General features: G+C 41.6%; 50 protein-coding genes, 2 tRNA genes and 1 pseudogene (2 of these 53 running past the window's edge). 23 read left to right on the top strand and 30 right to left on the bottom strand.

Features of this window, described 5'->3' with window-relative positions; all coding sequences use genetic code 11:
• From ACR5KR_RS13050 to ACR5KR_RS13040, 3 genes are all read left to right on the top strand, one after another.
• On the top strand, positions 1 to 184 hold the 3' end of the coding sequence (locus ACR5KR_RS13050) for a response regulator (protein ID WP_448266805.1). 536 nt of this gene lie to the left of the window's left edge; only the last 184 of its 720 coding nucleotides appear in the window; the start codon falls outside the window, past its left edge; the stop codon is at positions 182 to 184.
• 163 nt (positions 185 to 347) lie between these two features.
• Positions 348 to 2,021, top strand: coding sequence for a SpoIIE family protein phosphatase (locus ACR5KR_RS13045; protein ID WP_445626163.1), 1,674 nt, complete (start codon positions 348 to 350; stop codon positions 2,019 to 2,021).
• 3 nt (positions 2,022 to 2,024) lie between these two features.
• Entirely contained in the window at positions 2,025 to 2,450 is a 426-nt protein-coding gene (locus ACR5KR_RS13040; RefSeq protein WP_334912929.1) for an ATP-binding protein, read from the top strand.
• A 342-nt stretch (positions 2,451 to 2,792) separates the two neighbouring features.
• Here the strand turns inward: ACR5KR_RS13040 and ACR5KR_RS13035 are convergent, their stop codons facing one another.
• Complete coding sequence (locus tag ACR5KR_RS13035; protein ID WP_445626164.1) at positions 2,793 to 3,224, bottom strand: ketosteroid isomerase family protein; 432 nt, start codon at positions 3,222 to 3,224, stop codon at positions 2,793 to 2,795.
• 239 nt (positions 3,225 to 3,463) lie between these two features.
• On the opposite strand from ACR5KR_RS13035, the gene queG reads away from it, so the two are divergent.
• Both queG and ACR5KR_RS13025 read left to right on the top strand, forming a co-directional pair.
• A complete protein-coding gene (queG, locus tag ACR5KR_RS13030) occupies positions 3,464 to 4,438 on the top strand; it encodes a tRNA epoxyqueuosine(34) reductase QueG (protein ID WP_445626165.1) in 975 nt (324 codons plus the stop codon).
• The gene (locus ACR5KR_RS13025) at positions 4,413 to 5,048 is read left to right on the top strand and encodes an HAD-IA family hydrolase (RefSeq protein ID WP_322697244.1); all 636 of its coding nucleotides are present in this window, start codon (positions 4,413 to 4,415) and stop codon (positions 5,046 to 5,048) included. Before queG ends, ACR5KR_RS13025 begins: the two co-directional genes overlap by 26 nt.
• Positions 5,049 to 5,189: 141 nt before the next feature.
• Here the strand turns inward: ACR5KR_RS13025 and ACR5KR_RS13020 are convergent, their stop codons facing one another.
• On the bottom strand, positions 5,190 to 5,567 hold the full coding sequence (locus tag ACR5KR_RS13020; RefSeq protein ID WP_448266804.1) for a hypothetical protein: 378 nt from the start codon (positions 5,565 to 5,567) through the stop codon (positions 5,190 to 5,192).
• Between the two features lie 220 nt (positions 5,568 to 5,787).
• Here ACR5KR_RS13020 and ACR5KR_RS13015 point away from each other — a divergent pair, with 220 nt between their 5' ends.
• Complete coding sequence (locus tag ACR5KR_RS13015) at positions 5,788 to 6,318, top strand: orange carotenoid protein N-terminal domain-containing protein (RefSeq protein ID WP_445626168.1); 531 nt, start codon at positions 5,788 to 5,790, stop codon at positions 6,316 to 6,318.
• A 65-nt stretch (positions 6,319 to 6,383) separates the two neighbouring features.
• On the opposite strand, the gene ACR5KR_RS13010 is transcribed toward ACR5KR_RS13015, so the two are convergent.
• From ACR5KR_RS13010 to ACR5KR_RS12995, 4 genes are all read right to left on the bottom strand, one after another.
• Positions 6,384 to 7,148, bottom strand: coding sequence for an ABC transporter ATP-binding protein (locus ACR5KR_RS13010; RefSeq protein ID WP_448266803.1), 765 nt, complete (start codon positions 7,146 to 7,148; stop codon positions 6,384 to 6,386).
• A 70-nt stretch (positions 7,149 to 7,218) separates the two neighbouring features.
• A complete protein-coding gene (locus tag ACR5KR_RS13005; RefSeq protein ID WP_448270187.1) occupies positions 7,219 to 8,241 on the bottom strand; it encodes a zinc-dependent alcohol dehydrogenase in 1,023 nt (340 codons plus the stop codon).
• Positions 8,242 to 8,348: 107 nt separating this feature from the next.
• Positions 8,349 to 8,534: a hypothetical protein gene (locus ACR5KR_RS13000; protein WP_104909358.1), complete on the bottom strand. Its 186-nt coding sequence runs from the start codon at positions 8,532 to 8,534 to the stop codon at positions 8,349 to 8,351.
• A gap of 55 nt (positions 8,535 to 8,589) precedes the next feature.
• The gene (locus tag ACR5KR_RS12995; RefSeq protein WP_448266802.1) at positions 8,590 to 9,660 is read right to left on the bottom strand and encodes a glycosyltransferase family 4 protein; all 1,071 of its coding nucleotides are present in this window, start codon (positions 9,658 to 9,660) and stop codon (positions 8,590 to 8,592) included.
• Between the two features lie 459 nt (positions 9,661 to 10,119).
• Between ACR5KR_RS12995 and xth the strand changes: the two genes are divergently transcribed.
• Positions 10,120 to 10,902, top strand: coding sequence for an exodeoxyribonuclease III (gene xth, locus ACR5KR_RS12990; protein WP_322738259.1), 783 nt, complete (start codon positions 10,120 to 10,122; stop codon positions 10,900 to 10,902).
• Between the two features lie 206 nt (positions 10,903 to 11,108).
• On the opposite strand, the gene ACR5KR_RS12985 is transcribed toward xth, so the two are convergent.
• Both ACR5KR_RS12985 and ACR5KR_RS12980 read right to left on the bottom strand, forming a co-directional pair.
• On the bottom strand, positions 11,109 to 12,197 hold the full coding sequence (locus ACR5KR_RS12985; RefSeq protein ID WP_445626171.1) for a T3SS effector HopA1 family protein: 1,089 nt from the start codon (positions 12,195 to 12,197) through the stop codon (positions 11,109 to 11,111).
• 101 nt (positions 12,198 to 12,298) lie between these two features.
• Positions 12,299 to 13,540: a phosphotransferase family protein gene (locus tag ACR5KR_RS12980; protein ID WP_448266801.1), complete on the bottom strand. Its 1,242-nt coding sequence runs from the start codon at positions 13,538 to 13,540 to the stop codon at positions 12,299 to 12,301.
• A gap of 692 nt (positions 13,541 to 14,232) precedes the next feature.
• On the opposite strand from ACR5KR_RS12980, the gene ACR5KR_RS12975 reads away from it, so the two are divergent.
• The 3 genes from ACR5KR_RS12975 to ACR5KR_RS12965 all read left to right on the top strand — a co-directional run bounded on the left by ACR5KR_RS12975 (position 14,233) and on the right by ACR5KR_RS12965 (position 15,531).
• The gene (locus ACR5KR_RS12975; RefSeq protein WP_448266800.1) at positions 14,233 to 14,598 is read left to right on the top strand and encodes a DUF1818 family protein; all 366 of its coding nucleotides are present in this window, start codon (positions 14,233 to 14,235) and stop codon (positions 14,596 to 14,598) included.
• A 50-nt stretch (positions 14,599 to 14,648) separates the two neighbouring features.
• Positions 14,649 to 14,722: transfer RNA gene (locus tag ACR5KR_RS12970), tRNA-Pro, on the top strand.
• Positions 14,723 to 15,180: 458 nt separating this feature from the next.
• Positions 15,181 to 15,531: a histidine triad nucleotide-binding protein gene (locus tag ACR5KR_RS12965; protein ID WP_445626174.1), complete on the top strand. Its 351-nt coding sequence runs from the start codon at positions 15,181 to 15,183 to the stop codon at positions 15,529 to 15,531.
• Positions 15,532 to 15,648: 117 nt separating this feature from the next.
• Here the strand turns inward: ACR5KR_RS12965 and ACR5KR_RS12960 are convergent, their stop codons facing one another.
• Positions 15,649 to 16,329 carry a RibD family protein gene (locus tag ACR5KR_RS12960; RefSeq protein WP_448266799.1) on the bottom strand — a complete coding sequence of 227 codons (681 nt, stop codon included), beginning with the start codon at positions 16,327 to 16,329 and terminating at the stop codon, positions 15,649 to 15,651.
• A gap of 231 nt (positions 16,330 to 16,560) precedes the next feature.
• Between ACR5KR_RS12960 and ACR5KR_RS12955 the strand changes: the two genes are divergently transcribed.
• Entirely contained in the window at positions 16,561 to 17,988 is a 1,428-nt protein-coding gene (locus ACR5KR_RS12955) for a DUF2252 domain-containing protein (protein WP_448266798.1), read from the top strand.
• Between the two features lie 290 nt (positions 17,989 to 18,278).
• Here the strand turns inward: ACR5KR_RS12955 and namA are convergent, their stop codons facing one another.
• The 7 genes from namA to ACR5KR_RS12920 all read right to left on the bottom strand — a co-directional run bounded on the left by namA (position 18,279) and on the right by ACR5KR_RS12920 (position 24,111).
• Positions 18,279 to 19,346: an NADPH dehydrogenase NamA gene (gene namA / locus ACR5KR_RS12950; RefSeq protein WP_448266797.1), complete on the bottom strand. Its 1,068-nt coding sequence runs from the start codon at positions 19,344 to 19,346 to the stop codon at positions 18,279 to 18,281.
• 337 nt (positions 19,347 to 19,683) lie between these two features.
• Complete coding sequence (locus ACR5KR_RS12945; protein ID WP_445626178.1) at positions 19,684 to 19,890, bottom strand: hypothetical protein; 207 nt, start codon at positions 19,888 to 19,890, stop codon at positions 19,684 to 19,686.
• A gap of 127 nt (positions 19,891 to 20,017) precedes the next feature.
• Positions 20,018 to 20,164: a hypothetical protein gene (locus ACR5KR_RS12940; RefSeq protein ID WP_448266796.1), complete on the bottom strand. Its 147-nt coding sequence runs from the start codon at positions 20,162 to 20,164 to the stop codon at positions 20,018 to 20,020.
• 140 nt (positions 20,165 to 20,304) lie between these two features.
• On the bottom strand, positions 20,305 to 20,550 hold the full coding sequence (locus tag ACR5KR_RS12935; protein ID WP_448266795.1) for a hypothetical protein: 246 nt from the start codon (positions 20,548 to 20,550) through the stop codon (positions 20,305 to 20,307).
• 576 nt (positions 20,551 to 21,126) lie between these two features.
• On the bottom strand, positions 21,127 to 22,308 hold the full coding sequence (locus ACR5KR_RS12930; protein ID WP_445626181.1) for a hypothetical protein: 1,182 nt from the start codon (positions 22,306 to 22,308) through the stop codon (positions 21,127 to 21,129).
• Between the two features lie 270 nt (positions 22,309 to 22,578).
• Positions 22,579 to 22,827: a helix-turn-helix domain-containing protein gene (locus ACR5KR_RS12925; RefSeq protein ID WP_448266794.1), complete on the bottom strand. Its 249-nt coding sequence runs from the start codon at positions 22,825 to 22,827 to the stop codon at positions 22,579 to 22,581.
• 402 nt (positions 22,828 to 23,229) lie between these two features.
• A complete protein-coding gene (locus ACR5KR_RS12920) occupies positions 23,230 to 24,111 on the bottom strand; it encodes a shikimate dehydrogenase (RefSeq protein ID WP_445626183.1) in 882 nt (293 codons plus the stop codon).
• 160 nt (positions 24,112 to 24,271) lie between these two features.
• Between ACR5KR_RS12920 and ACR5KR_RS12915 the strand changes: the two genes are divergently transcribed.
• The gene (locus ACR5KR_RS12915) at positions 24,272 to 25,198 is read left to right on the top strand and encodes an alpha/beta fold hydrolase (RefSeq protein ID WP_448266793.1); all 927 of its coding nucleotides are present in this window, start codon (positions 24,272 to 24,274) and stop codon (positions 25,196 to 25,198) included.
• Between the two features lie 156 nt (positions 25,199 to 25,354).
• On the opposite strand, the gene ACR5KR_RS12910 is transcribed toward ACR5KR_RS12915, so the two are convergent.
• Together ACR5KR_RS12910 and ACR5KR_RS12905 are read right to left on the bottom strand one after the other, a co-directional pair.
• On the bottom strand, positions 25,355 to 26,074 hold the full coding sequence (locus ACR5KR_RS12910; RefSeq protein WP_448266792.1) for a hypothetical protein: 720 nt from the start codon (positions 26,072 to 26,074) through the stop codon (positions 25,355 to 25,357).
• 689 nt (positions 26,075 to 26,763) lie between these two features.
• A pseudogene (locus ACR5KR_RS12905) lies at positions 26,764 to 27,318 on the bottom strand (aldo/keto reductase); the annotation flags it as partial.
• A 77-nt stretch (positions 27,319 to 27,395) separates the two neighbouring features.
• Between ACR5KR_RS12905 and ACR5KR_RS12900 the strand changes: the two are divergent.
• Positions 27,396 to 27,989 carry a DUF1802 family protein gene (locus tag ACR5KR_RS12900; RefSeq protein WP_448266791.1) on the top strand — a complete coding sequence of 198 codons (594 nt, stop codon included), beginning with the start codon at positions 27,396 to 27,398 and terminating at the stop codon, positions 27,987 to 27,989.
• Positions 27,990 to 28,608: 619 nt separating this feature from the next.
• Positions 28,609 to 28,872: a hypothetical protein gene (locus ACR5KR_RS12895; protein ID WP_292785151.1), complete on the top strand. Its 264-nt coding sequence runs from the start codon at positions 28,609 to 28,611 to the stop codon at positions 28,870 to 28,872.
• A 54-nt stretch (positions 28,873 to 28,926) separates the two neighbouring features.
• Here the strand turns inward: ACR5KR_RS12895 and ggt are convergent, their stop codons facing one another.
• The gene (gene ggt / locus ACR5KR_RS12890; protein WP_448266790.1) at positions 28,927 to 30,690 is read right to left on the bottom strand and encodes a gamma-glutamyltransferase; all 1,764 of its coding nucleotides are present in this window, start codon (positions 30,688 to 30,690) and stop codon (positions 28,927 to 28,929) included.
• A gap of 594 nt (positions 30,691 to 31,284) precedes the next feature.
• Between ggt and ACR5KR_RS12885 the strand changes: the two genes are divergently transcribed.
• Positions 31,285 to 34,449, top strand: coding sequence for a beta strand repeat-containing protein (locus ACR5KR_RS12885; protein WP_448266789.1), 3,165 nt, complete (start codon positions 31,285 to 31,287; stop codon positions 34,447 to 34,449).
• Positions 34,450 to 34,520: 71 nt separating this feature from the next.
• Here the strand turns inward: ACR5KR_RS12885 and ACR5KR_RS12880 are convergent, their stop codons facing one another.
• Together ACR5KR_RS12880 and ACR5KR_RS12875 are read right to left on the bottom strand one after the other, a co-directional pair.
• Entirely contained in the window at positions 34,521 to 34,868 is a 348-nt protein-coding gene (locus ACR5KR_RS12880; RefSeq protein ID WP_448266788.1) for a hypothetical protein, read from the bottom strand.
• A gap of 88 nt (positions 34,869 to 34,956) precedes the next feature.
• Positions 34,957 to 36,531 carry a GMC oxidoreductase gene (locus tag ACR5KR_RS12875; RefSeq protein WP_448266787.1) on the bottom strand — a complete coding sequence of 525 codons (1,575 nt, stop codon included), beginning with the start codon at positions 36,529 to 36,531 and terminating at the stop codon, positions 34,957 to 34,959.
• Between the two features lie 916 nt (positions 36,532 to 37,447).
• On the opposite strand from ACR5KR_RS12875, the gene ACR5KR_RS12870 reads away from it, so the two are divergent.
• Both ACR5KR_RS12870 and ACR5KR_RS12865 read left to right on the top strand, forming a co-directional pair.
• Positions 37,448 to 38,377 (top strand): SMP-30/gluconolactonase/LRE family protein, encoded by a 930-nt coding sequence (locus ACR5KR_RS12870; protein ID WP_448266786.1) that lies wholly within the window; start codon positions 37,448 to 37,450, stop codon positions 38,375 to 38,377.
• The gene (locus ACR5KR_RS12865) at positions 38,374 to 38,940 is read left to right on the top strand and encodes a DoxX family protein (RefSeq protein WP_445626194.1); all 567 of its coding nucleotides are present in this window, start codon (positions 38,374 to 38,376) and stop codon (positions 38,938 to 38,940) included. Before ACR5KR_RS12870 ends, ACR5KR_RS12865 begins: the two co-directional genes overlap by 4 nt.
• A gap of 10 nt (positions 38,941 to 38,950) precedes the next feature.
• Here the strand turns inward: ACR5KR_RS12865 and ACR5KR_RS12860 are convergent, their stop codons facing one another.
• The 3 genes from ACR5KR_RS12860 to ACR5KR_RS12850 all read right to left on the bottom strand — a co-directional run bounded on the left by ACR5KR_RS12860 (position 38,951) and on the right by ACR5KR_RS12850 (position 40,665).
• Complete coding sequence (locus ACR5KR_RS12860; RefSeq protein WP_445626195.1) at positions 38,951 to 39,334, bottom strand: type II toxin-antitoxin system VapC family toxin; 384 nt, start codon at positions 39,332 to 39,334, stop codon at positions 38,951 to 38,953.
• Complete coding sequence (locus ACR5KR_RS12855; RefSeq protein WP_445626196.1) at positions 39,331 to 39,639, bottom strand: type II toxin-antitoxin system Phd/YefM family antitoxin; 309 nt, start codon at positions 39,637 to 39,639, stop codon at positions 39,331 to 39,333. The genes ACR5KR_RS12860 and ACR5KR_RS12855 overlap by 4 nt, the downstream gene beginning before the upstream one ends.
• 63 nt (positions 39,640 to 39,702) lie before the next feature.
• Entirely contained in the window at positions 39,703 to 40,665 is a 963-nt protein-coding gene (locus tag ACR5KR_RS12850) for a VOC family protein (RefSeq protein ID WP_448266785.1), read from the bottom strand.
• A 760-nt stretch (positions 40,666 to 41,425) separates the two neighbouring features.
• Here ACR5KR_RS12850 and ACR5KR_RS12845 point away from each other — a divergent pair.
• Positions 41,426 to 41,578: a lmo0937 family membrane protein gene (locus ACR5KR_RS12845; protein ID WP_322670168.1), complete on the top strand. Its 153-nt coding sequence runs from the start codon at positions 41,426 to 41,428 to the stop codon at positions 41,576 to 41,578.
• Positions 41,579 to 42,020: 442 nt separating this feature from the next.
• Here ACR5KR_RS12845 and ACR5KR_RS12840 read toward each other — a convergent pair whose 3' ends face one another.
• The 5 genes from ACR5KR_RS12840 to ACR5KR_RS12820 all read right to left on the bottom strand — a co-directional run bounded on the left by ACR5KR_RS12840 (position 42,021) and on the right by ACR5KR_RS12820 (position 46,928).
• Positions 42,021 to 43,229, bottom strand: coding sequence for a 4-hydroxy-3-methylbut-2-enyl diphosphate reductase (locus ACR5KR_RS12840; RefSeq protein ID WP_445626198.1), 1,209 nt, complete (start codon positions 43,227 to 43,229; stop codon positions 42,021 to 42,023).
• Between the two features lie 117 nt (positions 43,230 to 43,346).
• Entirely contained in the window at positions 43,347 to 44,213 is an 867-nt protein-coding gene (locus ACR5KR_RS12835; protein ID WP_448266784.1) for an SGNH/GDSL hydrolase family protein, read from the bottom strand.
• Between the two features lie 149 nt (positions 44,214 to 44,362).
• The gene (locus tag ACR5KR_RS12830) at positions 44,363 to 45,760 is read right to left on the bottom strand and encodes an ammonium transporter (RefSeq protein WP_448270186.1); all 1,398 of its coding nucleotides are present in this window, start codon (positions 45,758 to 45,760) and stop codon (positions 44,363 to 44,365) included.
• 333 nt (positions 45,761 to 46,093) lie between these two features.
• On the bottom strand, positions 46,094 to 46,282 hold the full coding sequence (locus ACR5KR_RS12825) for a hypothetical protein (RefSeq protein ID WP_448266783.1): 189 nt from the start codon (positions 46,280 to 46,282) through the stop codon (positions 46,094 to 46,096).
• Positions 46,283 to 46,604: 322 nt separating this feature from the next.
• Positions 46,605 to 46,928: a YnfA family protein gene (locus ACR5KR_RS12820; protein WP_322670163.1), complete on the bottom strand. Its 324-nt coding sequence runs from the start codon at positions 46,926 to 46,928 to the stop codon at positions 46,605 to 46,607.
• A 297-nt stretch (positions 46,929 to 47,225) separates the two neighbouring features.
• Between ACR5KR_RS12820 and ACR5KR_RS12815 the strand changes: the two genes are divergently transcribed.
• Positions 47,226 to 51,911 (top strand): GAF domain-containing protein, encoded by a 4,686-nt coding sequence (locus tag ACR5KR_RS12815; protein ID WP_448266782.1) that lies wholly within the window; start codon positions 47,226 to 47,228, stop codon positions 51,909 to 51,911.
• 682 nt (positions 51,912 to 52,593) lie between these two features.
• Here the strand turns inward: ACR5KR_RS12815 and ACR5KR_RS12810 are convergent.
• A complete protein-coding gene (locus ACR5KR_RS12810) occupies positions 52,594 to 54,264 on the bottom strand; it encodes an alpha-amylase family protein (RefSeq protein ID WP_448266781.1) in 1,671 nt (556 codons plus the stop codon).
• Positions 54,265 to 54,981: 717 nt separating this feature from the next.
• Between ACR5KR_RS12810 and ACR5KR_RS12805 the strand changes: the two genes are divergently transcribed.
• The 4 genes from ACR5KR_RS12805 to ACR5KR_RS12790 form a co-directional block, all read left to right on the top strand.
• On the top strand, positions 54,982 to 55,182 hold the full coding sequence (locus tag ACR5KR_RS12805) for a hypothetical protein (protein ID WP_099100993.1): 201 nt from the start codon (positions 54,982 to 54,984) through the stop codon (positions 55,180 to 55,182).
• Between the two features lie 471 nt (positions 55,183 to 55,653).
• Positions 55,654 to 56,379 carry a hypothetical protein gene (locus ACR5KR_RS12800; RefSeq protein ID WP_448266780.1) on the top strand — a complete coding sequence of 242 codons (726 nt, stop codon included), beginning with the start codon at positions 55,654 to 55,656 and terminating at the stop codon, positions 56,377 to 56,379.
• Positions 56,380 to 56,411: 32 nt separating this feature from the next.
• Positions 56,412 to 56,485: transfer RNA gene (locus ACR5KR_RS12795), tRNA-Leu, on the top strand.
• A 559-nt stretch (positions 56,486 to 57,044) separates the two neighbouring features.
• Positions 57,045 to 57,671 carry the beginning of a vWA domain-containing protein gene (locus tag ACR5KR_RS12790; RefSeq protein WP_448266779.1) on the top strand. Its footprint extends 807 nt past the window's final position, so only the first 627 of its 1,434 coding nucleotides appear in the window; the start codon lies at positions 57,045 to 57,047; its stop codon lies off the right edge, out of view.

Genomic DNA, 57,671 nt, shown 5'->3' with positions numbered 1-57,671 from the left:
AGAAAGGGAATTGGAAGTGTTACAGTTGATTGTCGAAGGTTGTAGTAATGCAGTAATTGCGGAAAGACTTTACATCACAGTTGGCACTGTTAAAACTCACGTTCGCAATATTTTGAATAAGCTATGTGCCGATGACCGTACCCAGGCAGCAGTCCGCGCCTTGCGTTCTGGGTTAGTTGGATAAATTTAATTTTGGTGTGGATCGATTGAGGATAATCAAGGGAAACTCACAGCTTTGAAAAGTTATATTTTCAAAGTAAATGACTTCTCTGATTTTCTCTTATTTATTAGGTGAGATAAACATCATACTATCTCGCCATTCAAATATATGAAAACAAAAGTCAAATATGGCTGAGATTGTTACGGACAAACCTAAGCTCATGGTGGTAGATGATGAGCCAGATAACCTAGATTTACTCTACCGCACTTTTAGGCGAGATTTTCAAGTATATAAAGCCAATCATGCCTTTGGTGCTTTGGAAATCTTGAATCAATTTGGCGAAATGGCGGTAATTATTTCTGACCAAAGAATGCCAGAAATGAATGGGACTGAATTTTTTAGTCGCACCGTAGAGCGGTTTCCAGACACGATTCGGATTTTGTTAACTGGTTTTACTGATGTTGAAGATTTGGTAGATGCGATTAACTCCGGTCAGGTATTCAAGTACATTACCAAACCCTGGAATCCAGAACGGCTCAGAAGCTTAGTTGAGCAAGCTAGTGATACATATCGCCTAGTTAAGAAGCGCACCCAAGAGTTGCGTCGGGCCCTACGGCGAGAATCTTTGTTTAATGCGGTAACAACAGCGATTCGGGAATCTTTAGACTACGATAGTATGCTGCAAAAAATTGTCGCAACTATTGGAGAAACATTTGAAGCTACCAGTTGCTTGCTCAAACCAGTAGAGGGCGATCGCCTCACACAAGACGAGTTTTTCTACCGCGATCCGAAATCCGATCTATTAGATTCCTCCTTCGACTCCAGTGTTTTAACAGAAAAGGTGCTGGAAACCCGTCATTATCAACTTGCTCAAGATATATATGACGGTAATCCTGGTCATCACCTAGTTGTGCCACTTAGCTACCATCAGCATCTGTTGGCTGTGCTAACCCTCCACCAATGGGGACGCGATCGCCCTTGGGAAGACGAAGACATCCAACTAATTGCAGGTGTTGCCGAACAAGCAGCCTTAGCTCTCTCCCAAGCAAAATTCTACCAACGCCTCCAAGAAAAGCAACAGCAGATTCACACTGAGTTAGAGGTGGCTCGCCAAATTCAATACAATCTGCTACGCCAAAGTTTACCTGACATTAAAGGTGTGAAGGTACAAGCCTGTTGTTATCCAGCGCGAGAAGTAGGAGGCGATTTTTTTGAAGTTTTTGTCCATCCCAAAGGCGACTTGTGGTTAGCGGTGGGTGACGTTTCTGGCAAGGGCGTCCCAGCAGCTTTATTTATGGCTAGTATTATTTCAGTTTTGCGCCGAGAATTATCTCAAGAGACACCAGCAGAGCCGAATGTGGTCATGCAGAACCTCAACCACGCTCTCAGTGAAGATTTAATTAGCAACAATTATTTTGTCACTCTTGTGTTAGCTTGTTATACCCCTAGCACAAAAGAACTGGTCTACACTAATGCTGGTCATATTTACCCAATATTATGGTCACGCCAAGGTGCTTTAGTCGAAAATCCCAATTACCTGAAAGTTCGCAGCGTTCCTTTGGGGATTTTGCCTAAGTGGCAGGCACAGTCTGGTCGCTTGGTTCTCGCTGCTGGAGACACATTGTTACTAGCCAGCGATGGAATTACAGAAGCAATGGTATCAAATAATCCTGATTCAACAGTAAAAACTGAGGTTGGGGTTGAGTCAGTAAACCGTTCGATGCTGAATCAAGATGGTCTTTGGCAACTCTTACAACAAGAGCAACAACCACTTTCTCTTAACCATTTACTAGCTCGCATCCAGGCAGATAATAACGTTCAAGAAGACGATCAAACTATACTTTCACTGGAGATTTTGTAAGTCATGAAAAGTGAGCTTCATGTACCAAGCGACTTGAATTTTCTAAATATTGTTGAAAACTGGTTGTTGGGATGTTTGAAAATTCAGCTAGGGGAATCTGTGGATTGGTCGCGACAATCAAGTCGTTTGAGACTGGCTTTAGTGGAAGCCTACTCTAATGCAGTCCGTCATGCCCACAAGGAGCAACCAAATTTACCCATATTGCTGCGTTTAGAAGTGAAAGACCGGGATTTTGCCTTAGAAATTTGGGACTACGGCGAAGGCTTTGATATGTCTAACTACTACGCTCCAAACCCGATGGAAAAGCAAGAAGGTGGTTATGGTTGGCTGATTATGAATCGTCTCATGGATAAAGTAGATTACAAGTTGCAGGTTAATGGTGCTAACTGTCTGAAGTTAGAAGCTACTTTACCTGAATTAGTCCAATAGACAAAAGTTATACCAATTCACGCATTCAAAATGACGCTCTCTACGAACGCGAAGAGCCTGTCGCAGACAGACGCTAAAAGCGTAGCTTGCTTGCCCGTAGGGGTACGCGGACTCGCTTGCCGCTGGTTCTAACAAAATTCATGCATTAAGAAAGCCAGACAGAACAAAGGTATGTCCGTATGTATCTGTCGCATTCTTTTTTCAAATTGGTATTACTATTTTTCAAGTTATGCATTTATGAGGAAGAATTCAGAACTCAGGAATCAGAATAAAGCCATGAATCCTATGTAACTGGGTGATAAATATTGGTTTAAAACTTTGCCCTTTGTAGTTATTTGCTATTTACTTTTCACGACGTAAATTAAGTAACTCTTGGGGGGAAGCTAAAAGTTTGATTCTAATATAAGAAATTTGCCGTTGTTGGTTGAGAATAAATAACCACAAGACATTGACACTACACCACGAAGTTTGTGCTTTGCCTGTTACCTGGACTTGGATATCTCCATTTTCTAAAGTCTCGGCTATTCCTGTGTTCGGGTAAGCTTTGATGTTTTGACCTTCTTGTTTTAAGTAGGCTGCGATCGCATCTGTCCCGACAAGATCGGATTCAAATGGCGGACGCATCACACCATCTATCGCAAATAAGGCAGCAGTTGCCTCAAATTCTCCTGCATTTAAGGTTTCAAAATAACGCAGTACGCTTGATTCTGTAATTCCCTCAATCTGGAATTCTGCTTGAAACTGCGCTGGCGATATAAATTCAGCAGAGGTCATAAAATTACCTGTATTATCCTATCTGAATATTAATTTCAATACAAAAATAAGTAAAAAAAAAGCTGCTATTGAAATAGATTGCTACATCTTAATAAATCTTCCTAACGATAGAAGTTTTGAACTACTGTGCAGTTTAAGACAGGCTATATATCGGGCAGTTAAAAAATCTTAATTAAAGGTATTGGCTACATCATATATAATTAAAACGCCTTTATTTAGGCAAAATCCAGATAAAAAAAATGAATCAGTATTCTGTAACGAGCAGCAGTCTAGTGAAAGAAAAAGCCAGCGAGTTGGGCTTTCACAAAGTTGGAATTACTGCTGTAGATCGGGTAAATGCCACAGAAGCGCAGAGGTTGCAAGCATGGATTGAACTAGGTTATCACGCTGATATGAAATGGATGGCTAATCCAAAGCGTCAGGATATCCGTTTAGTGATGCCAGAGGTGCGATCGCTAGTGTGTGTAGCGCTGAATTACTACACACCACATCAACGTCCTGAAAGTGAGGAATACGCCAAAATTTCCCGTTATGGTTGGGGAAGGGATTATCACAAGGTGATGCATAGAAAACTCAAGCAGCTATCTATTTGGCTAAAATCACTCGATCCAGGCGTATTAGCTCTTTATTATGCAGATACTGGCCCCGTGCAAGATAAAGTGTTGGCACAACTTGCCGGAATTGGTTGGATTGCCAAGAATGGTAATGTGATTACACCAGAATATGGCTCTTGGGTATTTTTGGGAGAAGTGTTGACCAATTTAGAATTAGAGAGCGATCGCCCACACACAGAACACTGCGGTAGCTGTACTCGTTGTCTTCAGGCTTGTCCTACAGGTGCAATTACTCAGCCTTTTGTTGTCGATGCTAATCGCTGCATTGCTTATCATACCATTGAAAATCGTGACAAGGAATTGCCAGAGGCGATCGCACCTCATTTGCAAGGTTGGGTTGCTGGTTGCGATATTTGCCAAGATGTTTGTCCTTGGAATCAACGTTTTGCCCAAACAACTGATATTGAAGAGTTTCAGCCAAATCCAGTGAATATTGCTCCCCACCTGCTAGAATTAGCCCAAATCTCAGATCGGGAGTGGGATAAACGATTTCCAGCATCTGCCTTGCGGCGGATTAAGCCAGAAATGTTACGACGCAACGCCCTAGCTAATCTTGACGCATCCAAGCAGAAGAATGACCCAGAAAGTAATTATTTTTGATTTTGATGGCACAATTGCTGATACAGTAGATGCCCTTGTAAGTATTGCTAATCGTTTAGCTATAGACTTTGGTTATAAACAAATAAGCCCAGAACAATTAGCCTTTCTCAAAAACTTAACATCTAGGGAAATCATTAAGTACTCAGGAGTTTCTCTATTTAAGATCCCTTTTCTAGTTAAACAAGTTAAAGGGGAATTAAAAAACAAAATACCAGAATTAAAGCCCATTCTGGGTATTAAGGAAGCATTAACAGAACTCCAAAATCAAGGATATAAACTGGGTATTATCACTTCTAATTCTAAAGAAAATGTTACGCAATTCCTCACAATCAATGATTTAAATCACCTATTTGATTTTATTTACTCAGGAATTACAATTTTTGGCAAGACAACTATTATAAATAATGTCTTGAGGCAAAAGCAACTCAAACCTCAAGAGGTTATTTATGTTGGAGATGAAACCAGAGATATAGAAGCATCAAAAAAAGCAAATATCCAAGTGATTGCAGTCACTTGGGGCTTTAACTCACCGGAAGTACTAGCCAAGCAAAATCCAGATTATTTAATTCAGCAACCTAGCGAACTACTAGAAGTGATGAACAGTCGTTAATTAATAAATAGTCAAATAGTTAAAAGCGGATGAACAATCGATCCAAACACTAGAGTGGGCAATGTCTACCAATACTGAGAACTTCAATTTTCATATTGGTGACATTGCCCATCTGACAAAATAGCAAAATATCAGGGAAAATTAATTTTTCCGTTCACCCTTTTCCAAAGCTTCTTCTACTAAATCATCACTAACATCGGTTACAACCTCAGTCTGAGAATTCCCAACTTCTTTTGCTGACTCTTTAAAATCATCAGGATTGCCAGTTGACTGAGTTTGAGTTGTTGTCTTTTGTGGCTGAGAGGTTTTCTGTTCAGGTGCAGTAGCTGCTTCGGCTGCTGCTGCACCTTTACCTGTGCGATCGACTTCACTTACGCTGAATTTTTGTGCAGCTGTATAATCAGCATCAAAATCCACCGTTGGCGCTTCTTCTTCACCACTAGCTATGTTATCGGCAGCTAATTGTGCATCCTGGGTGGAAGCTTCATTTAAATTGGGCTTCACTTCTTCATCAGGCATAATTAAAACCTTAGGTAAATTTTTTATTGCTTCAGAGCGATTATAGCCAAGTAATGTGCTGCTTTCTTGCTTCCTGGGGGAGACTTTTACCTCTATTAAAAGGTAGATTAAAGCTAGAATTTCCAATTAATTTAACTATTTCTATCGGTAGTAGAATCTGACGATCAAACTTTGATACCACTTAGTTTGGCCTATTAAATTATTTTGGAGACAAACAATAATGACTGCAAGTTACGATAAAACTATTTCTCAAGCTCAGAGCAATGAAACTCAAAAATTGGTGGATGCGTTTAACGCCTTAGATACCGATGCCAAATTAGCCTGGTTCTATTTTGTTTATAAAAAAATGGGTGATTCTATCACACCAGCTGCCCCTGCTGCGGCCGAACCAGAGTTAGCACCACTTCTACTAGGAGATTATTTTAAATTATCCGACGATGAGCAACTAGAAATTATGCGGGATATTGTTAACCGCAAAGACACAGAATATTCTCGTGCTTATGGGGCGATAAAAGAAAATAACCAGTTGCTAGTTTGGTATGCTTGGGCGGTAGCTATGGGAGATACAGTGGTTGGAATACCAGCTAGCTACCAGCCAAGTAAGGCAGTTAACGATCTGCTTTCCCAAATTGAAGGACTAGATTTTGAAGAGCAAATGTCAGTGTTTCGGACAATAGCTGGTGAAGTAGGTTACACCGATGTTAAGCCGATCGCAACGCAAGCAGAAACTGGGAAAACATCAAGTTTATAATCTTCACTTGGCGACTAGAGTCGCTGCAACACAAACTAAAGTCCGCCTCTGCGGACTTTTAGAACTTACGAGACAGCTAACTGACTCAAGTCGGCTGGGGTGAGGTTGGAGTGTACTACTTGACCATCACGGAACCAAACGATGCGCTGGGTTTGACGGGCGACTTCTGGTTCATGTGTCACCATGACAACTGTAATTCCACTGGCATTGAGTTCGCCAAAAATATCTAAGACTTCTTGGGTTGTGCGCGAATCAAGTGCGCCTGTAGGTTCATCGGCGAGGAGTACCAGGGGACGATTGACGATCGCACGGGCGATCGCTACTCTTTGTTGTTGTCCGCCAGATAGTTGAGTGGGTTTATTGTTGAGGCGATTTGCTAAACCTACTCGCGTCAAGGCAACTGTAGCGCGATCGCTTCTTTCTTTCGGATTCACACTAGCATAAACCATTGGTAGCATCACATTTTCTAATGCTGTGAGTTGAGGTAATAAATGGAATTGTTGAAAGACAAAACCCAGCTTTTTATTACGGATGTGTGCCAAGGATTTATCATCCATTTGCGCCACATCAATATTATCTAAATAATAATGTCCGCCTGTGGGTCGATCTAGACAGCCGATAATATTCATGGCTGTAGATTTACCTGAACCAGATGGTCCCATAATTGAACAATATTCGCCCTCGTGGATAGTTAAATTCACATCGCTAAGTGCTTTAACTTCAGTTTCGCCACTGCCATATATTTTAAAGATATTCTCTAAACGAATAATTGTTGATTTAGGAACGGGATTAGGAACTAAAGAATCGGTAATTGAAATAGTGTTTGCCATAAGGATTTAGTTATTAGGTGGTAGAGATGCAATTATTATAAAAATTTGATTAATCCATAAGACGGGTTAACTAAGGAATCATTGCTACCTTAATTACTTTACGCGCTTTCATTTCACAAAACACCTGTTCTAAATCTTTTAATGGTCGTTGTTCGCTAATAAGTAACTCAAAGGGAATTTTGCGACTAGCTATGAGTGCAAGGGCCGATCGCACATACTCTGGTGTATTATGAAACACGCCTTTGATAGTAAGTTCGCTATAGTGTAGCTGTTCTGTATTCACAGTAATGCTGGTATTTCGTGGACATCCACCGAATAAGTTGACTGTTGCACCAGGACGGGCGCAGGCGATCGCAGTTTCCCAAACACTTGGGACACCGGTGGCTTCAATTACTACATCTGCACCCCATCCTTGGGTAAGTTCTTTCACTACACTGGGAATCTCTGAGATTTGATGATAATTAAAAGTCTGGGTTGCACCCAATTTCTGACCAATTTCTAGTCTGTGGTTATTACCTCCCCACAGCAAAACCTCAGCTTTCTCACTCAACGCCGCCACAAACATTAACCCGATCGCCCCATCTCCTAACACGACTACTTTATCTTTGGGCTTAATATTAGAACGCGCTACACCATGCAACACACAAGCTAAAGGTTCTGTCATCGCTGCCAATTCCCACGGTAACTCATCGGGAATCTGCAACAAATTATGTTCTACTATCGGTGCAGGAATTTTCAAGTATTGGGCAAAGGTACCATTATTCCAGGTCAAATTTGGACATAAGGAATATTCTTGACGTTGACAAAAAAAGCATTTCATGCATGGAGCAGAATTATTAGCGACAACGCGATCGCCTACTTGCCAATTTGTCACTCCTCTACCCAAGGCAACAATTTGCCCAGCCGCTTCGTGACCAAACAGGGTTGGCGGGATTAGCATCCTGGCATGACCACCACGCCGCCAGACTTTTAAATCAGTACCGCAAGTTGTTGCAGCCCCCACTTGGATTACAACCTCTCCAGCCGCCGGAGTCGGGTCAGAAACTTCCTCTAGGCGTAAATTTTCTTGACCATAAAGTAACGCTGCTAACAAAACTTTAAACCTATTAATTAGCTCCATCCGATTTTATCAGTTGAGGCTTATTGATAGGTTTAAACTAAATCAGTATTGATTTTTAGTAGCTTTTATATATTCAAAAACTAGGTATTCACCGCTGGCTGAGGAACTACTCCGGTGTTTCGGGTTTCCACATTAGGCAGGCGAGTAGCAGTTAACAGCGGTACTTCTTGTCGGCATGACAGGCAAAACCAATAGAGTTCACCATGACGGGCATGACGCAGGAGGGAACCACCGCAGCATGGGCAAGTGTTGGCTCTCGTACTCATACCAATGTCCTCCTTAAAAAATTGTTGTTTTAAACTAAGTCAAAAAAGCAGTTGATTAAAACTGAATGTTAGCTGCATGAATGCGGCCATTCGATTCTATGCGGTCTTTTATAATTTGTCTGTAAACAGCTTCATATCCGTTAACCATTTGGCTAACGCTAAAGTTGTTTTCTACGTATTTTCGACAGGTTTGACGATTAAGTTCCAAAGCTGGTGGAATCATTGCCGCCATTTCTGCATAGCTATTGCAGATAAAACCTGTTTTACCGTGGGCAATAACTTCAGGTACGGAGCCGAAATTCATAGCAATTACTGGCGTACCACTTGCCATTGATTCAATCATTACTAAGCCAAAAGGTTCTTGCCAGCTGATGGGAAAAAGAGTTATCGCAGCATTACCCAGAAGTTCAGTTTTTTCAGTGTGGTTAATTTCACCGAGATATTCGATCTGCTCGCTGTCTATGTGAGAGACAATCTCTTTTTCAAAAAACTCCGAGTTTTCTGCATCAACCTTTCCTGCCATCTTCAAGCGCCAACCACTTTGTTTAGCAATGGCGATCGCATGGTGGGGGCCTTTATCTGGCGAAAAACGACCTAAAAATGCTAAATATGGAGGTTCTAAGGGTTGAGCTACAAATGGATAATCTGCTAACTCAATTCCGTTATAGACCGTGCCAACATAATTAAGATCGATTTGACGCTGCGAATTACTAATGCTGATGTATGGTTGCTTTTGGTAATAAGTAAATGCGTGACGGTTGTCAGTTGTAAAATTATTGTGCAGAGTGTGGACTGTAGCAGTTGCTGTTATCAAATTCGCTAAAGGTAATGCCGAAATTCCTACATGAGAATGGATGATATCGAATTGGTCGGCACGCTGGTAAACTTGGCTTAGTTCTAACATTTCATACACTGCATACTCTTTCACATTTGGGTCTAAGCGTAATGCACGTGGATAAACTGCTTCTAAATGAGCCAAAGTTTGAGAATCACCAGAGGCAAATAAAGTTACCTCATGACCGCGACGAACAAGTTCATCAGTCAAGCGACTCACTACCAATTCTATTCCTCCATAATTAGGAGGTGGAACCCTTTCCCATAAGGGGGCAACCTGAGCGATTTTCATAAGTTTTTCTGGTTCAGTCTATGAAATTGTCCTCAACATAATGAGCAACATCATTATTTTATGAGTAAAGAGCATTTGTACTTACTCTTTTGACATTTAAATTAACCTAACAGGCTATCAAAAGCGCAATAACGGTTAACCGTAACGCAAAATTGCTGCCAACAAATCTAACTGACTATCGGCAAAAGTCAACTCTGAGCTACACTTCTAACCGTATAGCTAACCTATTATTTGTTGCATCTGTCTTGGGGATCATAAAGAGGTAGAATGTTTTGTAGCAGAACTTACAAAATTGAATATTTGGTAGCTGACAATACTAAAATATTCAATGGGATCAAGCCATTAAAGCTTCATTTAAAGGTAATTGGGAAAGATAACAGTAAATATAAATATTAAGTAACTGTACAATAATTACACAATTTGTAATTAGTAATTTACAAAAATTCTGATAATTAACTAATGAAAATCGCTACTTGGAACGTCAACTCAATTCGCACTCGCCTTGAACAGGTTATCGATTGGTTAACCCTAAATCCTGTTGATGTTCTCTGCTTGCAAGAAACCAAAGTTGTGGATGCTGAATTTCCGCGATCGCCTTTTGAGCAGTTAGGGTATAACCTTTATATGTCAGGGCAAAAATCTTATAACGGTGTAGCCCTGATTAGCCGCCAACCACTCCTAAATGTCAGTAGCGGGTTTAGGGCGATTTTGCCAGATTTACATCACGAATGGGACGAGCAAAAGCGCGTGATTACAGGTGTAATTGATGGCGTGCGGATTGTAAACTTATATGTTCCTAATGGCGCAGCGGTAGGAACGGAGAAATACGAATACAAACTGCGTTGGTTGACAGCGCTACACGAGTATTTGCGATTGCTGGTGTTGTCAGAATCCGCAATTTGTGTCTGCGGCGACTTCAATATCGCCTTGGAAGATAAGGATATTCACGAGCAAGTGAGTACAGAAAATCACATTATGGCAACAGAAACAGAGCGCCAAGCCTTACGGGATATTCTGAAATTGGGATTTGCCGATGCTTTTCGCAAATTCACCACAGAAGGTGGAAATTATAGCTGGTGGGATTATCGCTCTGCTGCCTTCCGTCGTAACTTAGGTTGGCGGATTGACCATCACTATCTCACGCCCATCCTGTATGAGCGTGCTACAAGTTGCATTATTGATGTCGCGCCGAGAAAATTAACTCAACCTAGCGACCATGTGCCGGTAATTGTGGAATTTTGAATGGAGATTGGAGGAGCAGCACTTCGGCTACGCTCACTGACCAGAAAGCAGGTGGTCACTGAGCGTAGCCGAAGTGGGAGCAGGGGAGAATAACTAATGACAAATGACAAATGACAAATACTTCTCTACGAGAGGCTGCGCCAACGACTTTGCTCAGTACAAGTGACAAATGACAAATAATGCCCCATGCCCAATCAATCAATTAATCAATTTAACGGCTGATATATATCCTCAGAACTGGGATTGAGATAAGGACGCTGTAAATCTATTAGATGCCGCGCAAAGTGTTGGTCAATAACCCTCATCCTTTCCTCCATTGCATTTTTACCTTTTTGCCAAGCTTCCAACAAAGCATTTGCGACGATTTGGCAACGGTTCATCCCAAAACTTTCTTGTGCGGCAAATTTTTGGGTTGGTTCTTCGGCTAAACCTAACCCTGGAGCTAAAAATTTGGTAAACAAAGGAATTTCGGGCTGGAAATGAAATTGATTTTTGATATAAACAGTCTGAAGGATTGCGCGGATTGCTGGATAGTCGGGCAGTTCAAAGTAAAGTAGCCCCGAATCATAGCGTCCGTATGCAGAGGGGTTGTGGAGAACTTGAAAGCTAAAGGGAATCGAGGCTGCATTTAGTTGCAGCGTCAAGCTTTCCATGAGAGCGATCGCACCAGATGCCGTAAAGTTAAAGTAGATTCGCCCTGCTCCTAAATCGGCGTCTGGGTTGCTTTGCCGTTCCTGTCCAACATTGCTAACTGCTAAGTAACAGCCATTTTGCAGTCGATTTTTGGGCATCCAGATTGCTACCATATCACCAACTTTGGTAGATTTCTTACTGGATTCTAGATGACAATCTGGCTCAACATAAAGTGTTAAACCACCTTTAGTCACCGCCATAGTCCCATCAGGTTCTTTCCGCAACACCTGCCATTGAGGGTCAAAGTAACCTATGCCGTGATTACTGGCGTGCAGTTGCTCGTAAAAGTCCCAGTCAATCTCTAAAATAGAATTATCTGCTAAATTATGCTTTTGCGGGCGATTAGTATTATCAGTATTGACTGCCAAAGTACTTTGCAGGGAGCCATTGTAATAGATTCCATAGAGAAAATTTCGCAGCAGGAGAGTGAGATACTTCTGTTGTAAATCTACAGAATTTTGCTGAAATCTATCGGCTATTTTAGTCGGCAGACCGAAGGGTTGATAATTGGGATGGTAAATACAAAAATTTGACTCAATCTGGATATTCTGAGCAATATCAAATAGAGAATTCAGCGATTGATTGATAGAGGAATTTAGCATTAATCCATTCAGAAATCAAACTTTAACAAAATTAGAATTCAGGAGTCGGAATACATAATTCAGAATTATGTGTTCTTTTTGAATTGTTCTGCAACCTATTACTAACAACCACGCAGCCGAGTTTTTTCGTAATAAATCCGAAGTAACTGTTGCTCCTTTACAGGCTGAGAAAATTTATGAATCTTTGCTACAGGATTTAGGATTTCTGACTCTGACATCCCAAAGATGGTCAATACAGCTTGCTCTGGCATTACAAGTAAACTTTTAGCTACTTGCAGCATACACAGTTCAACATTATTAAAATGTTTACGGCAGGTAATCATCTCCTGAATTTGATGAATTAGTGCCAGCCCCGCAAACTGGATAACCCGCGAAATAAAGTCACTGCGGTATTCCAAAATCATCGGGAAAGCATTTATATAAGCCCTAATTAAGGCAATAATTGAAGGTTGTAAAATCTCTAACGGTGTTAACGCCAAATGTAGAGATTCTTCTAACTCAATGGTGGGGTCTACTACCAGACTCTTAAGCCAAATTCCTAAATAGCTTGCCAGTAAAGTTCCTAAATCAAAGGCTGGGTCTCCCCAAGAACCAGCTTCCCAGTCAATTAGTCGTATAAGACAATTGTCTAATTGCTCCCATCTGGAATGAACCAAAATGTTGTTCAATTTCAGGTCGTTATGAGTTAAGCAGCAAGGATTCCAGCTATATGCCAAATCTGCGATCGCAGATGACAAACTCTCGTATTGTTGATAGAGAACATAGAATTTCAGTGCATCTGTGGGAACAGTCGCAAAAATCTCCGGCCCAATTGACCCTACCCCTTGCGCTGGATTGTAAAACCCGTAGCGAAACTCTCCTTGGGGAGCAGTTGCCATAAAATCCCGATATTCTCGGCGGTTGTAGGTGGCGCGATGCAGTCCCGCCAAAGTTGTGCCGATGGCAGAGGCAATTTCTTGTGGAAAAATCTCATTGTTGTGGTAGAATGTCGCAAGCTCTAGATATTCATTCAAGTAGCTACGGACAAGAATCGAATTTTCTTCGTCAAAATGCACTACCAATGGCGCAATTGCTGAAGTGTTACCTAGAACTGGAAACTGTTGTAACAACTGGTGAAACAGCCACTCCTGAAACAATTCATGAGGCGCGCCGTCATTGTTGTTAACGTTACGTTCTTGTTTAATCAGCAGTTGGCGATTATCTGCTAAAGTCACTAGTAAATTGAAATTTTTCTGACTACTTCCTGGCAACTCAGATTTGTCTGATGGGCCATCTTCTGAGCTACACAGACCCGCGTCTTGCAGATACTGGATAACGTTATGAGAAGACAGTGATAATACCATGTATTATTTCCTACTTCATTAAATTACTTAAACTTATCGTGTCAAATTTGCTTGGTCTTAAGAGTTTTAGTAGATAGGAACTAATGCAAGAAGAGAGATGTGAATAAGAATAAAGATTTCTACAATCTACTAATATCTCATATTTGGGAGAAAAACTTGCCAAATTGGCACCAAGTCCTTTGCGATTCCTTTAAAATTGGCTGCAAGATACTGTGAAATCTTTACACTTTATCAGCATAGTTACTTAGATACATCTAAAGTAAGTTTTGTGGTAGAGCCTTTTTTTGTGGCAAAGAAGCATCCCCAGCAAAAAGCTGATTGGTAGCAGATATTGTTTGATGTTTAGTAGTCATCTTGAAAGCAGCGAAGAATTTTAGTAATCCTTTGCGGTACGAAGCACGTGATTCAACAGTATTACTTTTATTTATCATCACAAAGCCAAAAAAACCGGAGTTTTTTAGCAATTAGTAATTATTTTTTGATTTAATTTTCCGAATTGATGTCTGGAAAACTTGTGATTACGTTATTTTCGTCACCTACAAATTGTATATGACTATAGGCGATCGCAAACAAAACCTACATGAGCGTATCTTATGTAAGTGTACTTTTGTCAAGCTTGAAACATGGCATTTTTCAAGTATGATTTGTGATTACTAGTTGGCGGATAACTTTTAAAACTTTAACCTCTTTGAATGGAACGCGTTGTTAAAACCGGATTGGGTTGGCGTATTGGCTGGAACCCCGATACACCTGAGTTTAAAGGTTTAGTTGGTACAGATGATTGGGCAATTGAGTTAACCGAAGCTGAGTTAAATGATTTTTGTCGTCTACTAGCACAGCTAGCAGACACCATGAAGCAACTCGCAACTGAATTGATGGAAGAGGAAAAAATTACTTGTGAAGCCGAAAGCGATTTATTATGGATGGAAGTGCAAGGCTATCCTCATGATTATAGTCTGCGCTTCATCCTAAATACAGGGCGATGTGTAGAAGGTAAATGGAATGCTTCTGCTGTTCCAGATTTACTGCAAGCTAGTGGGATGCTTAAGGTTTTTTAAAATTACCTCTTGATTAACCTACAGTTTTGCTATATAATAGGAATTCTGACCGGGGCGTAGCGCAGCTTGGTAGCGCGCCACTTTGGGGTAGTGGAGGTCGTGGGTTCGAATCCCGCCGCTCCGATTGATGATAAGCCATGCCTGCTAGTCTTTTTAAAAGATTAGCAGGTTTTTTCATAGCTTTTTCCTGAAAAAACCTAACCGAACAGTAAATAGGGATGTTATACCAAGCGTGAAAAATGATTGCGACAGATAGAAAACTGAAACACTTAGGGACTGACAAATAAAAAAATATACAACTTTTCTTGTGGGGTGGACATCTTGTCCGCCCCTGTCAACGGGCGCTCGTGTCGCCCACCCCACAAGAGTGGATAATTTATTTCTTGGAAGTCCCTTATCCAATGGATGTTTCACAATCCAAAATCGTTCGACTGAGCGACTTGCCTTGAGCGAAGTCGAAAGGAGCCGAAGTCTAAAATCTAAAATCCAAAATGGTATCACCCGCACAATCAAATTTTGTCAATGATAAGTAATTAGGCGGACTTAATATAAAATCTCTAGCAGATTAGTAGGTAGATTGGCATGAGTGAAACTACAGAAACGATTTTCAGCAAAATCATTCGTCGGGAAATTCCCGCTGATATTGTTTATGAGGATAATTTAGCCCTAGCATTCAAAGACATCCATCCCCAAGCGCCTGTTCATATCCTCGTGATTCCCAAAAAACCCATTGCGACACTAGCTGAGGCTGAATCTGAGGATCATGCTGTGTTAGGGCATCTTTTGTTAACTGCTAAACGTGTTGCAGAAGAAGCTGGATTAAAAAATGGTTATCGAGTTGTGATCAATGCTGGTGATGACGGCGGTCAAACAGTCGATCACTTACATTTGCATATTTTGGGAGGACGGCAGTTAAATTGGCCTCCTGGTTGATTAGAGGCAGGGGGTAGGGTAAAAGGTACAAACTCAGTCAAATTGTGGGCAAAAGCACTTCTCTTCCCCTGCTTTCTAGTATCAAGGATCGTAGTGCTGAATTCTGGCAGCGCGTTTTCACTTGACTGTGCGGTAGTGTAAAAACAGATTGCTTCCAACCTGACGAGTTTCTATGAGTTCTAGATGAGGAGCAGCATCGGGAAGAAAACCCTCTCCCTCCACTGGGCTAGGGGCGTGCTTTCCCCCAAAAATGAGCGGCCAAATGGTCAGCCACCAATCGTCAATTCGTCCTGCCTGAACTAGAGCAGCTGTTAAAGAGCCACCTCCCAAAGCAACGACTTTGCGAATACCCCGCTCTGCCATCAAGCTGTAGCCCCGATCCCAGTTCAGGTCTGTATCTCCCAAATCAATTAATTCAGCCAGTTTTTGCAAAGTTGTTGTATCAGAACTGCGCTCTATAGCAGTCCGTGTGGTAAATATCCATCGCTCAATGTCCTGACTCAAAAAAGGCAAGTCCGGCGATAAGTTAAGGGAAGGTGAAACAACGCAAGTTATCGGCTGAGGAGACTGGCCGCGAACCTCACGTGCTGCCAACAGTTCGCGATCGCTAATTGCAAAGGTTCCCCCCTCAGCCCGAATTGTCCCTGCTCCTACCAGCACTAAATCGGCAAGGGAGACTTGATACTCCAAGTGTGCTTGATCGACTACATTGGGTTCGCGAGGCGCTTTCGGATCTACGGCACTAATTTTTCCATCGGCCGTCATCGCCAGAACCACAGTTGTTTGGATGGTTGACATGATTATGTTGTAACGATTCTTTATAATTTTACCTTTTTGAATCCCCTCCACACTTGAGAGTCAAAAGAGGCAGGGGAGCAGGGGGCAGCACTTCGGCTACGCTCAGTGACCGGGGAGCAGGGGGAGCAAGCCCTGCCCCCTGGCCTTCCGCTTCTTCGGTGAATAGTTATTGCATTGTGCTTTAAATCACTTTGTTAAGTATGGCTCAAGGTGGTAAAAAACTGTTGTTGAATGATTCTCTCTACACAAGAGTTTTTTTACGCCTCAGAAACTATCATGCTTAACCACATATCTGCAATCGTCGTATTTGTCTTAATTATAATTTTGGGGTTTGCATCTCCAGTTCAAGCTGCAACTCCCCGTTCGACTTGGGTGGTGAATGAAATTTACCAATATAATCATCCCTTTGCTTCTCAATTGCCTCAAGAACTAGCAACGAAAATGCAAAAGATGGCAGATCAAGATAGCTTTTTCACTTTTTATCGGGGGACGGCTCACATTTTTTATCGTGATATGCAGACCTTACCAAGTTCACGATTTGTCAACTCTTCAACCTCAGCCATCTGGTTAGAAGGAGATATGCATCTGCAAAATCTTGGAGCGATAAGAGATAGCAAAGACAACAACGTTTTTGACACCACCGACTTTGATGAAGGCTATCTTGGCCCTTATGTTTGGGACTTGCGACGGATGGCAGTCTCCATTCTGTTGGTAGCTAAAGAGAATGGTTTTAATTCAACTGATGCTGAGGATGTTGTCCGAAATTTCTTGGATGCTTACCTCAATAAAATGAACGACTTTAAGGGAAGCAATGATGAACTGTCATACCGTTTAGAATCTAGCAATACGAACGGTGTGGTCAAAGATTTAATTCAAAAGGCATCAGATAAGAGCCGTTCTAAGCTTTTAAAAAAGTACACAGTGCTAAATAACAGTAACAATCGCCTCTTCAAGACAGCCTCAGAACTCCAGTGTATATCCAGCAGCACCTATTCTGATATTGCTGGGGCTATGAGCAGCTATATCGCCTCAATTCCTATCAGTAAGCGCTACAACGACAGTTACTATACCCTCAAGGATATTCGGCTTAAATTAGGTTCAGGTGTTGGTAGTCTTGGGAAGTACCGATATTACTTGCTAATTGAGGGGCCAAGTTCAGCAACCGACGACGATCGCATTTTAGAAATGAAACAGGAAGGCAGTAGCGCAGTTGCGATCGCAGTTCCAGGTTTGCTGCCGAGTTCAGTCTACGGAAACCAAGAAGGGGCAAGGGTGACAATCACTACGAAAGCGATGTTATCCAATCTCGATCCCTTGGTTGGCTATACTACTGTCAGTAGCATCCCCTTTATGGTGCGTGAAAAATCACCCTACCAAGTGGACTTTGACTATAAGTTGTTAACTAGCAAGTCAAAATTCATGGATGCGATGGGGTACGCAGGGAAGGTGGTTGCCAAAAACCATGCAATCTCCGATCGAGACTACGATGCTGCGATTATTCCTGTCAGCGTTGACAAAGAAGTGACTGATATTGTAAGTGGTAATAAAGCTGTATTCAAAGACGAAATTGTTAACTTTGCAGTGGACTATGCAACTCAAGTCGAATATGACTACAGGAGCTTTGTAGATGCTTATAAACAAGGGGTAAAACTCTACTAGAACATTGATTCAGTATTCAGAGATTGTTTTAATCTACATCAACATCAAATAATTGCTCCAATGAATTCACCTGATATGTACATCGTACATAGTCTAGGTTTCGGTTTTTTTCGTACTTATGCTTTTTTTTATTCGGGATTTGGGCTTTGTTAAATATCAACCCAAATCCAGACACCAAAGCACTTTAGACTTATGTCCACACCTTGCTTGGCATTTTGGCGTAGGTGTATATTGTCGTAGACATTGCTTTAAGTTGTCACCAATCTACAGAGCATGGGAACGAGGTAAGCTTACAGCCAAGCGCGATCGTATTGAACAGGCCAGAGTTTATCGTGTCCCAGTTGTTTGGCTGCCAGATGTGGCCAGTAAGGATTGCGGAGTAGTTCGCGTCCTAACAGCACTATATCAGCGACTTCTGTACGAATAATCTCGTCAGCTTGTTCAGGGGATGTAATTAAACCCACGGCTCCTGTATGAATATTAGCTTCGCGGCGGATGCGTTCGGCAAACTGAGTCTGATAACCAGGTTTAATTGGGATATGAACGCCCGGTATAATACCGCCTGATGAATTGTCGATCAGATCCACTCCTAAAGACTTGAGTTTGTCGCTTAAAGCAATACTTTGCTCAATGTCCCAGCCATTGTCTACCCAATCGGTGGCGGAGATGCGCACCCAAAGTGGATGTGTTTGAGGCCAAACCTCTCGGACTGCTTGAACTACTTCTCTGAGCAGACGAGTCCGGTTTTCAAAGCTGCCACCATAATCATCTTGACGGTGGTTGGAAAGAGGTGAAAGAAATTGGTGCAGTAGATAACCGTGGGCAGCATGGATTTCCACTACCTTGAAACCAGCTTGTAGAGAACGTTTGGCAGCTTGAGCAAAGGCGTCAATAATTTCTTGAATTCCCTCAAGACTGAGGGCTTCTGGAACTGGGTTATCTTTGCTAAAAGCGATCGCACTACTCGAAACTAAGGGACGCCAACCTTCCTGAGATTCATCTAGTGCTTTCCCTCCCTTACTCGGTTTGGCAGTGCTGGCCTTTCTACCTGCATGAGCAAGTTGAATACCTGCAACAGCACCAAAGTTATGAATTAAAGCCACAGTCTTGGCTAAAGTTTCGATGTGTGAATCCGACCAAATTCCCAAATCTTGCGGGCTAATGCGTCCACGCGGCTCTACAGCTGCCGCCTCTGTGAACACTATACCTGCACCGCCAACTGCGCGAGAAGCTAGATGAATAACGTGCCAATCATTAGCATATCCATTTGTACTGGAATATTGACACATCGGTGAAACGGCGATGCGGTTGCGAAAGGTAACTTCACGAATTTTGAATGGTTCAAATAGATGTGCCATTAATATTGATTCCTTCTCTTGCTAAGTAAAATAAATTAGGGAGGGATTTACAGCATGAATTCGATTTTGCATTAATTAAATAGAGAAGTCAAAATTTAGAATGCAATCAGTGAGGAATTTAGACCCACCACTTGATAGTTTCCTACCAAATTTTGAATTTGCTGGGAGATTTAAACCCTTACTCTCAAAGCCTAATTTACTGCCGTAGGTATCGCAGTAGTTCTTGCGTCGGGCAGTATTCCTCCAGCCGACGCTTTTGCTAGCTTGCAACTCTTACAGAGTACGCAAACTCGCTGCTGTTACGCTATCTTGCCTTACGCAAGAACTACCTCTTTTGTTAAATATTTGTTGAATGACTAGAGTCATCATAGAGATTTGGATAAATAGGCCGATTGTCAGGCTTTTGAGACTGCAATTCCCAGATATCGCGTTTTCCTAATTCTCGATCCACTAATAACTGTAGATGGTCTGGTAATTTAGTTGTTTGCCAAATTGACCAAATTTCTTCACTAAAGAATTCTTTTTCGATTTTCCCAGAGAACATGATTTGACCTCCACGAATGTTCAATTTTCAGTTTAGTAACTCCTAATTTAGGAAAGACGAAGTAACAAAATTGTCATTCTTCATTCTTTCGCTATCTTTAAAATACAGGTACTATTCGCCCTGAATACTACTTGTTAAGAAAATCTCTAACTTGTGCATATTTAAGTAACTTTTTATTACGGATATTGTCGATGATATTGCGTTCTGTGAGGGCAATAATCCGTTGAAAAAAGGCAAAAGGATGAGCGCGATCGCTACCAATTTGTCTACTCAAAATTAAATGCAAATCCAGGGTTAGAAATCAGCAAAGTTGCCTGACTAGCAGCTTACAGAATAGACTTCTTGCATAAATCAAATGTCCTCACCCTAAATTTCTCTCCCAAGCTGGGGAAATTACGTATCAAGCGCATATAATCATGAGCTTCTTATAGCGCGACGACTAGGACGCCCTTCGTCATCTACGAGGCAACCAGTACCAGAAGGTGCTGTTGCTCCACTGATACCGCAGTAGCCTTTATCTACGAGTATCACTCTTACCCCTTGAGCAGCATTCCAAGTTGCCCAAGTTGCTGATGGATCGCGGCTTATGACTAGAACATCAGTTTTTAAATTCAGTTGCGAAGTCGAACTATTGACTGACTCAGATTGATATGTACTCACGATTACATTTCCTAAAAAGTTTACTTGGCACTAAATTTTGACTTTATTGGCTAACCCACCTAATTTTTTGGTAAAATACGATAAACACATCAATTTACCGTATTATTTATTTATGAGATTTACATAGATTGTGCTAAAAAACAAGAGGCTATTAAAATTTATTGATATTACTCTTGAATAAAATCCAGCCTGTGGCGAAAACTTTCTCAAAAAAATAAAGGACAAGAACTATACTTGTCCTCAATGGTTAAAATAATATATCCTGCATCGAAAGTTTTAATTAATACTCCTAACCTCCTATCCGGTTGTTGAGCGTAGCGATGCACGCATCCTAACTGCTGCCTTTTTTGTAACTTGTTGGCTTAAACTCTACGCGAACAAAACTAATAATTAATCTTGCTTATAGTTAAATACGCTTAATTTCAGGGTTATTGGTGTAGATAATTGGTCTTTCCAGACGCGATTTATTTATCGCGTCTCTATATCTAGGTTTTGGGTTTATCTGAACTATATTGGCTGACAGTTTTCTGCAAAAAAGAATTGAGTAATGAGATTGTAGACAATCTTGTTGCTTAATTAAAACTTAACGAAATAAGTATTTGTTGGTAAGGTTTGGGCAGTTCCTACATTTGTAGGCAAGTCATTAATTTTATTATCTGTTTTGATTACTGCAAACTTATCAGTAAATAGCAATACTTCACCATTTCCCGGTGTTACCCAAGCGTGGCGAGTCATTAGGTTTTTGGAGACAACTAAAAGAGATGCATCTCCACGGTAAGGCGAGATGGGTTTACCCATGAAGGTTTGATTATCTCTATTGGCGATCGCATAAGCAGCAGAAGAACCCACAAAAATTTTACTCCCATCTGAGTAAATAGTTTTAGGGAAATTGCTACTGCCGTCTCCCATCCCCGCAGTTGTAGGTTTTCTTGGAATACTTAGCTGTCCACGCTCGACAGTAAAATTAGTCAGATTAATAGTTCCTATATAAACCTTTGTCTCATCACGGGTTTGTGCAGCATTGGTATAGCTGTCTGTGGTAATCAAAGTCTTTGTTAATAAGTCTTTGCCATTCCACCTGTAGATTGAGTTACCCCCATAAACTGAACCGAGGACATAAAGCTTGTCTTCAACAATATGTAATCGGTTAAGTCTTGTGTCTGCCATGTCGCGAGCAAGATCGGCAGAATTGTAGCCCCAAAGCTTACCTTGGTTATTTCCTGCTATATTTGCCAAAGCAAATATTTTTGCTCCGTCGAAAACCATCCGGTAAAGAAAAGCTACCTGGACGGGAATACCTAACCTCTTTTGTTGCTGGTAGCCACTAGTGTAGAGATAGCCATTTTTATACTCAAAATCCATTACCTCAGTTACGCCATAGCTCTGTTTGGCTTTAAAGTTGAGGTTTTTATCATAAATTGATAGAGTATTTGCAGACTGGTAAATAATCCAATTTTGCAAAAATTTTACCCGTGTCTTTGAATTAGCTTTATTGCTAACTATTTTTTGCCTAGTTCCGTCAGTTTTGATTTTTACTAGTCCTGTTGGAACAGCTAAGACATAAGTTTTGCCGTCAATTGCTACAATGTCACGAGCATCGTAATTAGAGTTTGGGATTAATTTTTTCGTACCATTACTTTCTACTTCCCATACACCTTCAGTATTGATGACCGCAACTTTACTGCCATTAGTGCAAGCTGCTCTTGGCGAAGAGATATTAAGATATGTAGCTAAAGCGGGGGTAGAGTAATCAAACATTGTACAGTCCTAGATAAGGTTGACTGAAAAATATTGGTTTTCAATTAAGAAAAAAATTTGGGAGTTTTTGCGCGTTTTGAAGCTAAACTCGTCTGAAAATTGAAGAAAATATTGGCTACGGTAAACTCAAACTCAAAGGTTGAGTAATCCGCAAAATATGCATATCTGCAAACATCGCTAAAATTAGAATTGAATTGTTTGTGGTTATGTCGTAGCGATAACCTGTTAATTGGGGGAAAGTAACTTCAATTAAGCCTCTCTGGCTGCTTTCTAATTCGACAAATACTTTACCAACACTTTCTGCCCCAGCTCACCCATCTCCTTTAACATCCCCTGAATCTTTTGCATAGCTAGAGATTCAGGCTTGGTATATCCTTTCTCCCAACGGTTTCCCGTCGAAGAAGTTATACCTAAAGATGCTGCAAACTGTTCTTGGGTAAGACCAGTTATGCCACAAAGTTCACGGATGAGCTTTCCAACTTCCGGTTGCTTGATTAGCAAAGGTTTCTTAATAGTCATTTAGCTAAGAACGCACCTGTTAATCTGGCGAGTGATATGTATTCCGCTACATCCTATTGGGGCTAATGCTGAATTGATAGGCGAAAATATACTAGAGTTTTTATACTTTCTTGATTTGCTAACCAAGTAATTACACGTCCGTAGATACGTATTTCCTAAATGAAACTTTCAAAGAATCAATTACGCAACGAAATAAGCATCCTGTTGTCAAGAAGCAGTTAAAATTAATATATGACGTTCAGTGGCTTCAATTCAAAAGGGGTTGAACCGATAAGTGAATTACTCCTTCTGCGTCCTGCCTTTTTCAATCCTAAATTACTCATAGAGACAGGAAATAGGGAAGAAGAAATAAAGTTGAATTGTAATTTTGTTAAAAAATCAAGTAGGAGTCTTATAGAAGTTTCATTTCCCCAAATCCAGGTGATTTTGTAATGCTTGACGCATCACTTCTACAGGCAAAGTTTCCTGCTGCAACCAGATTTTTAATGCTGCTACCCCTTGTTGAACTAGCATTTCTAATCCATCGATCGCAATTGCGCCTTGTTTTTGTGCCTGCTGGAGAAATTGTGTTGGTTTAGGAATATATATTAAATCGTAAGCGATCGCACCCGTTGGTAAATTCGCGATTTCTTCTACACTTAAAGGCGATTCATCGACTTTGGGATACATCCCAATCGGAGTTGTATTTACCAGCAGATTTGCTTGGGGAATTAGTTTTGGTAATTCCTCCCATTGATGAACCTGGAATTTCTCAGCAAGGGGCGAATTGCTCCAACTATTGCGGAATTCTTCTAATTTCTGCATATTGCGCCCAACAACATGAATTTGGGCAAAACCTAACTGAGTACAACCTGCAACAACTGCTCTAGCTGCACCACCATTGCCTAAAATTACCGCTACTTTCTGACTCCAATCTTGTTTATATGTTGTCTGCAAAGGGGCGATAAATCCTTCTATATCTGTATTTGTGCCTACCCATTGGTTATTTTGGCGGCTAACAGTATTCACGGCTCCAATAGTTTGAGCCAGGGGTGTAATTTCTGAGAGTAAAGGAATGATTGCCTGTTTGTGAGGTATTGTCACACTAAAGCCGACAACCCCAACAGCAGCAAAACCTGCGATCGCCACCTCTAAATTCTGTGGTTCAATCCCAAAAGGCAGATAAATGTAATCTAATCCTAATTGTGCGATCGCTGCATTATGCATCACCGGCGACAGCGAATGCTCCACCGGATTCCCAATTACCCCTAGTAGCTTAGTTTTGCCTGTAATTTTTTTTGTCATTAGTCACATTAGTCATTAGTCATTAGCTATTCTCCTCTGCCCCCTGCCCCCTGCTCCCTGCCCCCTGCCTCCTGCCCCCTGCCCCCTGCCCCCTGCCCCCTGCCCCAATCCCCTCACCTAGCCTACAATTATTAAAAGCTCCTTAACATTTCTTTAAATCATGCAGGTAACTACAGCCTCCTCTACAACTCCAATCCCTGGCAAATATTGGCAGTGGCGCGGGCACAACGTTTACTATGTGCGTGCGGGAGAGAAACAAACGCAACGTCCGCCCTTGCTTTTGGTACATGGATTTGGTGCTTCTACAGACCACTGGCGCAAGAATATCACAGGATTGTGTCAAGATTTTGAAGTATTTGCGATCGACCTTTTGGGATTCGGGCGATCGGCAAAACCAAAATTGCAGTATAGTGGCGACTTGTGGCGCGACCAACTCCATGATTTTATCAGCGAAGTGATTGGTCAAAAAGCAGTATTAGCAGGTAATTCTCTTGGTGGTTATGCTTGCTTATGTGTTGCGGCCCAACGTCCTGACAGTGCGGCTTCCTTAGTGTTGCTCAATAGTGCCGGGCCTTTTAGCGAAAGCCAGCCGACATCGGAACCGGAAGCTTTGCAAAGCGAAATTCAGCCACCCAAAAAACCCTCTTCTTTAGAGAAACTTCTGGGTGATTCAGTTAAATGGATTTTTCAACAACCTTTAGCTCAGTTTGTGTTATTTCAATACGTGCGACAACGTTGGGTAATTCGCCAAACCTTAGAAAAGGTATATCTTGATAAAAGTGCAGTTACAGATCAATTGGTAGAAGAAATTTCTCGTCCTGCTTTTGATCCGGGTGCATTGGATGTATTTGTTTCAGTTTTTAGCAGTCCTCAAGGAGAAAAAGTTGATGTACTACTAAAGCAATTAACTTGTTCTCTGTTGATGTTGTGGGGAGAAGCCGATCCGTGGATGAATGCTAGAGAACGTTCTCAAAAGTTTCGTCAATATTACCCGGAATTGACAGAGCATTTTTTAACAGCAGGTCATTGTCCCCACGATGAAGTACCCGATAAAGTAAACCAACTTTTACGCGATTGGGTTTTGTAAAGGTTAATACAGTTCAGAATGAGCAACTAAACCCTCATGTAGAGACGCGATTTATCGCGTCTTGAAAAACCAATTATTTACACCAATAACCCTTAACCCAAGCGTATTGGATTAAAGATTTGTAGTAAGCGGCTTCAGCTGCTTACTACGAAAAACTTATTTAAAAACGTAAGATTTAATTTCTTGCTCTATTTGGTCACTAATAATCTCAGTTCCCATACCAATTTTATCGAGGTTAACCCTCACAAAATTTGTTTTGTCTTCTTTTGTAAACTTTTTATCATTATCCGAGTCTTTAAGAATTTTTAAAAAAATTGCATTTTGACCTGGAACAACAACCCAACTGATGATTCGAGTATTATTTGGGGTAATTTGCTGGAGGTTCTTACCTGATACATCAGAAAGATAGCCAATAGTAGCATCTTCGCTATTAAGTTTTTTATCTATATTTGTATCTTGGTCAATGATTTTATATAACCAAACTCTTGTAGTGGGCTTGTTTGCTGCTTTTACTTCCAAGAAATCGAAGGAAGCGATAATGGCTTTTTTATTTAATAAAAGATGAGCTTCACCACCTTGCTTTTGATAAAAGATGATGTTATAAAATTGATTATTTCTTTCCTTTTCATAAGAACGTGAAAGGTTTAAATCAATTCCTTTATCTTCATTCTGCTCTACAAGACTAACAGGAATCATCAGATAATCTGATTGTTCCTTAATAATTAAATCGCCATAAATAAGATTTTGTTGTGGCTTCGGTTTCTCAGTTGCTTTTGCCTGTTCTGCATTTTTACTAACAGAAGATTTACAAGAAAAAGAAAGGGCAGCTACAATCATAGCTGTAGTAATCTTATTTAAAAAGCGATAATTTTTCATCAAATTTTCCTCGCAGGATATGTTGCTGTCTTATTTTATTCCCTGCTGGAAAATTAGCTAGAGTCCAATACGCTTCAATACAGTTTAGCTAAGACTAAAAATTATACTAAATTATACTGATGTAGGTTGGGTTTCGTTCCTCAACCCAACATTATCGAGATTTTGTTGGGTTTATCTGTCGCTCAACCCAACAAAGCCCCACCGATAATCCCTGGCGTACTGAGAAAATCATATTACAATAAAACGCCAAAAACCTGGTCGAGGTTGACCAGGTTTTATCGAGTTTACAGATTTCAAATTTTAAACTAATTAACTAACTGAAGGTTAATAACTAGGGTGGACTAAAAAACTAACAAACTCAGCATTCTTGCGTTTTTCCGCTTTAGGATTTGGCTTTGCCTTCTACATTAGGCTTTTTACCACTTTTATCACATTTGATATGCTGAAATTTGCTTGGGCTGATGACGAGGGGACACTAAGTCATTGACCCTTTTGTTTGGTTTTATTTTTTTGGTGTCCTACTATCTAAATTATCACTTACATTTGTGAGTTGCAACCCTTGGTTTACGAAAGTTGACGTTTTGTTAGATTTTGCAATCTAGAGGCATAAATTTGATCCCCGACCCTCTTTTGAAGAAAGTTAAAGGGATCTTGAATAGATTAAGCATAGAAACCAAACTACATTGTCATCAATTCCACATAATCTGATTGTCATCCAGATGATCGGTGACAATAGGACTAATGGCATCAATTTCTGCCAATTCGGCTGTAGAAAGCTTGATTTGGGCGGCTAATGCATTGAAAGAGTGCTTGTTCGGGATAACCCCCTCTAGCGATATCTGGCGACAAGCCGCTATGACGCGTCTAGGCGTTTGTTTGAGGTTGAGCAATTAACCAGGCTAAAGCTAACTGAACAAGGGTACAATTATTAAGAAGGGTTATAGGACGCAGTTTTTCTAGCAGTTGTTGGGCAAGTTCAAAGTTTCGCCTTGAAACAGTTTATTTTTAGCACGGTTATCTGTTGGGTCAAATTTCTGACCGAGAGTAAATCTTCCTGTTAACAACCCCTGTGCTAAAGGCGAATAAGCAAGGATAGAAATATTGTTTTCGATACAATAGGGCAATGCATCTTGTTCTACCTGTCTCCAGAATAAAGAATAGGGTGGTTGTAAACTATCAATACGTCTATAACTTGCTACTTCTGCTAACTGGACGCCAGAAAAATTGGAAACACCGATCGCTTTCCTAATTTATTGCCTTAGACAGGTTCGCACTTTATCAGTCTTAGCTTCAAATTAAATCAGAGTTACAGTAGATACCGATGGAATTGACTACAACTTTTCATGCTCTCAAAGAATGGGCAGTTGCCATAAATGCCTTGGAAAGTGGCAAAACAATTATGTTGCTCCGCAAAGGCGGTATCCACGAACGAAACGGACATTTCCAAGTTGCTCACAAGCAAATTCTGCTTTATCCTACTTATGAACATCAACAAGCTTTCATGCTGAAAGCTGAATATGCCAATAATGTCTATCCAGTAACATCAGGCTGGCATCCTGAAATGGTTCGCATTGGTAGTTGGGCTGAAATTACAGATATTTTGCCCTGTAGTGACGAATCTATTGTCAACAACTTACTTCCCTTCCATATTTGGAACGAGCATTTTATTAGCGATCGCCTCAAATGGAAAGCACGTCAGCCCCTTTATATTCTGCTTCTGCGGACATATAAACTATCGCAAGAGCTAGAAATTCCCTATTACGCCAAATACGCTGGCTGCAAGTCATGGATTGATTTAGATCGAGAAATTCAGTTGCAAACAGCACAACCAGTTTTATCTAACTTTGCATACAGCCAACTAGTAGAGACAATTCGCGAGATTGTCGGCGATATGTTGTATGCTCCATCCTTCTAATAACCCAATTTGTTGCCCAAATCCCTGGCTTCTTTAAAAAGTCGGGGATTTAAATTTAGCTTATAGATAAATACGAAATTGTTTCTTGTCATCAAACGGACAATTGTATACAATCAACATCAAAATAGATTTTCTATTGTTTTCTCAGAGTGTTTAATCAACGGAACTTTATAACTAATACTAATTCAATTAATCATTGCAACACATCTTTGGGTAAAGACGCGATGAATCGCGTCTCTACAAATAGACTATTTGTCGCATTCTTTTTTCTGATTGGTATAACTTCTAGAATCTACGCTTATATGTGTAAGCAGAAAAACAAATAGTCTGATTGCCAACCCCAGCCAAAATAGTAGTGATTGTTACACACGAGCGCAAAAAACGCGGATAACATGATAAAAATCTCACCCAATAAACAAGGTGAGCCAAGGCTGTTTATCTTTATGTCCCGTTAGCAGCTGTCTTCCAGGCTATGAGTTATTAAGCAATTATCTCGCAGTGGATAGAACTTAATTACATTTTGTCTAAAGTACTAGGCAAAAATTATCCCCAAGGGTGATAATTAGCTTGACAAAGATCAGCTATTATGCATCATTAGCTAAAAGCAAAGGAGTTTGCAATGCATCGACAAATGTGCTGGTTATCTAAGTCTGGTGGCGATGGAGAGAAAATTTTGTATTTGCAGACAGAACCTAATCAACCTTGGCGTCCTTACACAGCTTTTGGACATTTTGCAGTCCCAGATTATCAAATACCAGGTGGCTCTAAGGGTTGGGCAACTTATCAAAAACTTTTGAAAGCAGGTTGGACACTAGTACCTAGCGCACGGGCAAACGAGTTTGGCAGCAGCAGCTACGCAGAGTCAACAATCCAAAATCAATAGTCATTTGTGATTTGTCACTTGTCATTAGTTATTTTTTGCCTCTTGGCGTCTTCCTCACAAACCTCTGGGGGAACCTTCACCGCGAGGATCGGCGGCTCCTTCTAAAATTCCATCAGATGTAACAGCGATCGCGTTACCATTACCCCAAGGAGTAGTTTCCTTAATTTTGTGTCCCCGACGGCGTAAGTCTTGCAAAGTCAAAGCATCCAAGCCCCAGGATTCAACGCGCAACTCATCTGGCAGCCATTGATGATGTATGCGTGGAACAGAAATAGCCGCACCAACATCCATGTTGTATTCCAGCACATTCAGGATTACTTGCAAAACCTGAGTGATGATGGTGCTACCACCAGGCGCACCTGCTGCCATCCGAAAATGACCATTTTCTGTGACAATTGTGGGAGTCATACTGGATAGAGGAGTTTTGCGGGGTGCAATGCTGTTGGCATCATTACCAACTAAACCAAAAGCATTAGGTACTCCTGGCGCAGCAGCAAAATCATCCATCTCATTGTTGAGAATAATTCCAGTTCCCGGTGTCACCACACCAGCACCAAAACTGAGATTAATGGTGAAAGTCAGACTGACGGCGTTGTGTTGTTCATCTACAACATTCAGATGAGTGGTTTGGAGAGATTCATGCGGAAGACAAGGGGATGAAGGAAGACGCAGACATTTTGAATTTAAATCTCCTGGCTTGACTTCGGTGGAGGGTCGAGCCATTTGCATATTAATTTCTTGACGGCGTTTTTTGGCGTAAGCTGGACTGAGCAGTTCTTGTACGGGGACTTTGACAAAATCAGGATCGCCTAAATATTTTGAGCGATCGCTGTAAGCAATCTTCATTGCTTCTACCATTAAATGTATCGCGTCTGGATGATGCCATCCTAAAGATTTTAAATCGGTGTCACCGATAATATTTAAAATCTGCAATAAGTGAATGCCTCCTGATGATGGTGGTGGCATTGAGCAAATTTTAGCTTTGCGGAAGTTGCCACAAACGGGAGTACGCCAGATTGGTTTGTAGGCTTTCAGGTCTTCGAGAGAAATTAAACCACCATTTTTTACCATATCAGAAGCGATCGCTTGAGCAATACTTCCGGTGTAAAAACTTTGGGGATTTTCGGCAATTGCTGTTAAAGTGCGTGCCAAATCGCGCTGCACCAGTTTTTCCCTTGGTTGATAAAATTCACCATTGCGAGTGAAAATTTCTCGCGCTGCGGGATTCTTGAGAATTGCTTCCTGGCGCTGGTTGAGCCTCTCAGTTAGCACATTGCCAAGAATAAAGCCATCTTTAGCGAGTGCGATCGCAGGTTTCATTACCTCTTGCCAAGAAAGTTTACCATAGCGACGATGCACTTCATAAAGTCCTGCTACCGTTCCTGGTGTTGCTACTGCCAAATAACCATTAATACTTGCATTTGGACGGACTTTTCCTGCTGCATCTAGATACATATTTCTGGTAGCTTTCAGGGGTGCGCGTTCGCGGAAATCGAGCGCTTTGATCTCGCCAGTTTTCTCAGAGTGCATCAGCAAAAATCCGCCGCCGCCGATTCCCGCCGAAAAAGGCTCAACTACAGAAAGTGCAAAGGTTGTGGCTACAGTTGCATCTACTGCGTTACCACCTTTGCGTAACATCAAAATTCCCGCTTCACTTGCTAGGGGATGGGCTGAAACCACCATCCCCTTCTTGCTGCGTAGGGGTAAAGTTAAGGCTGCTGATGCAACTTGACTGTAAAGTAAGACGGTGAAAGAAAAGATTGCGATTGCAACTCGCTTGGGTTTAGCAACAGCAAGCTTTTTTATACCATTACTCATAGAAGATTATATCTATTTAGCATCTTGGTGTACTTAATTTATCAGATTTTGATAACCATTGTTTGCGTAGCTTGCCGCCGTAGACATCGCTCTCCTACCCCCGCTTGAACGATTATAAATATGAAGAGTATGCAAAGATTTTTTGAAAAGATAGACATCTAAGTAAATATTCGATATTTAATTATTGTCAGGTTATTTTGATGTTTCCTATTTTCCAGATAGAAATTCCAGGGCGATGCCTACGGTGGCAAGCTATGCTGACAACGAATGCATAAAAATTTCCTGTTTTGTGCTGTCTCAAGTGTTCCCTACCTATTTTGAAACTAGTAAGACTTATGCATTGACAAACCAACTAAATTTTGTACAGTGCTTAAGACTTAGATAGTCTTCAATACTGGGATAGTAATGTTTGCAAGCGAATTAAAGGGGAAATCTTTAATGAACAATTTGCCGCTCTATCTAAAGACTGAATAGAGTATGCCGAAAGCTGCAACTTTTGGCACATTATTTGTGCCGTCAAATAGCATTAATAGCATTAACTCAATTATTGACAACTAAAGTTACTCTAAAAATCGATTCAGGTAGGAAAAACTTATGGCAATTACCATTGGAACCAACGGTAACGATATCCTACAGGGCACTTCTGATGATTTCTACAAAGCCCTAACCACCGTAACTGGTGGCGGTGGCAAGGATATATTTGCTTACAGCGTTGATGAAGTAGGTTCTTTTGTCAGTATAATAACTGATTTTAGTGGAGTAGGTAAAGGAACAAACCCCACAGCAGAAGTCATTGCTGAAGTGGATACCCTAAATTTCCAGAGCAATAATGGCTTCACTGCCCAAAACTTGCTCCTCACCCAGAATGGCAACAATCTGGAAATCAACTTCCAAGGGTTTACTTTTCGCAAAATTATTTTGGAAAATTTTGCCCTAGAAAGCCTGGATAACCTCACCAAATCCACTGGAGCCAGTGTAGATTTGGGCAATATTCTGTTTTATGGGCAAACTACCATCACCGACAGCTTTGATGTCTTCAATGCTAACTCCACCCAAAGCACTGTCTTTAAAAAAAACACAGTCACCTTCCTAAACGACCTATCTAACAATGTTAGTGGATTTGACGATTCAAATGATGTCATCAATGGTCAAGGGGGTGATGACATTATTGAAGGCTTAAGTGGCAATGACCTTTTGAGAGGTGGTGCGGGCAATAATACTCTCAACGGTGGTGTTGGTGACGACTCTTTGGATGCTAACTTCCCCTCAGGCAATAATCTGCTTAATGGTGGCAATGGCAATGATTCTCTGACAGCCTCTGGCAGCTACGAGTACTCCTACTACTCCGCCTATGAGGGCGCAAAAGTCGACGATCGCTCTTTAGGTAATAATACCCTCAACGGTGGTGTTGGTGATGATACTTTAAATGCTAGTGGTTCATTTGGCGATAACCTCTTAGATGGGGGCGATGGCAATGATTCTCTCTCCATCTCTGGGAGGGAAAACAGCAGTGGATACAGTAGTGGGGAGCAAACATCGTCTAACTCTCGCTCAGATGGCGATAACACCCTCAACGGTGGTGTTGGGGATGATACTTTAAATGCTAGTGGCTCATCAGGCGATAACCTCTTAGATGGAGGCGACGGCAATGATTCTCTCTCCATCCTTGGGGGTAGAAGTAGTGCGGAGTACACATTGTCTAACTCTGAATCAGATGGCGATAACACCCTCAACGGTGGTGCTGGTGATGATACTTTAAATGCTAGTGGTTCATCAGGCGATAACCTGCTTTTTGGAGGCGATGGCAATGATTTTCTAGATATCTCTGGCTATGTTTACCTATATACTGACAACTACTCCAACTCTCGCTCATCTGGCAAGAACCTCCTCTCTGGGGGCGATGGCAATGATACTCTAACAGCCTCTGGTGGCACTGATAATAACACCCTCAACGGTGGTAATGGCGATGATAGCCTTACAGGCGGTAGTGGTAACGATAGCCTCACAGGCGGCGGTGGTAAGGATAAATTTGTTTACAACGGCTTAAGCAACGCAACTGATACTTACAGATACATCGATATAATTAATACTGGCACTACTACAATTGCCGATTTCGGTGGAGTAGGTAAAGGAACAAACCCCACAGCAGCAGTCATAGCCGAAGTGGATACTCTGATATTCCAGGACAATATTGGCTTCACTGCCGACAATTTGCTTCTCACCCAGAATGGCACAAGTTTAGAAATCAGCTTTCAAGGATATGGTGATACCAGATTCATCCTGGAAAACTTTGCCCTGTCCAACCTTGATAACCTCACCAAATCTACTGGAGCCAGTGTAGATTTGGGCAATATTCTGTTTTATGGGCAAACTACGATCGCCGACAGCTTTGATGTCTTCGATGCCAACTCCACCCAAAGCACTGTGTTTAGAAAAAATACAGTCACCTTCCTAAACGACCTATCTAACAATGTTAGTGGATTTGACAATTCAAATGATGTCATCAATGGTCAAGGGGGTAATGACATTATTGAAGGCTTAAGTGGCAATGATATTTTGAGGGGTGGCAATGGCAATAATACTCTCAACGGTGGCGATGGCAATGATACTCTCAATGGTGGCATCGACAATAACACCCTCAATGGCGGGAATGGCGATGATTCTTTAAATTTCTACTCCCTATCTACGTTAGTGACTCAAACAGTAGACGGGGGAACAGGTAACGACACTTTGTCTTTCAGTTATGGCAGTGCTACCACAGGAATTACTTCAACTTTTGATGCGACTACTAACATTGGAGTAATTTCTTCGACGGCAGACACAACAGTGTTTAACTACAAGAATATCGAACAATTAAATATCACAGGTACAGACTACAATGATTATCTTGTGGGAAGCAATGGTAATGATACGCTCCGTTCAGGCAATGGTAACGATACAATAGATGGCGGCGCTGGTGAAGATTTCTTGGATATTAGTCTTTCAACAGGGAATCACCTTCTCAATGGAGGCAATGGCAATGATTCTTTACAGGCCTTGAGTTCCATTGAGGACGAATTCGGAAATTATGTTAAGGATAGCGTATCTGGAAATAACACCCTCAATGGTGGTGCTGGTAACGATATATTGTATGTTTCCGGTTCAGCAGACGACAATCTATTAGATGGGGGCGATGGTAATGATTTTCTCTCTGTCTTTTCTGACGCCTCTGGTGAGAACACCCTCAACGGTGGTGTTGGTAACGATACATTGGATGTTTCCGGTTCAACAGGCAATAATCTATTAGATGGGGGCGATGGTAATGATTCCCTGAGAGCCTCTTATGCGACTGGTAATAACACCGTCATAGGTGGCAATGGTGATGATACCCTCACAGGTGGCATTGGCGATGCTATCCTCATTGGTGGCAAGGGTAACGATCGCCTCTTTGGAGAAGGTGGTACTGATACCTTTGTTTTCAATAGTTTCGATGAAGGTCTCGATTTGATACGTGACTTCGGGGCGATTAATGAACCGAATGAAATAATTCAAGTGTCGGCTGCTGGTTTTGGTGGCGGTTTATCAGCAGGTGTACTTCAGGCAAGTCAGTTTACACTTGGAGAATCTGCAACCACTACCAGCCAGCGATTTATTTATAACTCCACTACAGGTGCATTGTTCTTTGACCGAGATGGTAGTGCAGGCACATTTACTCAGGTACAATTTGCCGGATTATCTCCTGGATTGTCACTAACGAACAATAATTTTGTGGTTGTTTAATCGTTATCCTCGATGTAATTGATTGACACTCCCCGACCTGAAGGTACGGGGATCTAGCAAACTTTGCGGTTCTAGATTTTTTCCCCTTGAGGTTTTGATAGTGCTTGTAGTTCTTCCCAACTATAGTGACTAGGTAATTCAATTGGTTTGCGATCTGCTCCTAATCCTAAGCCTACTGTCGGCTGGAGTTCTTCAATGAATTGCTCGGTGTATCCTGCCAGTTCATTGGCTGCAACTCCAAGTGCGATCGCACCTGCAACGCCACCAATTGCAGCACCAACCTTACCACCAATTGAGCGGCCTAGTGCGGCTCCTGCAATTCCGCCTCCGGCTGCTCCCAATCCTGTTGCAATAGAATGAGTATTTGGGGGTGTTTGATTTTCATTTTCTCGGTTAGAAGTAGAGTGTTCTTCGTTCATAATCTGTTTCTCCTTGAAACTATAATCAGCATGAAACTACTTCTTGCTCAGGTGTACTAGCTTTCTACTTCAATCGTTTAGCTATGCGTCAAAGAAGCGCTGCTGCAAGCAGATCGCCAACACGCAATGCATTCGCCATAATCGTAAGCGTGGGGTTAACTCCCGAATTTGACGGAAAGAAACTACTATCTACAACATAAAGATTCTCGACATCATGGGCACGACAATTTAGATCCAGGACTGAGGTTTTGGGATCTGTGCCAAATCGACAACTACCGCATTGATGAGCAACTGCTTGTTCAGGTATATGAGTGCGGGGATAAATGCTAAATGGCAGGACGTGTTTGGCAGAATCAGGAATTGACTTGAGTACAGATGTCCAGCGATGAATTAAGCGATCGCTTGCTTTGGTATTGTTCAGTGTATAGTCAACATGAATCTTGTCGCCCACCACCCGAATCCGATTATTGGGGTCTGGTAAATCTTCTGTTTGCAACCACCAGCCAACCGATCGCTCGGCCAGCAAATGGCGCTCAAAATGAGGAATCAGCTTGATAAATGGAGCCATCAGTGGCGGTGCTTCTCCGGGAATCATATCAGCTAGGACATTACCTGTATTTTGCACCATACCCATCGGATAAGGAAAATCTGGCTCTCCCCAGTAAAAATCGTTGACAGCGATGGTTTTTTGAAAGTTGGCGTGATTCACCTCTAGATGTATGGAAACTATGGCCGTTTCCAGTTGTTTCATAAAATTCCGTCCCACTTGATCGGAACTATTTGCTAATCCGTTGGGATGTTTGTCATTAGCAGAGCGTAACAGCAAAGCAGCTGAGTTGACAGAACCACAGGCAACAACCACAATATCGCCTGCAAACCAATGTTGCTCTCCTGCAATTTCAGTTTCTATCTTCGTCACTTCTCGCCCCGACTCACTGGTATGCAGCCGTAAGACTTTGGCATTAGTTAAAAGAGTAACATTGGCATATTTTTCACGAGCCGGACGAATGGCGTTGACATCAGCATCGGCTTTTGCGTGTACGAGACAAGGATATCCGTCAAAGGTATCGCAGCGAATGCAGGGACTCTTGGTGCGATCGCTTTCATTGAGCTTTAATCCTAGTGGTAAATGAAATGGGTAGTAACCCAGTTCCCGGATGCCATCAGCAAGAGACTGCATATCTGGCTCATGACTCACTGGCGGATAGGGATATGGTTCGCTGCGAGGTGGTTCTGTGGGGTCTTCTCCTTCCTGACCATGCACGTCATATAGCTTTTCTGCTTGGGTGTAGTATGACTCAAAGTCTTGATACTTCAAAGGCCATTCTGGAGAAACTCCTTCTTTATGAATTACCCTTTCAAAATCTCGCTCCCGAAATCTAATTAGGGCTGCACCGTAGAGTTTGGTATTGCCACCAACCCAATAGCCTGTCTGAGGTTGAAAAGCTTTACCTTCTTTGTCATACCATTCTTCATGTGTATGGTAACGGTGTTTTTGATAGACTTCCTCTGGATTCCAGTTAGCTTTCTCTCTCGGTAAAAAGTCGCCTCTTTCCAGCACGAGAATTTTTTTACCTGTGGGTGCAAGGCGGTGAGCTAATGTACCTCCACCGGCTCCTGTACCGATAATAATGATGTCGTAATGTTCTGTGATGCTAGTCATAATTGATAATTGGTAATTTCATATTAATTACGGTTTAATTTCTTTGATGCCACAAATTAATTTGGCAATATTTTAAGTTGCTTTATAAGTTTTTTCAAAATTTGAATACTCTTAAAAATATGTTTTAAAAGTGTCGTATAACACATTAAATTATGATCTTAACCCCCAAAATCCCCTTGTAAAGGAGGAATTTAAGAGATTATTCCCCACCATTTACAAGGGCTACCGTGTATACACAAGTCGAATTACCTCCCTTAATCCCCCCGATATATTGGGGGGAAACAGAACAAATGTTGTTCCCTCCCCAATATATCGGGGAGGGTTAGGGTGGGGTAAAACCAAAATTTATCAACTACTTGAGACTTGTGTATGCACCGTAGATTTACAAGGGGAGTTAGGGGGGATATTAGACACTTTGACCAATAACTATAGCTTTTCAAACACCCTTTAAAGACAGATTATTATGCTTAGATTAAAGCTTGAATTACAATATTACTTCTCTCTAATGGATTAATATTTATTTATACCTAAAGACAGGTTAGTATTTCATTTTAATTTCATTTTTTATTTGTATTGTGTGAATTAGCCATGTAATATATTTACAAAAATAGTAAATGAATTTTGCTTGGCATTTGATGAAGCTATTAATTCGATTGTGTTACAAAATATTTATCTTGAACAAAAATAGTATTTTAGTGCAATCTATATCTATGGTTCAATGTTAATAGAGATCGATATAGTAAGAATTAGCTTTATAATCATTAACTTCAATATTGTATTTAGTAATTGATGAAAATAGTTGAAAATTTTACACTCAGTTTGTTGCCCGATATTAAGTAAATATTGGCAATACTTTATTATTAATTTAGACCTGGTATTTATCCTCAGTAGCCAAGTTAAATAACAGGAGATTTCTATGCCTGAAGCCATTGAGATTTATGACGATCGCCTGCGTGCTATTGTACGCCCCGATGCTTTACTCCAGGAGCTAGCCAACGGTGCAGTCCATAGCGAGGGGCCTGTTTATTTCCATGAAGATGACAGTGTTGTGTGGAGTGACGCTCACGGCAATCGCCTGTTGCGATGGAGTCCCACTGACAAGGTGACTGTCCTACGAGATCCATCTGATTACCAAAGTGGTAATTACCGAGACTTAGAGGGTCGTCTGGTTGCGTGTTCCTCTGGTTTGCGTGCTATCATCCGACGCGAACAAAATGGTGAATGGAAGGTTTTAGTCGATCGCTACCAAGGCAAACGCCTGAACAGTCCAAATGATTTGGTAGTCAAAAGTGACGGTACAATTTGGTTCACCGATCCGCCTTATGGGATTACCGAGCCAAATCAAGGTTACGGCGGCGAACAGGAACAACCCGGAAGTTACGTGTATCGCTTTGACCTAGAAACAGGTGAGATTTATCCTGTAGTAACAGACATGGTACGCCCTAATGGGTTGGCTTTCAGTCCAGACGAAAGCCTTTTATATGTTTCAGATACAGCTGCGTTTAATATTCCTGGGGGGCCTCATCATATTCGTGTTTATAAGGTTGTAGGCGAGCGCTATGTAAAGAATGGGCGTGTATTTGCAGTCATTGAGCCAGGACAACCGGATGGACTGCGGGTTGACGAACATGGCAATGTTTTTACTACCTCTCAAGATAGCGTGCAGATATACGCCCCCGATGGAACTCGCTTAGGAAAAATTTTTGTACCGGAGACATCAGCTAACCTGACTTTCGGTGGTCAAGAAGGCGATTCCCTTTCAGGGACACTTCGTGAACGCTTATTTATCACAGCCGGTCATTCGTTATATGCTATCAACCTTAATACTCGTGGTGTACAACTATGATTTATCAATTTGGGTTGGGTGTAGCGTTAAGCGGAGCTATTCCGAAGGAACTCGCTTTTTTCCTAGCTGCATTTAATTTCCCACAGCTCAGTCCACACTTGTTAAGTTCACTTTCTCCGGTGTATCCTGACGGATTCCCAGGATTGGCACTTTTACTTCTCAGAGTTAGCCTTGGCTGGTTGTTTATACTACACGGCTATCCCAAGATAACGCATCTTCGACGGTGGGCTGAGTCTCTAAAAATGCCTGTTTTTCTTTGCTTTTTATCAGCTGCATCGATGTTAGGTGGTGGAATTTTTCTGATAATTGGATTCCTCACACTCTTAGCAACTTTGCCTATTCTCTGCTCAATGATTTTTGCAATATATTTGCACATCTCTGGAGGTAAGCCTTTTGTCGCTCAAGATCCATACTTAATTCCTCCAGAACAGTATCAAGGTGCTTTAGGACAAGGTGAACCCCCAAGTTGGGAAAAGGCTTTTATGTATTGCGTTATGCTAATTGCGATCGCAGTTTTAGGCCCTGGTGCTTATTCGCTTGATGCTTTGATTTTTGGAAGGTGAATCATCATATTTATGATTCAGTTATTAACAACGCCACATCATAAAATTTAAACTTCTGATCTACAGTAATTATTGTTAGACCTTCTACCAAAGCCTGAGCAATTAACATCCGATCAAAAGGATCTTTATGATACATTGGCAAATCAGCAACTTTTATTCCATGTGCCAACGTAATTGCTAAAACCTCTAATCGACTAAAGCGCAAAGCCTCCTCTAAATTACTAGGAGCTATTAACTTTCCTAAAGACTGTTTAATCGAAATTTCCCAAGCACTAATAGCACTGACAAAAATTAAATTTTCAGGATTAGTAATTACTTCTCGTACCTGATTTGACAACTTAGAATCATTTGCTAAAAACCATAGCAGGATATGAGTATCTAGCAGAAAACTCATTGATCTTCCCCATAAAAAGCAGCAATTACCTCTTCGGAAGTTTCATCAAAATCATCAGAAATCTTAACCTGTCCTTGCCAAAAACCTGCAACTCTGGGTTCTAAGATATCTTCACTAATCATCACCATCGAGCCATGATTTAAACTTGCTTTTTCAACTATAGACTCTGCTTGAGACAGAGGTAAAACCTTTGCCCAAGGAACCCCTTGACGAGTTAGCGTAATTTCAACATTATTTTGGATATCTGATAATAACTCAAGTAAATTATCAGATAAGTAAGCAATATCGAAAGTTTTTTCTGACATTTTTATTTATGTCCTACCTCACTACAAGTATTATAGCCAATCAACGATCCATCGCTTCCCACATCAAGATTCCGCAATTAGCAATATTGCGTGTCCATCAGGATCTTTAACTAAATAACCTTGGCGGTAAGGAAAAGAGCGATCGCTAAACTGTACAATCCGCGACGATACAAACTGAACTTTGTTACGCCGTAGCTTATCTACAAACTGTTCAAGATTATTTACAACAAGCTCAATTTGGATATGTGCAATATCGCAACTTTTCCAGTCACTCGGTATTGGGCGGCCTTTTTCAGGCACAATATAGTCTAACAGTTCAATTCCCACACCATCTTGAACAGGTCGTAGTGCTGTAATTTTGACTTCGGCTCCTGGTAAATTATCCAAGCGAGATTGGGTTGCACCCCAGTTGAGACTGCGGCTATCAATTTGCATTCCCAGGAGGTTGCAGTAGAAGTGTATACTCTGCTCGGTATTGGAAATAGCGATCGCACTATGATCGATTCCCAAAAACAAGCTATGACTATTTTGATGCCACTTATCTTGTCCTTTATCAGGTGGAAACCAAATTAACTCTAAATCATGACCATCAGGGTCTTTAAACTTAAAAGCGCGGACACCACCAGATGCTTTATTCTCAGGTGGTATTGTCTGGGGAGCAACTGAAATTGATTCAATGGGAAATGAACGCAAGTGAGTATAAGCACGATCCATATCACTCACGACAATTGCCAGATGTTGAAACCACAAGTCATTACTTTGTGAATCGCTGGGAATGGGTTTACCCTGAATATTAAGATACTCCATCAACTCGATCGGTTCATCACCTAATCGTAAAGTGACAATGCGAATTGTTGTCCCAGTCACATCTCCTAAGTCGCTGTAATCCTGTCCTTCAACAGTAATGTCAGAAACTAGTTCAAAAGCAAGTGCTTGTGTATAGAAATCCAAAGAGCGATTGCAGTTTGTCACTGTTAAGCCAATAGCTCTAATTCTTTGTACTTGTACATCGGTTTGACTTGACATATTCAACAGACTTTGTACTTATTATGTACTAGCTTCGCAAAAATTCAATATGAGTCTTGTATAAATCAATATCAAAAATATGATAAAATTTATCTCTAGCTGAAGAAAGACATGTAACTGAATTTATCCTTTAAAGATTTCATCGAATAATGAAATCGTGATGAAATTTTTATAGTTCTTTCGGTAGAAATATTTCTTAGACTTCTTGCAAAAGTGGAGAAAAGGGTAAGGGTTAAAGGGGAAAGCGGCTCATAAAAACCCTTTTCCCTTTAACCCCTCTTGCAAAAATTACTTTTGCAAGAGGTTTATTATCCCAATGGCTAGAGGCGTTAATTATTGTAAATCTCTAAAGTCATGCCAGAATCACCAAAATAGCTAGTCAAAGAAAACTTGCCGCTTGTTGGATACCTGCTGCTGGTATTCCCTGGTTTGTTGCCGTTTTTGGATGTGACTCAATAATTGCTAGAATTGCTAGCTTCAGGCGATCGTAAGGTTGCGGTTGATTAGTAGCAATTATGGTGCAACTCGCACAGGCTCCGACTATAGAGCAATCCTGTCGCTTGAGGTAGCGATCGGGGCAGTTAACTGACAGTTCAGAACCGCTATCTTTATCTAATTAAATAGTAACGAAAGATTAAGCATAGCAAATGACTGTGCGCCATCACTCAAAGTAATCTTTCTTAAGGCAAATAGATAAAAGTGAAGCGATGGAGTAAAATCTTTGAATAAATTAAAACTGATTTAATTCAGAACAAATAATATGTTGAGTATACTTTGGGGTATTGTTGTTATACTGGTTGCTTTTTGGGCATTAGGACTGGCACTTCATATTGCCGGAAATCTCATTCATGCAGTGTTGCTTTTAGCTATTGGTCTTGCTATCTATAATTTTTTCAAAACGCGTGATGTGTGAATAAATATAGTATTTCTTCATCATGGTGAAGGTACATTATAGTCCCTTCCTCGCTTGCAAAGAGAGGTGAAGGATGTGCAAAGAGAGGTGAAGGATGCAGTTATTGTACCTCATTCATTATCTTGGCAATTGCAAACAATTGAAGAATTCAACTATTCTGAATTCAGGAGCAAAGCTGGAGATAATAGACTTATTGTATAAGTTGGGAAAAGGAGAAAAGGTTCTGCAAAAGTCCCTTTCCCCTTTCACCTTTACCCTTTTCCCCAAGAGTGCAAAAAGCACAAATGCCAAAAGGTCTAATGATGTATTGTGATGTATTGCAGTCTGCATAATACAGCAAAAATACTTTTGTAAGGCGGGCAAGACTTTGGCTTTGTTCAGTCGAATGCTGCCCACCTCCTAAGTAATTGGATGTTTTTATTTGAAAGTCATCTGAGAACTTTTAAACTAGTGCTGTTGTTGCTTTTAATCTAAAAATCTTCTCAATTACATCTTCTACTACCTTATCAGGCGTAGAAGCACCAGAAGTAATGCCTACAACAATTTCCCCATCAGGCAACCAGTTATCTGTAGTTATTAACTGCCCATTTAATTGCCGATGTTCAATAGAATATACCGATTTAAGGCGTTCAACAGTATCAATATGGTAAGAAGGAATTCCTCGCTCAAAGGCAATTTGTTGCAACTGAGTAGTATTCGAGGAATTAAACCCACCAATTACTATCATCAAATCTAAATTATGTTCCACTAATTCCAACATGGCATCTTGCCGTTCTTGAGTGGCATCACAAATAGTGTTAAAGCTTTGGAAATGCTGATTTAACTCAGTGGGGCCATACTTTTGTAACATAGTCCGCTCAAAAAGCTTGCCGATTTGCTCAGTTTCGCCTTTAAGCATGGTAGTTTGGTTAGCAATGCCAACTCTTTCTAAATCGCGATCGGGGTCAAATCCTGCTGAACAAGCTTTCGCAAATTTTGTCAGAAATTCTTCACGGTTGCCACCATTGATAATATAGTCAGCAACATATTCTGCTTCTTGCAAATTTAACACAATTAAATACTTGCCAGCGAAGGAACTAGTCGCAACTGTTTCTTCGTGCTTATATTTACCGTGAATTATTGATGTATAATCGATTTTTTTGTGCTTTTCTACTGTATTCCAAACTTTAGATACCCAAGGACAAGTTGTATCAACAATTTTGCAGCCTTTATCGTGAAGTATCTGCATTTCTTGAACGCTAGCCCCAAAAGCGGGTAATATGACCACATCACCAATTCCAACAATAGAAAAGTCTTTATTCTTTTCTTTAATGGGGATGAATTGTACTTCCATCTCCTGCATCCGCTGATTTACAGAAGGGTTGTGGATAATCTCGTTAGTAATCCAGATGTGTTCTGTGGGGAAATGCTGACGAGTTTCGTAGGCCATAGCCACAGCCCGTTCTACACCCCAGCAAAAGCCAAAGGCTTGTGCTAGTCGGATTGTTACATCACCCCGTTGCAGAGTGTAATTGCGATCGCGAATTTCCTGAATCAAGTTACTCTGATACTCAGATTGCAACTGCGTGGCAACTTCTGCTTGATGACCAAAGCCCTTGCGATTGTAATTTTCTGAATGTTGGAGGTTGCGCTTAAAAGCTTTTGTATCCATTAGATTTGTCTACTTAAACTCACTATTTCTTATTTTCTCGCGCCTAGACGCGATTGATACAGAGTTGTCTTCAAAGATATTATCAGAGAGAGGCAAAGGGAAAAGGATTTAATGCCTTTACCCTTTATCCTTTAACCTTTTCCCCTCTTTTTCTTGCTGGGGTTTTAATTCAATCTCGCTATAAATCTGCAATGCAGAACGCCAAACCATATAGCCTTCAGGACTTAAATGTAAGCCATCAGTAGTAAATTCGCGGCGGAGATTTCCTTGCTTGTTAGTAAACAGGGGATGTAAATCGAGGTATTTGACACCTTTTTTGGTAGATATGCTTTGTAGTTGCTGATTCAACTCGCGAATGCGACTATTGGCAACAGCCAATAGTTTATCTCGTCCTTTCCAAGTTGCTGCTTCTGCCCCATGTGGCAAAATCGATTGGACAACAATTTGCGCTGTGGGATGAGTCTTTCGTAGGTAATTGATAATTTGCCGCTGATTATCTAAAATTTCCCCATTGCTCATGCCCCGAATTAAGTCATTAATGCCAATCATTACAAAAATCACCTCTGGCTGGGTGCGGTCAAATATTTTTAATCTTTTTAAGAGTCCATTGCTGGTTTCGCCAGAAATTCCTTGATTGAGCCAATTTTTACCTTCGGGTAATAACTCAGGGGGAAACCACAAACTCAGAGAATCTCCCGCCAGGATGGTTAAATGCGGAGGATGTTGGTCAGCGGCGACCTTGGCTTCTTGGTTGAGGATATCTATCCACTCTTGATAAGTGAGTTGGTGACGGCGACCTAAATCAGGTGTAGCAATTTGCGGTGAATTATTCAGGTTGATTGGCTGTGGGGATGCGATTATCCCAAAAAAAGCGGCCAATCTCTGCTGTTGCCAAATGAGCAGAATGACCGCCAACATTAGGATGCCGTTGGTTAACAGCGAGAAAAATGCCCAGATAGGAAAGGTTTTAAGAGATGTAGACACGACTAGCGAAATTTACCAATTATTTGAATCAAATTTTAACGCTAGCGATCGCAAATTACACAATCTTAAATTGGGCATTGGGGAAGCAACTCCTAACTCCTAACTCCTAACTCCTAACTCCTAACTCCTAACTCAGCACTCAGCACTCATTACTGAGTAGGACGGTCGCCAAACTCGGAATTGTAACCTTCTTCGCCGTGTTCGTTGATATCCATACCTTGCAATTCCGCTTCCTCTTTGACTCGCAGCCCGACTGTAGCATCGATAATCTTGAGAATAATCCACGTACCAACACCTGCGATTACATAGGCAACGACAATTGCTACTAGTTCAACTATCAATTCACCAAAATTACCACGCAGCACTCCATCTTTACCTCCTCCGTTGACTTGAGTCGTGGCAAAAATGGCCGTTAAAATTGCCCCTACTGTACCGCCAACGCCATGCACGGGATAGGTATCTAAAGCATCGTCAATTTGCAGCTTATGCTTGAAACTCACAGCATAGAAGCAAACAAAGGAGGTGATGAAACCAACTAAAATCGCTGATAGCGGTGTGACAAATCCGGCGGCGGGGGTGATACCCACTAAACCAGCAACAGCTCCTGTAGCTGCTCCCACTGCGGTCGGTTTACCCCGTAAAACGCTTTCCAAAATTAGCCACATTAAAGCCGCCGCCGCCGCCGCAGTATTGGTAGCAACAAAGGCTGTTGTTGCTAAATTTGTGACTACATTACCAGAAGTTCCACTGGCAGCAGATAAGGCACTTCCAGCGTTGAAACCGAACCAGCCAAACCATAGCAAGCCAGCACCCAGTAAAATGAAAGGAACATTATGCGGTGGGCTAAGGCGATCGGGATGTGTTTTCCGAGGGCCAAGGACGATCGCTGCTACTAGGGCTGAAACCCCAGAACTAATATGAACTACTGTGCCGCCTGCAAAGTCGAGCGCACCTAATCCACCGTACAAACCCAAGAATCCACCTTTCGCCCAGACCATGTGGGCTAGGGGAGCGTAAACAAAGGTTGACCACAGTAGAACAAACAGCGAATAGGCGCGGAAACTAATCCGCTCAACGATCGCCCCAGAAATTAAGGCTGGGGTGATAATGGCAAACATGGCTTGGTAAATCATGAATGCCTGATGGGGTATTGTGCCGGCATAAGAGACGACTTCCGGCGGGTTTGACCCTTTGAGATAATCGGTTATCTCTAATCCGACATTATTCAAACCCAGCCATTGCAATCCACCGATAAATGGTAAACCTGGCGCAAAGGAAAGACTATAGCCCCACAAAATCCAGGTAACTCCGACGATTGCCATTAACACAAAGCTCATCATCAATGTGTTTAGGATGTTACGCGATCGCACAAATCCACCATAGAAAAATGCCAATCCTGGTGTCATTAGCAGCACAAGTGCTGCTGAAATCAGCATAAATGCTGTGTCCCCAGTATCAGCAGTAGGCGGGGCAGCAGTTGGGGTTTGGGCAAAAGCATTGCCCATCAACGGCCCTCCTAAAAATAGTAGGGTGATAGCTCCAATCATCACAACTTTCTTCAACACTTTTTTTTCTTCCTAAGCACCAACAATTTGTATCCTTAACTACATTTGATTACTTTTATTGACACATTTTTGTCTTGAAAGTTACTTAACCTGAATTTTCTTGGAATGTTAACAAAAATATAAACCTAATTTGTAGTTGCCAAGATTTAAATTAGCGTATAAACACGCAATCATTACATTGCATCTTTTTTTTTGAAGAATAGAAGAATAGTATTTTATTAAAGCCGGGCAAAATTACGAATTTTTAGTTACTTACTGTTACAAACCAAAATAATTGTGATATTTGACGCGTATTGTAAATTATTGTTAGTATTTTCAGATAATTTGCCCAAATATGCACTGAATTTCAACTTCTCGTGCGATCGCGAACAGGGTGCAAAGACAGAGGCTACGCCAATATGAGGTAGAGAAATACCCTACTCGTGCGATCGCGATCGTCATTTTAGAGAAGAGAGAAGCAAGTAGCGTCAGGATTGGGGAGAAGTATACCTCATCTAGTTGCAAAATGCTGCATCATGAGTTCTCTTTATATTTCCCTCATAAACACGTAGATATCTAGATACCTGCTTCTAACAGGTTAGTTGCGAAAAAACTTTTGCAATTTTGATATTTCCCTCATAAACACGTAGATATCTAGATACCTGCTTCTAACAGGTTAGTTGCGAAAAAACTTTTGCAATTTTGATATTTCCCTCATAAACACGTAGATATCTAGATACCTGCTTCTAACAGGTTAGTTGCGAAAAAACTTTTGCAATTTTGCGTGAGATTATTATTTGTTTAACAGGGAACACTATAAAAGTTCAAAATAATCTAGAAATTTTACTTAACTTCTGGGGGCAAACATGATAATTAAAACACTTACTAAAGCTAAACATACTCCGATTAAGTCGTAGCGGTCTGGAGTTACCCCGTCTACCTTCCAACCCCAAAGCATTGCCATTGCAATAAACACGCCGCCATAAGCCGCATAGACTCTGCCAAAATTTGTTGGTTGGAGAGTTGCAATAACCCCATAGAAAGCTAAAGCAATTCCTCCCAATATCCCCAACCAGGACGGCTTACCTTCGCGCAACCACAACCAGATTAAGTAGCCGCCTCCAATTTCCAATAAGCCAGCCCACAAAAAATACAGCAGAGACTTAAGCATTTGATTGATTATTTAACAACATATAAGTCAGTAAAATTACGCTAACGGTTTTAAGTAAACTATTGTCATTAATTAAAGGTAAGTTTATTGACCAAATTGGGCATGAGGCATTGGGAGTAATGAGTAATGAGTTAGGAGTTAGGAGTTAGGAGTTAGGAGTTAGGAGTTTTGTTTATCCCCTTGTCCCCTCATCTGCCTCATCTCCCCGCTCTCCTGCCCCCTGCCCCCTGCTCCCCTGCTCCCTGCTCCCCTGCTCCCCTGCCCCCCTGCTCCCCAGAATGTAGATAAGGCTCAAGGATGAAAGCACCATTACCTGATAACGAAGCCCAGAGAATCGATGCAGTTTTGCAGTATAAGATTCTCGATACGCCATCGGAAGCCACCTTTGACGATCTGACTCGTTTAGCCTCGTATATTTGTCAGACTCCTATTGCCTTAATTAGCTTAATTGATACAAATCGCCAATGGTTCAAGTCAAAAGTCGGTTTGGATGTCTCAGAAACGCACCGAGATTTCGCATTCTGTGCCCATGCCATTCTCCAGTCTGATGTTTTGGTAGTGCCTGATGTAAAAAATGACGAACGGTTTGCAACAAATCCACTGGTGACATCTGACCCAAATATTCGGTTTTATGCTGGTGTACCTTTAACTAACCCTGAAGGATACGCCCTCGGAACGCTGTGTGTAATTGACTACGTACCACGAGAACTTAATTTAGAACAAATAGAGGCATTACAAACTTTAGGTCGTCAAGTCATAAAGCAACTGGAATTGCGCCGAAATTTAGCAAGTTTGGTACTTGCTTCCAAGAAAAGCAACCAGGTACAGAGGGTACGCAAGCAATTTTTCAAAAAGATTGCAGCAAGTTTTGGTTTGTCGTCAATAATTTTAGTTTTGATTGGGGCGGTTTCCGATCAAAATACAAGAGTATTTAGTAATTTTAATCGCAGTACAGTAACAAATACTTATAAAAAACTTAACAGCCAAGAGGAAATACTGTCCCAGGTAAAGGATGCTGAAATTGGGCAACGTAGTTACATCTTCACTGGAGACAAACTTTATCTAAAATCGTATCAAACAGCACTTAGTAACGTCGATCGAGAAATTGCCAAGCTGAAGAATTTAACAGCAGCTCAACCGAATCAACAAAAGCAGATGGCAACGCTTGAATTTCTGATAACGGCTAAACTTACTGAACTAAAACAGACTATCGATTTGCGCCAAAATAAGGGATTAGAGGCAGCGTTGCAAGTACTGCTGAGAAACGATCGACAAAATCTCATGGATGATATCCGCAAGACGATCGATGAGATAGAAAACCAGGACAGGGGAAGAATTAGACAGCAGTCACAAGCAGCAAAGACTTGGACTAGGAACACAATTCTCACATTGGCGATCGCTATTTGCCTAAGTTTTATCGTTCTTGCTGTAGTCTACTACTTGATTTATCGTGAGGTTATAGAGCGCAAGAGGACAGAAGAAACCTTAAATCAACAACGCAACTTTATCTCAGCAGTCCTTGATACGGTCGGTGCTTTGGTAATAGTTCTCGATTCTCAAGGGCAAATCATTCGTTTCAATCAAGCTTGCGAGCAAATGACTGGTTACTCCTTTGATGAAGTCAGAGGTAGGTGTTGCTGGAACTTGTTCCTCATTCCTGAAGAAGTGGAGTCAGTCAAAGCAGTTTTCGAGCAGATGCTATCTGGTCAATTATTCAATGAGTACGAAAATTATTGGGTAATGAAGAATGGTAGTCGGCGGCTGATTGCCTGGTCGAATACCAATTTAAAAGACTATGAGGGCTGTGTTGAGTACATTGTCGGTACTGGTATTGACATTACCGATGCCAAACGGACACAACAGCATCTGACTGCACAATATGCTGCAACCCGCGTTTTAGCGGAGTCTGCCACAATTAGCGAAGCTACTCGCCAAATATTGCAAGGAATCTGTGAGAGTTTGGCATGGGATTTGGGTGAAATTTGGATGATAGATGAGCAAGCAAATGTGCTGCATTTTCTCGATATCTGGCATAAAGCATCCCTTGAGACGCAAGAGTTTGAAATACTGAAGCGGCAAACCACCTTTGCACCCGGAATTGGACTACCTGGAAGGGTTTGGGCTAGTTCTGAATCGGTTTGGATCGCTGATATCGCTAAAGATATTAATTTGCCTAACTTCAAAATAGCTGCTCAAGTAAGACTACACGCAGCTTTTGGTTTTCCGATCCGCAGTGGTAACAAAATTCTCGGCGTGATTACCTGCTTTAATCGTCAAATCCAGCCCCTTGACGAAGATTTAGTAAAAACGATGAATTCTATCGGCGAGCAAGTAGGGCAATTTATCCAGCGTAAACAGGCTGAAGAAGAAATACAACGCCAAAATTTGCGATCGCAACTATTTACTGAAATCACCCTGAAGATTCGTCAATCTTTGGACATCGAAGAAATTCTCCAAATCACTGTTGAAGAGGTACAAAAGATTCTCCAGACTGACCGAGTTTTAATTTATCAGCTGATGCCAGATCAGTCTGCAAACACCGTTGTTGAAGCAGTAGTTTCTGGCTTACCAGCAATCAAAGAGCAAAACAACGCCGCCCCCTACTTTGAAGCAGAATATCTCCAACAGTACTATCTACAGCAGTACCGTCAAGGCAAGGTTTTCGGACTGGATAACTTGGATCTTTTGGAAGTTGAACAAAGTCATCTGGGATTAATGCAACAGTTTGGGGTGAAAGTCAATTTAGTTGTACCCATTCTTGTTAAAGAAGAACTTCGCGGTTTGCTTATAGTTCATCAGTGTGACGATTCCCACCACTGGTCTAGCTTTGAAACCGATCTTTTGCGGCAAATAGCCGACCAAGTAGGTATTGCTTTGACCCAAGCCCAACTATTAGCAGCAGAAACTCGTCAGCGACAAGAACTTGAAATTGCCCGTCGCCAAGCCGAATTAGCTTCTCAGACGAAAAGTGCCTTTTTGGCAAATATCAGTCATGAAATTCGCACTCCGATGAATGCTGTATTGGGGATGACTAGTTTGGTGTTAGATACTCCTTTAGACGAAGAACAGCGAGATTTTATTGAAATAATTCGCAGTAGTGGAGACGCTCTTTTAAGTTTGATCAATGAGATTTTGGATCTTTCCAAACTTGAGGCTGGAGAGATGGCTCTCGAAACTCTCGATTTTGACCTATCCACTTGTGTAGAAGACGTGGTGGAATTATTGGCTCCTTCAGCCCATAACAAGGGATTAGAAATTGCCGCACTAATCGATCGCAACGTCCCCACTCAACTCAAAGGAGATACTGGTAGGCTGCGGCAAATTTTGATGAACTTAATCAGCAACGCCATCAAATTTACCAGCGCTGGCGAGGTATTAGTGCAAGCCGAATTGCGTTCGCTTTCTTTGACTACAGCCACCATCCATTTTGCGATTACAGATACAGGTCTTGGCATTAGCCCTGAAGACCAACGCAAACTCTTTACACCATTTACCCAAGTGGATGCTTCGACCACTCGCAAGTATGGTGGTACCGGTTTGGGATTAGCCATCTGTAAACAACTTGTAACTTTGATGGGAGGAGCGATTGGGGTAGAAAGCCAGATGGACAAAGGATCTAAGTTTTGGTTTGAGTTGCTTTTTAACAAACAAGTTGAGCCTGTTGAGCCAAAATGCGAACGCGGACTTTTGCAAAATCGCCGCTTATTGGTAGTGGATAACCACACTACTAATTATAAAATCATCTCCCATCAAGCTACTCATTGGGGAATGGAGGTAGATCGAGCTGACAGTATTGCTGCGGCAGTTAAAGTTATTCAGCAAGCTAGCGAGCAGGGGAAATCATATCATGTTGCCTTGGTTGATATGCAAATAGCCCAAACAAATGGCATGACAATAAAAGAACAAATTCCAGCCAATTCTGCAATTGCTAAGATCCCTTTGATTATACTCGCCTCTACTAATCAACGGGATGAAGTACAACAGGCGCTCAAAATCAAATTTGCTACTTATTTATTCAAACCCATTAAGCCATCACGACTCCTTGATACCATCATAAATATTTTAGAAACTCAGCCGGAATCAGAACAAGGGTGTAGAAACAGAAAGCTAGAGGCTACAGAAGAAATTACCAGTACAGAAACTTCAAGTATTCTTACTTCCTGTCCTCCTAATCCTTCTACTAAATCCAAGTTAAGAATTCTCTTAGCTGAAGATAATTTGGTGAATCAAAAAGTAGCACTAAAGCAACTCCAGAGTTTGGGCTACAAAGCCGATGTCGTTGCTAATGGAAAGGAAGTTTTGCAGCTCTTAGAAAAAATTCCTTACGATTTGATTTTAATGGATTGCCAAATGCCAATTCTCGACGGTTTGGAAACCACAAAAGAAATTCATCGTTGGCAAGAGGATGCTTTTGCATTGGGTCATCGTCCCGTAGTGATTGCGATGACAGCTAATGTGATGAAAGAAGACGAAGAAACTTGTCTAAATGCCGGAATGGACGACTATTTGAGTAAGCCAGTATTTAAAGAAAAATTGGCACAGACTCTAGAATATTGGACAGGTGCGATCGTTTCCCAGCAAGAGGCAGGTGTGTATGAACAGACAGTTTCCACGGACTTAGCAATTGATTGGGAACACTTGCATCAGATATCAGGAAACGATCGAGAATTTGAATTAAATTTATTGCAAATATGCGTTGAAGATATTAAACCCCGTTTAGAGATAATTAAAGCAGCGATCGCAGCTGATGACTTTGAGCAAATAGCACGAGAAACTCATCACCTTAAAGGTGCTAGTGTCAACATTGGAGCCACAGCTATGTACTTAGCAACTGACAAACTAGAACAACTAGCTAGCGATCGAGACCTTAAAGGTACTACTAATTTAATTTTAGAATTAGAAGAATTTGTCAACTGCATTCAATACTTTTTAATTAAAAACAAAGCCGTCAAGGAGGCAGAAGGCAGGATAGCGCAGCGTTAGCGAGTCCGCGAGCGTCGGCAGGGAGCAGGTGGTCACTAAGCGACTTACCTTGATGCCACTATGCCTAAGCGATGAATAATCTTGTACTTTGATTTGCGATCTGAAATACTCATACTTCAAAAATACAACACGAAAGCGATCGCACCTGCGAAATGTGGATAGTATTACAATACGGTTCGGTTAAAGGGGAAGGTGGGGCCCCCTCTAGGGATAAGGGGCAAGCAGGGTGGTTTCATACAAAAAAAGAAAAATACATAAGTCTTGATTTCTCATGTACAACCATAGATTTTGACCCCTCTCCAAACCTCTCCCCGAAGCGGAGAGAGGCTTTGAAACTCAGTTTTATTTTTTCTCTGCTTGTATGAAACCACCCTGCTCTAGGGATAAGGGGCAAGGGGAAAGGGAAAAGGTATTGGTTTTGAATACATCCTTTACCCAATACCTCCAAACCCATTCCCCAGACCACACTCGATTATGAAAAATGCTTATCCGAACCGTATTGGGTAGTATTACATCTATCTTTTTGCGATAGTTCCGCCGGTGCTTTTAATGCCAGCTTTGATGCTAATATCTAGGGCTAGGGTTGCTGTTCTTGCCGGACAGAATGGGCATTTGAATTGATATTATTTGAGCCACACCTATTTTATGTCCTAATCTATCTGGCGATCGCTATAACCCCTATTTAAAGGCGTTCCCTACCAACACGCACCCAACGGTAGCCGTAGCCTTCAAGTTGTATGCCGCTTTCTGGATGTTTGATCGGCTCATAGGGTTTATCTCCAAGCAAATCAATCCAATGGGATTCGCGATCGCCGCTAAACTTGAGAGTTACTGTACAACCATCTTTTGCCAGATTATGAAGGGCTACAACCCTTCCATCGCGCCACTGATAGTGTAAAGCTAACACTCCTGAGTTATCTGTCTCAATCAGTTCCCAACTTCCCCAACCGAACTCTGGACATTCTTTAAGCATCCGAATTGCTCGTTCCATCCAGTTTAAAAGTGAGTTGGAATCTCTTCTTTGAGCAATGACATTCAGGTGTGGGTAGCCATATTCCCCTTCTTCGATCACCGGGAGAATAAGTCGATCGCTAGGAGCGGTCGAGAACCCTCCATTAGACTCGGCTGACCATTGCATTGGGGTGCGGTTGGCGTCGCGTTGTTCCAACGATAAGTCGTCTCCCATGCCAATTTCTTCACCCGCCTTTAGGACTGGTGTTCCTGGCATAGTAAACATCAGGCTGTAAGCCAAACGAATCCGATGCTCGTCTCCTTGAACCAAAGGTGGAAAGCGACGCCGAATACCGCGATCGTAAATCCACACCTGCTCTTTATTCTGATGAAATTTGGTCAATATTTCTTCTTGTTCCGATTTAGAGAGCTTGTCTAAGGACAATTCATCATGATTGCGGATAAAATGCGCCCACTGACAAATGTCTGGAATCTTTGGCGGTGCTTTCAATCCTTCTATAAGAGGAGCCGCTGCTTCGCGAGCCAAGGCAAGCATGAGATACTGATTAACGATAAAGCTAAACAACATCTGCAACTTATCGCCATCGTCGAAATATTTCGGTACATCCTCCATTGAGACATTTGCTTCTGCCAGAACGATCGCATCTCCTCGCCGCCAGGAAAGAAAGTTCCGCATCTGTTGCAGATAACGGTAAGGGTCTTTAATATCTGCCTGTTTTTCAATACCCTTTAGCTCAATTAAAAACGGAGCCGCATCAACTCTAAAGCCAGAAATCCCCAGTTGCAGCCAAAATCCCATGATTTTGTCGAATTCTTCGCGGACTTGAGGATTGCCAATATTCAAATCTGCTTGATACTCAAAGAAGCGGTGAAAGTAATAGGCTCCAGCTTCCTCATTATATGTCCAAGTACTCTGTTGATAGCCAGGGAAAATAATTCCTGACTCAGCATCAGCCGGTTTTTCCTCTGACCAAATATAATAATTCCGGTATTTAGAATGCGGATCTTTGCAAGCAGCTTTAAACCAAGGATGGTCAGTCGAGGTGTGATTAATTACTAAGTCAACAATAACGCGCATCCCGCGATCGTTTGCCTGACGGAGAAATTCTACAAAGTCTCCTAATGTTCCCAAACGCGGATCTACACTGTAATAATCCGTAACATCATAGCCGTTATCTCGGTTTGGTGTGGGATAAAATGGCATCAGCCAAATACAGTTAATGCCTAAGCCTGCAATATAATCTAGGCGATCGATCAGTCCCTCAAAGTCTCCGATGCCATCGCCGTTACCATCCATAAACGTTTCAACATCAATGCAATAGATGACAGCACTTTTATACCAGAGGTTTAGCATAATACTTACAGCGATCGCTTTCGCCATCGTATCTTTTTTTGGTTTTTCTTAAATATCTGTCGATAGAGTTAGATTTGCTGCCGTTGCCGAATCAAAGGATGATTCTTGTGGGGGAGCCACTGCGTTGCGGTGAATCCAGCACTGTAGGCGGGTTTCCCGCCGTAGGCCACTGGTGTTAGCGTAGCGTCTCGCAGAGAAGGAGCGTCACCTAAAGGGAGATTCCCGACGCTCGAGTACTCGCTCTAAGCGTACTTACAGAGAAGCAAGCTACGCGTAGCGTCTCCAAGAGTTGCCATGCCGCAGGCTTTACGCTGCGCTATCCGTTGTAGTTGTAACAAGTGGAATCCTACTATACCACTGCTCAATGGCTTTACAGCCTGCAATTTTTATTTTTTTATGGCTTTCAGCTTAACAGATCCATCCCGACACTTGACATTATGTAAATTATGTACTACATTTGTAGTATTAAAGAACAGCCTCCTCCAAAGCATTGCAATAATGCTTTCTTGGGTCTGTAGCTCTAACGGTAGAGTTCCCAGATGTCACTTGTGCCCTGACAGAAAAAGCTTACATACTAGCTCAATAGTAGAGCGATCGTCTCTAAAACGATAAGTTGCAGGTGCGATTCCTGCGGTGTAACCACAGCTTTTTCAACTCGCATGAGGTGTGAGTGTAACTCTCACAGGGAGGGTATCGGTTCAATCCCGATCAGATCCACTAATACGAAAACAAGAGGTGATTGTAATGGTTCATATTCGATTTGAAGGACGTTCTGTTGATGTGCCAAAAACACAATTGGGAATTGCAGCAGGGATGAACGATCTGGCGGTGAAGGAGCGGGTTGCTCGACATTTAGATGTAAATAGCGATCGCCTTTCTGCTTACGTAATCGATCGCCGTCCTAGTGGCGATCTGATCGTCCGCCCTGAAGCTGTCTATGGTTAACTTTCAGAGTCATCCGTGTCCTAACAGAAGAAGCATACATACACATTGATAACGGCCCTAAGGTAGTAAAGTTCGAGCGATCGAATAAGCGAAGCATGATTTCTAAGTCTCTCGCAGATTTAGCGTGCGTGCCCACTGCCAATATTTGGTAAGAGCGACCGTAGCTGTAAAAAGCTTCTTGAACTTGCACGGAATGATTTAAGACTTAATTCCGCGCCCTAACTTGTAAAGCCTACACACACTCCGGCAACGGAATGCAGGTTCGATTCCTGTCGCTCCCTTTGATGGGAGCGTAGCCAAACTGGTAAAGGCAATTGTGAAAACTGCTTTGCTAACTTGTGCGGAATTCCAATTATTTAAATTGTATTTATCTATAATCTTTACTCAATACGGAGGTGAGTTCAATGATGTTAGCTAACTCATGTTTAATAACAACTCAATTAGTACAACTGCATTTAAACAACGTGAGATATGAGCGAACATCGTTTGAGCGAAATTGTAATTGAGCGTCCTCGCGGTGGAAGGAGAATTAGCCTCAAAAAGGTGACTGGCTTTAAGAAGCAATTATACAAAATCACCCAGGATGCAATTCAGGATGGATTGTTGAATCCCTACCTGATTAAACCAATAAATAAATCTAAGTATCTTTCAGATCATCTCGGCCCTCTGCGTCGGTTTTTGCGATCGCAAGTTGGACAGCCTTGGAATGACGTTTACAGTCAACTGTGTCAACGACTAGATCCCAGTACAATGGCAGGACAGCATGTTATCGATCATGTGTGGGACTACGTTGAACGGCATGTGGAAATAATTGATGATGGTTTCTATAGCAAGCCTTATCAAGGGTATCGAAATCAGCTAAATGCAAGCCACCGCGATCGCTTCTATATCCATCCTGAAACCGGAATTCTTTGTGCAGTCGAGAAAATACCTCGAAAGCAGCAGCAAAAACCGGAACAAACTGATATTCTCATCATTGATAATTATCATGAATACCAAAAGCTAAACGAGATTTGGTATTTAATTACCTTTGAAGATATTCCGCCAGTACACACTCATTATGTGATGGATGCTGTCAAGGGTAGAATTAATTATTTTGCTGCAATTTATAGAGGTCGAAAAATTTACGCTGTTAGTAAAAAGCAGTGTAATAAGAAAGAAATTCGATTTATTTTAAATCAACTTTCTCAAAACTAAAGTTTTCACTTCGTGCCCTAACTGAAAAAGCTTACATACTAGCCGAATGGTAAGGCACTTGAATCAAGATCAAGCAACTACGGGTTCAAATCCCGTGTGTGAACCAACAGCTTTTTCGACTTGCATGAGGTGATTTTATTTCATTTCATTTAAATATGGAGGTGAAAACGATGAAGAAGATTACTTCTTTCAACATCGAGCCTGAAGATTTCGACGATTTCTGCTTTTGAACCCTTGAGCAAACGTCGTCGTGGTTTCCCATCTGAAAAAGCTGTTAAACGTGGCCATCGCCTTGTTCATGGCGACAAGGAACTACAAGAAAAGCTTGGTAACAATGACCTTTGTCTTTGTGGTTCTGGTCGCTGCTTTCAAGAAGTGCTGTCGCAATAGCGGCAGATATGATGGCAGTTTACGCAGCTACTACTTTTAGGGAGTAGTACTAACGATTTCGATACTCATATCAAAACTGGCAGTTGTTGCCGCGCCCCGATCGCAGAAGCTTACATAATTTTGCAAAAGTTATACTCAATGCTTCTACAACTTGCGCGGTGATATCGCCCCGCGTGCAACATCTGCCTCCTTCAATTTTAGATTTTAGATTTTGGATTTTCGATTGCAATCCAAAATCATAAATCCAAAATCCAAAATTCTTAAAGGAGGTTCCCATGAATACCGCAGAACGCGATCTGCGTTTGGAAATGCTCAACAGTTTGCTGACAACTCCTCATCGCAAACTTGAGCAAGTCGCAGAAATTCACCAGTTAATTGTTGAACTCGATCCCATATTCTACGGACATCTGGCAGTTTGGTATCAGCATCATGGTGATGTCCGCGATCATAAAGAGGTGTTTGTTGCTCATTTGTTAACCAGTAATTTGGTTGAACACCGAGATGCTGGATTTATGATGCTGCAAGAGTTTCCACCCTATCAGGTAGCTCGTGTGGTGGACTTCATGAAGCAGCAGCAGAATAAGCTACCTCGTTCGGCTCGGACTGCGGTACGGCGTTACTTGAAGGTGCGAGAAAGCAATCCGGCTCTGTTCGATCGCGCCGCTTTGCGAGGTCGTAAAGCAATGAAGCACTTATATGCTTCACTGCACATCAAGCCAAATGAACGGGCAAATGCGATTCTGTTTGGTGATACTCCTCCAGAGGGTTCCTTAGCAAATGTGCTGAAGCAGCTTGCTAAGGCAGAAAATGCCGCAGAACAGGCACGGCTGATTGTGGAGTTCAAAATTCCCTATACGATCGCAGTTGGTACTATCAAGCAACTTACTCCAGTTGTCTTGGTG

The organism is Nostoc sp. DSM 114159 (genome assembly GCF_053470285.1).
The sequence above is the reverse complement of the archived record's forward strand: the minus strand, read 5'-3'. Positions and strand labels throughout refer to the sequence as shown.

Coding starts and splice junctions, on each gene's coding strand:
- ACR5KR_RS13045 (WP_445626163.1), top strand. CDS start 348: ATGGCTGAGATTGTTACGGACAAACCTAAGCTCATGGTGGTAGATGAT.
- ACR5KR_RS13040 (WP_334912929.1), top strand. CDS start 2,025: ATGAAAAGTGAGCTTCATGTACCAAGCGACTTGAATTTTCTAAATATT.
- ACR5KR_RS13035 (WP_445626164.1), bottom strand. CDS start 3,224: ATGACCTCTGCTGAATTTATATCGCCAGCGCAGTTTCAAGCAGAATTC.
- queG (WP_445626165.1), top strand. CDS start 3,464: ATGAATCAGTATTCTGTAACGAGCAGCAGTCTAGTGAAAGAAAAAGCC.
- ACR5KR_RS13025 (WP_322697244.1), top strand. CDS start 4,413: ATGACCCAGAAAGTAATTATTTTTGATTTTGATGGCACAATTGCTGAT.
- ACR5KR_RS13020 (WP_448266804.1), bottom strand. CDS start 5,567: ATGCCTGATGAAGAAGTGAAGCCCAATTTAAATGAAGCTTCCACCCAG.
- ACR5KR_RS13015 (WP_445626168.1), top strand. CDS start 5,788: ATGACTGCAAGTTACGATAAAACTATTTCTCAAGCTCAGAGCAATGAA.
- ACR5KR_RS13010 (WP_448266803.1), bottom strand. CDS start 7,148: ATGGCAAACACTATTTCAATTACCGATTCTTTAGTTCCTAATCCCGTT.
- ACR5KR_RS13000 (WP_104909358.1), bottom strand. CDS start 8,534: ATGAGTACGAGAGCCAACACTTGCCCATGCTGCGGTGGTTCCCTCCTG.
- ACR5KR_RS12995 (WP_448266802.1), bottom strand. CDS start 9,660: ATGAAAATCGCTCAGGTTGCCCCCTTATGGGAAAGGGTTCCACCTCCT.
- xth (WP_322738259.1), top strand. CDS start 10,120: ATGAAAATCGCTACTTGGAACGTCAACTCAATTCGCACTCGCCTTGAA.
- ACR5KR_RS12985 (WP_445626171.1), bottom strand. CDS start 12,197: ATGCTAAATTCCTCTATCAATCAATCGCTGAATTCTCTATTTGATATT.
- ACR5KR_RS12980 (WP_448266801.1), bottom strand. CDS start 13,540: ATGGTATTATCACTGTCTTCTCATAACGTTATCCAGTATCTGCAAGAC.
- ACR5KR_RS12975 (WP_448266800.1), top strand. CDS start 14,233: ATGGAACGCGTTGTTAAAACCGGATTGGGTTGGCGTATTGGCTGGAAC.
- ACR5KR_RS12965 (WP_445626174.1), top strand. CDS start 15,181: ATGAGTGAAACTACAGAAACGATTTTCAGCAAAATCATTCGTCGGGAA.
- ACR5KR_RS12960 (WP_448266799.1), bottom strand. CDS start 16,329: ATGTCAACCATCCAAACAACTGTGGTTCTGGCGATGACGGCCGATGGA.
- ACR5KR_RS12955 (WP_448266798.1), top strand. CDS start 16,561: ATGATTCTCTCTACACAAGAGTTTTTTTACGCCTCAGAAACTATCATG.
- namA (WP_448266797.1), bottom strand. CDS start 19,346: ATGGCACATCTATTTGAACCATTCAAAATTCGTGAAGTTACCTTTCGC.
- ACR5KR_RS12945 (WP_445626178.1), bottom strand. CDS start 19,890: ATGTTCTCTGGGAAAATCGAAAAAGAATTCTTTAGTGAAGAAATTTGG.
- ACR5KR_RS12930 (WP_445626181.1), bottom strand. CDS start 22,308: ATGTTTGATTACTCTACCCCCGCTTTAGCTACATATCTTAATATCTCT.
- ACR5KR_RS12925 (WP_448266794.1), bottom strand. CDS start 22,827: ATGACTATTAAGAAACCTTTGCTAATCAAGCAACCGGAAGTTGGAAAG.
- ACR5KR_RS12920 (WP_445626183.1), bottom strand. CDS start 24,111: ATGACAAAAAAAATTACAGGCAAAACTAAGCTACTAGGGGTAATTGGG.
- ACR5KR_RS12915 (WP_448266793.1), top strand. CDS start 24,272: ATGCAGGTAACTACAGCCTCCTCTACAACTCCAATCCCTGGCAAATAT.
- ACR5KR_RS12910 (WP_448266792.1), bottom strand. CDS start 26,074: ATGAAAAATTATCGCTTTTTAAATAAGATTACTACAGCTATGATTGTA.
- ACR5KR_RS12900 (WP_448266791.1), top strand. CDS start 27,396: ATGGAATTGACTACAACTTTTCATGCTCTCAAAGAATGGGCAGTTGCC.
- ACR5KR_RS12895 (WP_292785151.1), top strand. CDS start 28,609: ATGCATCGACAAATGTGCTGGTTATCTAAGTCTGGTGGCGATGGAGAG.
- ggt (WP_448266790.1), bottom strand. CDS start 30,690: ATGAGTAATGGTATAAAAAAGCTTGCTGTTGCTAAACCCAAGCGAGTT.
- ACR5KR_RS12885 (WP_448266789.1), top strand. CDS start 31,285: ATGGCAATTACCATTGGAACCAACGGTAACGATATCCTACAGGGCACT.
- ACR5KR_RS12880 (WP_448266788.1), bottom strand. CDS start 34,868: ATGAACGAAGAACACTCTACTTCTAACCGAGAAAATGAAAATCAAACA.
- ACR5KR_RS12875 (WP_448266787.1), bottom strand. CDS start 36,531: ATGACTAGCATCACAGAACATTACGACATCATTATTATCGGTACAGGA.
- ACR5KR_RS12870 (WP_448266786.1), top strand. CDS start 37,448: ATGCCTGAAGCCATTGAGATTTATGACGATCGCCTGCGTGCTATTGTA.
- ACR5KR_RS12865 (WP_445626194.1), top strand. CDS start 38,374: ATGATTTATCAATTTGGGTTGGGTGTAGCGTTAAGCGGAGCTATTCCG.
- ACR5KR_RS12860 (WP_445626195.1), bottom strand. CDS start 39,334: ATGAGTTTTCTGCTAGATACTCATATCCTGCTATGGTTTTTAGCAAAT.
- ACR5KR_RS12855 (WP_445626196.1), bottom strand. CDS start 39,639: ATGTCAGAAAAAACTTTCGATATTGCTTACTTATCTGATAATTTACTT.
- ACR5KR_RS12850 (WP_448266785.1), bottom strand. CDS start 40,665: ATGTCAAGTCAAACCGATGTACAAGTACAAAGAATTAGAGCTATTGGC.
- ACR5KR_RS12845 (WP_322670168.1), top strand. CDS start 41,426: ATGTTGAGTATACTTTGGGGTATTGTTGTTATACTGGTTGCTTTTTGG.
- ACR5KR_RS12840 (WP_445626198.1), bottom strand. CDS start 43,229: ATGGATACAAAAGCTTTTAAGCGCAACCTCCAACATTCAGAAAATTAC.
- ACR5KR_RS12830 (WP_448270186.1), bottom strand. CDS start 45,760: ATGATTGGAGCTATCACCCTACTATTTTTAGGAGGGCCGTTGATGGGC.
- ACR5KR_RS12820 (WP_322670163.1), bottom strand. CDS start 46,928: ATGCTTAAGTCTCTGCTGTATTTTTTGTGGGCTGGCTTATTGGAAATT.
- ACR5KR_RS12815 (WP_448266782.1), top strand. CDS start 47,226: ATGAAAGCACCATTACCTGATAACGAAGCCCAGAGAATCGATGCAGTT.
- ACR5KR_RS12810 (WP_448266781.1), bottom strand. CDS start 54,264: ATGGCGAAAGCGATCGCTGTAAGTATTATGCTAAACCTCTGGTATAAA.
- ACR5KR_RS12805 (WP_099100993.1), top strand. CDS start 54,982: ATGGTTCATATTCGATTTGAAGGACGTTCTGTTGATGTGCCAAAAACA.
- ACR5KR_RS12800 (WP_448266780.1), top strand. CDS start 55,654: ATGAGCGAACATCGTTTGAGCGAAATTGTAATTGAGCGTCCTCGCGGT.